Raw genomic sequence first — 57,000 nt, 5'->3', positions numbered from 1 at the left:
CCGCGGCCCCCGACTGGTACGTCCCCTGGGGAGTGGCCCGCGCGGCGCCGCACTGCACCGGGGCCGGACCCCGCGGCCCCGTCCCCAACGCCCGACGGGCCGGAAGCTGCCGCTCAGTGGCAGGTTCCGGCCCGTCCGGCGTGGTGGTACCGCGGCTCGGTGGTTACGGCAGCGCCAGCATCCGCTCCAGCGCCAGCTTCGCGAAGCTCTCCGTCTCCTTGTCGACCTGGATGCGGTTGACCAGGTTCCCCTCGGCCAGCGACTCCAGCGCCCACACCAGGTGCGGCAAGTCGATGCGGTTCATCGTGGAGCAGAAGCAGACCGTCTTGTCGAGGAAGACGATCTCCTTGCCCTCGTCCGCGAAACGGTTCGCCAGGCGGCGGACCAGGTTCAGCTCCGTACCGATGGCCCACTTCGAGCCGGCCGGCGCCGCCTCCAGGGTCTTGATGATGTACTCGGTCGAGCCGACGTAGTCCGCGGCCGCGACGACCTCGTGCTTGCACTCGGGGTGCACCAGCACGTTCACCCCGGGGATCCGCTCGCGCACGTCGTTGACCGAGTCCAGCGAGAAGCGGCCGTGCACCGAGCAGTGCCCGCGCCACAGGATCATCTTCGCGGCCCGCAGCTGCTCGACCGTGAGCCCGCCGTTCGGCTTGTGCGGGTTGTAGACCACGCAGTCGTCCAGGGACATCCCCATGTCGCGCACGGCGGTGTTGCGGCCCAGGTGCTGGTCCGGCAGGAAAAGGACCTTGTTGTGCCGGGGCTCCCCCTGCTCGAAGGCCCAGTCCAGCGCCCGCTTCGCGTTCGACGACGTACAGATCGTGCCGCCGTGCTTGCCGGTGAACGCCTTGATGTCGGCGGAGGAGTTCATGTACGACACGGGCACGACCTGCTCGGCGACGCCCGCCTCCGTCAGCACGTCCCAGCACTCGGCGACCTGCTCGGCCGTGGCCATGTCGGCCATGGAGCAGCCGGCGGCCAGGTCGGGCAGCACGACCTTCTGGTCGTCGGAGGTCAGGATGTCCGCCGACTCGGCCATGAAGTGCACGCCGCAGAAGACGATGTACTCGGCCTCCGGCCGCGCCGCGGCGTCCCTGGCCAGCTTGAAGGAGTCACCGGTGACGTCCGCGAACTGGATGACCTCGTCGCGCTGGTAGTGGTGTCCCAGGACGAAGACCTTGCTGCCGAGCTTCTCCTTGGCCGCACGGGCGCGCTCCACCAGGTCCGGGTCGGACGGCGAGGGCAGGTCGCCGGGGCACTCGACACCGCGCTCGCTGCGGGGGTCGGCCTCGCGGCCGAGCAGCAGAAGGGCGAGCGGCGTCGGCTGGACGTCGAGCTCGGGGCGGGTTGGGGCGGTGGTCACGACACGCACCCTTTCTTCGTCTGACAGAGGGACCTTCTCGTCTATTTGACGCTATCTATCATAACCGCTTCACGTCACTTTGACGATGGCCATAGCGTCGATGTGACGCACCCCCTCTCCTCAGGCCGGTACCTTGCGCCGACCACGTGTGCGAGCATGAAAGGGAAAGACTAGGGCTCACCCGGAATGAATCCGGGACCCGGCCGGTTGCACCCGTCGGCAAGCAGTCTCCGTACTACCCGGGAGAGAAGCAGATGTCCGTATCGGACGAGACCACCACCGTGAGCGACGGCATCCTCCTGTCCGACGCCGCCGCGGCCAAGGTCAAGGCCCTGCTGGACCAGGAAGGCCGTGACGACCTGGCCCTGCGCGTCGCTGTTCAGCCCGGCGGCTGCTCCGGTCTGCGCTACCAGCTGTTCTTCGACGAGCGCTCGCTCGACGGCGACGTCGTCAAGGACTTCGGCGGTGTCAAGGTCGTCACGGACCGCATGAGCGCCCCGTACCTGGGCGGTGCGTCGATCGACTTCGTCGACACCATCGAGAAGCAGGGCTTCACCATCGACAATCCGAACGCGACGGGCTCCTGCGCCTGCGGCGACTCGTTCAGCTGACACGTCCCGTCCTCGCACGGCGAAAGGCGGCGGCCCCATCCGGGACCGCCGCCTTCGGCGTACGAGGGACGGTGTTATCCCTCGCGGGGCAGCGTCTTGCCCGTGGTCGCGTCCACGACCTTCCGGCCGTCCAGGGGAGCGTCCAGCGTCACCGACTCCGTCAGCTCCTTGGCCATGGCGATGCACACACGGTCCGGGTCCGGATTCGGCTCGACGATCCGGACCCTCACCTCGTCGGGGGTCTCGGTCGCCCGCGCCTCGTAGTCACTGCACACCCCGCCCCAGAACGTCACCCTCAGCGTCCTGCCGTCGGCGCTGTACGAGATGGCCGGCGGTGACGGGACCTTCTCCTCCGGGTCGGTCGGCGTGACGTCCTTCTGCGGCGGCTCCGCGGTCTTGAGGTAGGCCGGCTCCACCGCGGGGTGCGTGACCGTGAACGGCTCGGCCTGACCCTTGGCCTTCACGTGGAACAGCCAGGACGGCACCAGTGCCTGCCGGCCGTCCACGTACTGCGCCGCCAGTCCGAAGACGGCCTTCTCGATCGTCAGCCGCTCCGGCTCAGAGCTGCCGTTCGCCGGCCCGCAGGGAGCGGCGGGCTGCGCGCCCTCGTGCATGTCGTCCTGGTGCGGCACGGGCGTCGCGCAGCCGCCGATGCCGGCCCGGCTGCTGCCCTTGCCGGCTTCGTTGAGTGCCTTCACCGCCTCCTCGGCGGAGATCACCGGGTAGCTGTGGGACTTCACGGGCTTCTTCAGCTGCCCGCTGCCGCCGACCACCTGGGCGTCCGCGCCGACCTGGATGCCGGTGGTCCAGCCGTACGTGGGCAGGCCGCCCACCACCGGGTCGGCATTGACCACCCGCACCGCGCCCATCAGCTGGCGGGCGTCGAGCTTCGCGTCGTCCTGGCCGACGGCGGCCAGCACCGGCGCCGCGGCCTTCTTCGCCGTCGCCTCGTCGACCGCGGGTCCGGGCTCGTCCGGCGCGACGGAGCCGCCCGCCGGGCAGTCCTTGCCCTTCAGGCAGTCGTCGCCGGGCGCGGACCCGTAACGGGCGAACGTCCAGGTGCCCGGAGCCTCCTTGTTCACCTGGAGCAGGGGGCCCGCGCCGTCCTTGTCCGTCCCGATCTTCCAGGCCGCACCGGCCGCCCGCGGCGAACCCGCCACCCCGAGCGCCTTCGCCAGCCGCGTGACCTCGGCCTCCGTCACCGAGCCGGCCGCCCGGTGCACGGCCGCCCGCTCGGGCCCCTCGGGCAGGTCGCCCGCGGCCCGGTAGACCACGTCGCCGCCGTTGGGGTCGGGCTCGCCGGGAGCGATGGAGCCCGCACTGCCGTCGGCGCTCCCCGGCACGTCCAGGGAGAGCAGCGGGGCGGACCCGCTCCGGCCGGCCTCGCTCTTCACGTCCGCCGCCGTGTCGCTGCCGCTGCCCACGCCGGTGGTCGCGACGTACGCCCCGCCTCCGCCGGCGACCAGCACCGCCGCCGCCACCGAGGCGACGACGAGCGGGGAACGCCGGTGGCGGGGGCTGTCGTGCGTCTTCTCCGTGCTGCTCACCGCATCGCTCCTTGTCTCGTGCCTCCCGCAGCGGAGGACACGGATGGGACGGAGCGGGGGAGCGTGTGGTTCCCTCGCGTCACCCGGCCGGGTGGCCGTATCAGTCGCCGTAGTCGGACATCGCGTCCACCAGCCGCGCCGATGCGGGCGGCACCACGACCCCGTGGATGAGCGAGTGGTGCACCGGCGCGGGCGCCGTGACCGCGGGGACGACCCAGTGCGGCGCCATGCGCGCGCAGTCACCGCGCAGCTGGTCGAGACTCATCTCCGACTCCCGCGACTCGCGCGCGGCGATGTGCTTCGTCATAGCGGCACCGTACGCACCGGAGACTGACGGAAAAAAGCCCTACTATCGGGTAGTTTCCGTACCTGGCGGGGGTCCCTGACCCGGTAGCGTGGAGTGACACTGCCAGCCCTCCCCAGGAGCGCCTCACCGTGCGTATCGCAGTCACCGGCTCCATCGCCACCGACCACCTCATGACCTTCCCCGGCCGCTTCGCCGACCAGTTGGTCGCGGACCAGCTGCACACGGTCTCCCTGTCCTTCCTCGTCGACAACCTCGATGTGCGCAGGGGCGGTGTCGGGGCGAACATCTGCTTCGGCATGGGCCAGCTGGGCACCGGGCCCATCCTGGTCGGCGCGGCCGGCTCGGACTTCGACGAGTACCGCGCCTGGCTCGACCGCCACGGCGTGGACACCGCCTCGGTGCGCATCTCCGAGGTCCTGCACACCGCCCGCTTCGTGTGCACCACGGACGCCGACCACAACCAGATCGGCTCCTTCTACACGGGCGCGATGAGCGAGGCCCGCCAGATCGAGCTCAAGTCCGTGGCCGACCGGGTCGGCGGCCTGGACCTGGTGCTGATCGGCGCGGACGACCCCGAGGCGATGCTGCGCCACACGGAGGAGTGCCGCTCGCGCGCCATCCCGTTCGCCGCGGACTTCTCGCAGCAGATCGCGCGCATGGACGGCGACGAGATCCGGATACTGCTGGACGGCGCCGCGTACCTGTTCTCCAACGAGTACGAGAAGGGCCTCATCGAGACCAAGACCGGCTGGACCGACGAGGAGATCCTGGCGAGGGTCGGCCACCGCGTCACCACGCTCGGCTCCCGGGGTGTCCGCATCGAGGCGGCGGGCCAGGAGACGATTGAGGTCGGCTGCCCCGAGGAGGAGGCCAAGGTCGACCCGACCGGCGTCGGCGACGCGTTCCGGGCCGGCTTCCTGTCGGGCCTGTCGTGGGGCGTGGGCCACGAGCGGGCGGCCCAGGTGGGCTGCATGCTGGCGACGCTGGTCATCGAGACGCTGGGCACGCAGGAGTACACGCTGCGGCGGGCGCACTTCATGGACCGCTTCACGAAGGCGTACGGCCACGACGCGGCCTTCGAGGTCCACGCCCACCTGTCCTGACCCGCGGGGGCGCTTTCCCCGGCCGCGCAGGCGGCCCCGGGGGAAGCGCCCCACTCCTACCGGGACCGGCTACACCAGGCGGCGCACCACGTACGCCACGCCTCGCTCCGCCTCCTGCTCGCCCACGTACTCCTGCCCCCGCATCCCGCACCACGCCGGGATGTCCAGCCGGGCCGCCTCGTCGTCCGAGAGCACCGTGACCGTCGCGCCGACCGGCACGTCGCCGATCACCTTCGCCAGTTCGATGACCGGGATCGGGCACCTCCTGCCCAGCGCGTCCACGACGAGCGACGAGCCCGCGCCGGACGGCTCCGCCGAGGCGGCCGGCGCGCCGAGCCGCTCGCGGACCGACGCCACCACCCGAGGCAGCGCCTCCAGGAAGCCGTCCACCTCCGCGGACGTCGTGCCGAGCGGCAGCGACACCCGGACGTTGCCCTCCGACAGCACCCCCATCGCCCGCAGCACATGGCTCGGCGTCAGCGTGCTGCTCGTGCACGACGAACCGGACGACACCGAGTAGCCCGCCCGGTCCAGCTCGTGCAGCACCGTCTCCCCGTCGACATAGAGACAGGAGAACGTCACCAGATGGGGGAGCCGCCGCACCGGGTCGCCCACCACCTCCACGTCGGGCACCAGCTCCGGCACCCGGGTGCGGATCCGGTCCACCAGGGCCCGCAGGCGTACGGCCTGCTCCGCCGCCTCGGCGCGGACCGCGCGCAGCGACGCCGCCGCCGCCACGATCGCCGGGATGTTCTCGAAGCCCGGCGCGCGCCCCGACTCGCGCTCGTCGACGGGACCCTGCGGGGCGAACCGGACACCCTTGCGCACCGCGAGCAGACCGACCCCCGCCGGCCCGCCCCACTTGTGCGCGCTCGCGGTCAGCAGCGCCCAGTCGCCCGCCACCGGCCCCCACGGCAGGGACTGCGCCGCGTCCACCAGCAGCGGCACGCCCGCGTCCCGGCAGGCGTCGGCGACCGCGCCGACCGGCTGCTCGGTGCCCACCTCGTGGTTGGCGGACTGGAGGCAGGCCAGCGCCGTCCCGGAGCCGAGGGCGGCGGCGAACTCGTCGGCGGACACCGAGCCCAGCCGGTCCACCCCCACCTCCGTCACCGACCCGCCCGCCGACTCCCACGAGGCCGCCGAGTGGAGAACGGCGGAGTGCTCGACGGAGGACACCACGAGGTGGCCGCCGACACGCCGACGCGCGGCGAGCACGCCGGAGATCCCGGAGTGCAGCGCGTGCGTCCCCGAAGGAGTGAAGACGATCTCGTCCGGGCGGCAGCCGAGGGCCTCCGCCGCCGCCTCCCGTGCGGCGTCCAGGAGCAGCCTCGCCCGCCGCCCCTCGCGGTAGAGCCGGGCCGGGTCGGCCCAGCCCTCGTCGAGCGACGCCTGCAGGGCCTGACGTGCGACGGGGTGCAGGGGGGCGGAGGATGCGGTATCGAAGTAGGGCACGTCCTCAACGTAACTCCGGACAGGAGAGGGGGCGTCAAATGGGGTCCCGAGTGGGGCATTCCGGGCCTCCGGGCTGGGCTTTCCATCCCTTCGGGGTGTCGGACGGCGCGTTGGGCACCCTCCCCGCGCGACCCCAAATGGCGTCCAGTAGGGTTTGGTCCGCATAAACATCCAAACCCCTGCCCGCGTCAGGGCCCAGCGACCGACCAGCGAGACGGCCGCAGCCGGTCGCGCGGGCCGAGACTCTCGGGAAGGCGCTACGTGAGTCCCAACGGCTCCGACCTCCCCCGCAGCCAAGGCGCGGGTGGTACCCCCACGTCGCGGCGCCCGATGCGGCGGAAGCTGCCGCAGGTGCTGACTGCGGGCCTGATCCTGGCCACCGCCTCCGGTTGCTCATACAACTGGGAGGACTTCCCCCGGCTGGGCATGCCCACTCCGGTGACGGAGGAGGCCCCGCGGATCCTCTCCCTCTGGCAGGGCTCGTGGGCGGCAGCGCTCGCCACGGGCGTGCTGGTGTGGGGCCTGATCCTGTGGAGCATGTTCTTCCACCGGCGCAGCCGCACCAAGGTGGAGGTCCCTCCGCAGACCCGGTACAACATGCCGATCGAGGCTCTGTACACCGTGGTCCCGATCATCATCGTTTCGGTGCTCTTCTACTTCACCGCACGTGACGAGTCGAAGCTGCTCGCCCTCTCGGAAAAGCCCGCCCACACCATCAACGTGGTCGGCTACCAGTGGAGCTGGGGCTTCAACTACGTCGAGAACGTCGACGGGAACGCCCAGACCGGAGCCGAGGTCCCCAAGGAGCTCGACGCCGTTCCGGACAAGTACCAGGAGAGCTTCCCGGCGGGTGCCGAGGGCGTCTACGACGCGGGCATCCCCGGCACCCGGAACCCGCAGACGGGCAACCCCGGTCCGACGCTGTGGCTGCCCAAGGGGGAGAAGGTCCGGTTCATCCTGACCTCTCGCGACGTCATCCACTCCTTCTGGGTGGTCCCCTTCCTGTTCAAGCAGGACGTCATCCCCGGCCACACCAACGTCTTCGAGGTCACCCCGAACAGGGACGGCACCTTCCTGGGCAAGTGCGCCGAGCTGTGCGGCGTCGACCACTCCCGGATGCTCTTCAACGTCAAGGTCGTCTCCCCGGAGCGCTACCAGCAGCACCTGAAGGAACTCGCCGAGAAGGGGCAGACCGGCTTCATCCCGTCGGGCATTGAGCAGACGGACCCGGCCAGGAATGCGGAGAAGAACCAACTGTGAGCATCCTCAACGAACCCCAGGGTGCCGCGGCGGCAGATGAAGACTCGTACGAGAACGAGCTGCCGGTCCGGCGCAAGCAGCCCGGCAACGTCGTCGTGAAGTGGCTGACGACCACCGACCACAAGACGATCGGCACGCTGTACCTCGTCACCTCGTTCTTCTTCTTCTGCATCGGCGGCCTGATGGCGCTCTTCATGCGCGCCGAGCTGGCCCGTCCCGGCACGCAGATCATGTCGAACGAGCAGTTCAACCAGGCGTTCACGATGCACGGCACGATCATGCTGCTGATGTTCGCGACGCCGCTGTTCGCCGGATTCGCGAACTGGATCATGCCGCTGCAGATCGGCGCGCCCGACGTGGCGTTCCCGCGGCTGAACATGTTCGCGTACTGGCTGTACCTCTTCGGCTCGCTGATCGCGGTGGCCGGCTTCCTCACCCCGCAGGGTGCGGCGGACTTCGGCTGGTTCGCCTACGCCCCGCTGTCGGACGCCGTCCGCTCGCCGGGTGTGGGCGCCGACATGTGGATCATGGGTCTGGCCTTCTCCGGCTTCGGCACGATCCTCGGCTCGGTCAACTTCATCACCACGATCATCTGCATGCGCGCGCCCGGCATGACGATGTTCCGGATGCCGATCTTCACCTGGAACGTGCTGCTGACCGGTGTGCTGGTCCTGCTCGCCTTCCCCGTCCTGGCGGCGGCGCTGTTCGCCCTGGAGGCGGACCGCAAGTTCGGCTCGCACATCTTCGACGCCTCCAACGGCGGCGCCCTGCTGTGGCAGCACCTCTTCTGGTTCTTCGGTCACCCCGAGGTGTACATCATCGCCCTGCCGTTCTTCGGCATCGTCTCGGAGATCATTCCGGTCTTCTCCCGCAAGCCGATGTTCGGTTACATCGGTCTGGTCGGCGCGACCATCGCGATCGCCGGTCTGTCCGTGACGGTGTGGGCGCACCACATGTACGTCACCGGCGGCGTGCTGTTGCCGTTCTTCTCCTTCATGACGTTCCTCATCGCGGTCCCGACCGGTGTGAAGTTCTTCAACTGGATCGGCACGATGTGGAAGGGCTCGCTGTCCTTCGAGACACCGATGCTCTGGACGATCGGCTTCCTGGTCACCTTCACCTTCGGTGGTCTGACCGGCGTCATCCTGGCCTCGCCGCCGATGGACTTCCACGTCTCCGACTCGTACTTCGTCGTCGCGCACTTCCACTACGTCGTCTTCGGCACCGTGGTCTTCGCGATGTTCGCCGGATTCCACTTCTGGTGGCCGAAGTTCACGGGCAAGATGCTGGACGAGCGGCTCGGCAAGATCACGTTCTGGACGCTGTTCATCGGCTTCCACGGCACGTTCCTGGTGCAGCACTGGCTGGGCGCCGAGGGCATGCCGCGCCGTTACGCGGACTACCTCGCGGCCGACGGCTTCACCGCGCTGAACACGATCTCCACGATCAGCTCGTTCCTGCTCGGTCTGTCGATCCTGCCCTTCATGTACAACGTCTGGAAGACGGCGAAGTACGGGAAGCAGATCGAGGTCGACGACCCCTGGGGCTACGGCCGTTCGCTGGAGTGGGCCACGTCCTGCCCGCCGCCGCGGCACAACTTCCTCACGCTGCCGCGCATCCGCAGCGAATCTCCCGCGTTCGACCTGCACCACCCGGAGATCGCGGCTCTCGACCAGCTGGAGCACGGCGGCATCCCGGCCGGCGTGACGGCCGGTGGCAAGGAGGAGAGCAAGTGAAGATCCAGGGCAAGATGTTCCTCTGGCTGGGCGTCTTCATCCTGGCCATGGCCGTCCTGTACGGCGTGTGGTCGAAGGAGCCGGCCGGTACCACCGCGCTCTTCCTGGCCTTCGGCCTGAGCGTCATGATCGGCTACTACCTGGCCTTCACGGCCAGGCGCGTGGACGCCATGGCCCAGGACAACAAGGAAGCCGACGTGGCCGACGAGGCCGGCGAGGTGGGCTTCTTCTCCCCGCACAGCTGGCAGCCGCTCTCGCTGGCGATCGGCGGCGCGCTCGCCTTCCTCGGCGTCGCCATCGGCTGGTGGCTGCTGTACTTCTCCCTGCCGCTGATCCTGATCGGCATCTTCGGCTGGGTCTTCGAGTACTACCGCGGCGAGAACCAGAACCAGTAACACCGCGTCAAGCGCGACACGTCGGGCCCGGATCCCCTTCACTCCGATGGAGGCGGATCCGGGCCCCTCGTTTGGAGTCATCCAGCGCGCCGCTCGTGACAAGCGTTCGTAGCGTGTGCTCATGAACCACACGCCTCACTTCCGCACCGTTCTCAGCTGCGTTCTGGCGGTCCTGGCCCTCGGAGCGGTCGTGACCGCGTGCGGCGAGCCCGACGGCCATCCCCTCGCCGCCCAGCCCTACGACGCCGCGCGGCAGGTCAGCTTCAACGCCGGCGCCGGGGACCGCAAGGTCGACCCCGACAAGCCGCTCGAGGTCACCACCGAAGGCGGGTCCGGCCGCATCACCGACGTCACCGTCATCGACGACGCCGGGCACTACCTCGCCGGCGAACTCTCCGCGGACGGCCTGCGCTGGCGCTCCACCGCTCCCCTCGCCGCCGGCGCCCGCTACACGATGCGGGTCGCCACGGAGGACGAGGACGGCGCGCCCGGCCTGCGGACGCTCACCTTCGAGACGAAGCCCGCCGATCGCTTCCTGACCGCCGAGTTCGGCCCGAAGTCGGGCACGTACGGCGTGGGCCAGCCGGTCACGGCCAAGCTCAGCATGGCGGTCAAGGGCCAGGAGGGCAGGCGGGTCGTCGAACGCGCCCTGAAGGTCAGCTCCAAGCCCGCCGTGGAGGGCTCCTGGTACTGGGTGGACGACAAGACGCTCCACTACCGCCCGAGGGAGTACTGGCCCACAGGAACCGTCGTCAACGCGACCAGCAACCTCGCGGGGGTGAAGGTCGAGAACAAGCTCTACGGCGGCCGCTCCAAGCCGCTGAAGCTCACCATCGGCGACCGCATCGAGGCCATAACCGACGCCGCCTCGCACTCCATGGTGGTCAAGCGCAACGGAGAAGTGATCAACACCATTCCGGTGACCACCGGCAAGCCCGGCTTCGCCACGCGCAACGGCATCAAGGTCGTGCTCGGCAAGGAGTCGTTCGTCCGGATGCGCAGCACCAGCATCGGCATCGCCGAGGGCAGCTCGGAGTCGTACGACCTGCCCGTCTACTGGGCGACCCGCGTCACCTGGAGTGGTGAATACCTCCACGCGGCGCCCTGGTCCGTCGGATCACAGGGCCTGGCCAACGTCAGCCACGGCTGCACCGGGATGTCCACCGCCAACGCGGCCTGGTTCTTCAACACGGTCCGGGAGGGCGACATCGTCGAGGTCGTCAACAGCTACGGCGACATAATGGACACGTTCGGCAACGGCTTCGGCGACTGGAACCTGTCCTGGGACAAGTGGCGCGAGGGCAGCGCCCTGACCGGCGGCACACCCCAGGAGACGGGCAGCGCCGCGGTCGCCGCCCGCCTCAGGCCGCTCTTCTAGGGCTCGGTTTGCCTCCGGGGCGCCCAAGACGGCATCGACGGTCGATCGTGCTCAGTCCCTCGTTCCTCGGGACCTCCGCGCGGTCTCCCTTTCGACACCGCCGCGCTCCTTCGGCTCTCCCCCTGGCTCCGCCGGGGGGACCCCCACGCCTCCGGACCGGCGCCCAAGACGGCGTCGACGGCCCGCTCAGGCGGCGTGGTGGGAGAGCCGGTGGCGCAGCAGTGAGGCCAGTGCCTCGGCGAACTCCACCGGCTCCACCGGAAGCGTCACCGCCGCCTCCGCGCGGCTCCAGGTCGCCAGCCAGGCGTCCTGCGGGCGGCCGATGAGCAGCAGCACGGGCGGGCAGTCGAAGATCTCGTCCTTGATCTGCCGGCACACGCCCATGCCGCCCGCCGGGACGGTCTCGCCGTCCAGCACGCACACGTCGATGCCGCCCTCGTCGAGCGCCTTGAGCACGGCGGGCAGGGTCGCGCACTCCACGAACCGCACCGGCGGCACGTCGGCGGCCGGCCTGCGACCCGTTGCCAACCTGACCTGTTCGCGGGTATTGGCATCGTCGCTGTAGACCAGGACCGTGGCGCTCGACTGCATGGTTCCTCCGCCTCGTACGAACAGAGCTTGTGGCGCGGATGCTACTCCTCCCGACTGGCTGTCAACACTGGTTCGGACATGCCTTCGATGGGCCGTTCGGGCTGGACAAGGGCCACTGACACACCGAACAGCACCCCCGGAGTGAGGGCGGGATAAGCGACCGACATAATGTCGGCGTGGCGACAGCAACGACAGTAGAAACCGGGCACGCGCACCCGTCGGTCAATCGGCCGAACCTCACCAGCGTCGGAACCATCATCTGGCTGAGTTCCGAGCTGATGTTCTTCGCGGCCCTCTTCGCGATGTACTTCACCCTGCGATCGGTGACGGGTGCCGAGTTCTGGGCGGAGAAAGCCGATGCCCTGAACTTCCCGTTCTCGGCGACGAACACCACGATCCTGGTGCTCTCCTCCCTCACCTGCCAGCTCGGCGTGTTCGCCGCCGAGCGCGGCGACGTGAAGAAGCTCCGCACCTGGTTCGTGATCACCTTCGTGATGGGTGCGATCTTCATCGGCGGTCAGGTCTTCGAGTACACCGAGCTGGTCAAGCACGAGGGGCTCTCCCTCTCGTCGGACCCGTACGGCTCCGTGTTCTACCTGACCACCGGCTTCCACGGCCTGCACGTGACGGGCGGCCTCATCGCCTTCCTGCTGGTTCTCGGCAGGACGTACACGGCCCGGAGATTCACCCACGAGCAGGCAACCGCCGCCATCGTCGTGTCCTACTACTGGCACTTCGTCGATGTCGTCTGGATCGGCCTCTTCGCCACGATCTACATGATCAAGTAATCGGCGCGGGCGTGCCCCGAGCGGGCGCCGCCTGAAGCAGACATAGTCCAGAAGCATCGACGCAGAAGATCCTGACACCGGGGTAATCCGTGAAAAAGCTCTCCGCACGACGACGCCATCCGCTGGCGGCGGTCGTCGTCCTACTCCTCGCGCTGGCGGCCACTGGGGGGCTGTACGCCGCGTTCGCACCCGCGGACAAGGCGCAGGCTGATGTAACCGCCCAGTCCCTCGCCATCAAGGAGGGCCAGAAGCTCTACACCGTCGGCTGCGCCAGCTGCCACGGAACCGGCGGTCAGGGCACCTCCGACGGCCCGTCCCTGGTCGGCGTCGGCTCCGCCGCCGTCGACTTCCAGGTCGGCACCGGACGCATGCCCGCCCAGCAGCCCGGCGCGCAGGTGCCGAAGAAGAAGGTCATCTACACCCAGAAGGAGATCGACCAGCTCGCTGCGTACGTCGCCTCCCTGGGTGCCGGCCCGATCACGCCGACCGAGAAGGACTACAGCCCCGAGGGCGCGAACATCGCCGAGGGCGGCGAGCTGTTCCGCACCAACTGCGCGCAGTGCCACAACTTCACCGGTGAGGGCGGTGCCCTGACCAACGGCAAGTACGCCCCGAGCCTCGAAGGCGTCAGCGCGAAGCATCTCTACGAGGCCATGCAGACCGGCCCGCAGAACATGCCGTCCTTCCCCGACTCCGTGATGCCCCAGCAGCAGAAGCGGGACATCATCGCGTACGTCAACGCCGTGAACGGTGACGAGACCCCGACCCCCGGCGGCTTCGCCCTCGGTGGCCTCGGCCCCGTGAGCGAGGGTCTGTTCGGCTGGATCTTCGGTCTCGGTTCGCTGATCGCTGTTGCCGTCTGGGTTGCGGCCCACACCGCTAAGGCCAAGAAGTCATGAGTAGCCAAGAGAATTCAGAAGAGAACCTGCCTGCAGAGCAGGGCACCGCGCACGACGCGGCGCACGGTGGCGGCACGGCCGTCGCGCAGCGTGCCGAGGACCCGTTCGCCGATCCCGGACTGCCGGCCCACAAGCCTCGCATCCAGGACATCGACGAGCGTGCGGCCAAGCGCTCCGAGCGCACCGTCGCCCTCCTGTTCACGCTGTCGATGCTCGCCACGATCGGCTTCATCGCCTCGTTCGTGATCTTCGACGTCGAGAAGATCGTCTACATCTGGCCGCTCGGTCACATCAGCGCACTGAACTTCTCGCTGGGCGTGACCCTGGGTCTCGCGCTCTTCTGCATCGGCGCCGGCGCCGTCCACTGGGCGCGCACCCTGATGTCCGACGTCGAGGTCGCCGACGACCGGCACGCGATCGAGGCCACGCCCGAGGTCAAGGCCAAGGTCATGGCGGACTTCGCCGACGGCGCGCGTGAGTCCGCGATCGGCCGCCGCAAGCTGATCCGCAACACCATGTTCGGCGCGCTGGCCATGGTGCCGCTCTCCGGTGTGGTGCTGCTGCGCGAGCTCGGCCCGCTGCCCGAGGACAAGCTCCGCCACACGCTGTGGGCCAAGGGCAAGACGCTCATCAACATGAACACGAACGAGCCGCTGCGTCCCGAGGACGTCGCGGTCGGGTCGCTGACCTTCGCCATGCCCGAGGGCCTGGAGGAGAGCGACCACGAGTTCAACACCGAGATCGCCAAGGCCGCCCTGATGCTCGTCCGCATCCAGCCGGAGGACATCAAGGACAAGCGCGAGCTCGAGTGGTCGCACGACGGCATCGTCGCCTACTCGAAGATCTGCACCCACGTCGGCTGCCCGGTCAGCCTGTACGAGCAGCAGACGCACCACGTCCTCTGCCCGTGCCACCAGTCCACCTTCGACCTCTCCGACGGCGCCCGCGTCATCTTCGGCCCGGCCGGTCACCCGCTTCCGCAGCTGCGGATCGGTGTGAACGCCGAGGGCAACCTCGAGGCGCTCGGCGACTTCGAGGAGCCTGTCGGTCCTGCTTTCTGGGAGCGCGGATGAGTACACAGACGGAAACGCGGAAGAAGGCGCCCGCCGGCGAGCGGGTGGCCGACTGGGCGGACGGCCGGCTCGGGATCTACTCCCTGGCCAAGGCCAACATGCGGAAGATCTTCCCGGACCACTGGTCCTTCATGCTGGGTGAGATCGCGCTCTACAGCTTCATCATCATCATCCTCACGGGTGTGTACCTGACGCTGTTCTTCCACCCGAGCATGAACGAGATCGAGTACCACGGCTCGTACGTGCCGATGCAGGGCATCCGCATGACCGAGGCGTACGCCTCGACCCTGGACATCAGCTTCGACGTCCGCGGTGGTCTGCTCATCCGGCAGATCCACCACTGGGCCGCGCTGATCTTCCTCGCCGCGATGTTCGTGCACATGATGCGTGTGTTCTTCACCGGCGCGTTCCGCAAGCCGCGTGAGATCAACTGGCTGTTCGGCTTCCTGCTGTTCGTCCTCGGCATGTTCACCGGCTTCACCGGTTACTCGCTCCCGGACGACCTGCTCTCCGGCACCGGTGTCCGCTTCACGCAGGGCGCGATCCTGTCCACGCCGATCGTCGGCACGTACATCTCGATGTTCCTGTTCGGCGGTGAGTTCCCCGGCCACGACATGGTGGCCCGGTTCTACTCGATCCACATCCTGCTGCTGCCGGGCATCATGCTCGGCCTCGTGGTGGCGCACCTGATCCTGGTCTTCTACCACAAGCACACGCAGTTCGCGGGCCCCGGCCGCACGAACAAGAACGTCGTCGGCATGCCCCTGCTGCCGGTGTACATGGCCAAGGCCGGAGGCTTCTTCTTCCTGGTCTTCGGTGTCATCGCGATCATCGCCGGCCTGTTCACCATCAACCCGGTGTGGGCCCTCGGCCCGTACCGCCCGGACCAGGTGTCCACCGGCGCCCAGCCCGACTGGTACATGGGCTTCGCCGAGGGTCTGATCCGTGTGATGCCGGGCTGGGAGATCAACCTGTGGGGTCACACGCTCGTCCTGGGCGTGTTCATCCCGCTGGTGCTCTTCGGTGTGGTCCTCGCGGCGCTGGCCGTCTACCCGTTCATCGAGTCCTGGATCACCGGCGACAAGCGCGAGCACCACATCCTGGACCGCCCGCGCAACGCGCCGACCCGTACCGCCCTGGGCGTCGCCTGGGTCACCGGCTACGTGATCATGCTGCTCGGCGGTGGAAACGACATCTTCGCCACGCACTTCAACCTGTCGATCAACTCGATCACCTGGTTCGTCCGGATCACCTACTTCGTCGGACCGGTGCTCGCCTTCGTCATCACCAAGCGGATCTGCCTGGGTCTGCAGCGGCGTGACAAGGAGAAGGTGCTGCACGGACGCGAGTCCGGCATCATCAAGCGCCTGCCGCACGGCGAGTTCGTCGAGATCCACGAGCCGCTGTCGCAGGCCGACCGGTACAAGCTGACCGCGCACGAGCAGTACACGCCCGCCGAGATCGGCCCGACGGTCGACGAGAACGGTGTGCGCCGCAAGGTCGGCCGTATGGAGAAGTTGCGCGTCAAGCTCAACAAGGGTTACTACGGCAGCGACAACCAGGTCGCCAAGCCCACGGTCGACGAGTACAAGGAGATCACCAGCGGCCACGGCCACCACTGATCACCTGACCTCGACCTAAGGGTCGCCACAGCGCGGGCCCCGTCCATCGAATGGACGGGGCCCTTCGCTGTGCCCCCCGGCTGGATAGGGTGGGACCATCCTTATCGGCTGTGGACCCAGGAGTGGACCATGAACGTTGTGACCCCGGTTGGCGGCGACAGCGTGGCGGCCCTCTCCTGGCCGAGCGTGCTGAACGCCCTCCTCGACAACCGCGACCAGAGCGCCGACGCCACCGCCTGGGCCATGGACCGCATCCTCAGCGGCGAGGCCACCGACGCGCAGATCGCCGGCTTCGCGGTGGCTCTGCGGGCCAAGGGCGAGACCGTCGAGGAGATCTCGGGCCTGGTGCGGACCATGTACGAGCACGCCAACCTGATCGAGGTGCCCGGTCCCAGCGTCGACATCGTCGGCACCGGCGGCGACGGCGCGAAGACGGTCAACATCTCCACCATGTCCGCGATCGTCGTCGCCGGTACGGGCGCGAAGGTGGTCAAGCACGGCAACCGGGCCGCGTCGTCGGCGAGCGGAGCCTCGGACGTCCTGGAGAAGCTGGGCGTCAACCTGGAGCTGACGCCGCAGCGCGTGGCCGAGGTCGCCGAGGAGGCCGGGATCACCTTCTGCTTCGCGGTGAAGTTCCACCCGGCGCTGCGCCATGTCGCCATGGCCCGCAAGGAACTCGGCATCCGCACCGTCTTCAACTTCCTGGGCCCGCTCACCAACCCGGCCAGGATCAGGGCGCAGGCCACCGGTGTCGCCGACGCCCGCATGGCGCCCATCCTCGCCGGCGTCCTCGCCGAGCGCGGCGCCTCCGCGCTGGTGTTCCGGGGCGACGACGGGCTGGACGAGCTGACGACCACCGCCACGTCACGGGTATGGGTGGTGCGCGACGGCAAGGTCCGCGAGGAGGCGTTCGACCCCCGGGACGTCGGCATCGACCTGGTGCCCGTGGAGGCCCTGCGCGGCGCGGACGCCTCGTACAACGCCGATGTGGCACGCCGCCTGCTCGGCGGCGAGACGGGCCCGGTGCGGGACGCCGTCCTGCTCAACTCGGCGGCCGCGCTGGTGGCGCTGGAGCCGACCGGCGGCACGCTGAACGAGCAGCTGGCGGCAGGCATCGCGCGGGCGGCGCAGTCGATCGACTCGGGCGCGGCACGGGCGACGCTGGAGCGCTGGGTGACGGCGAGCAACGCCTGACGTGCGCCTGGCTGGGGGGGCGCGGTCCACTATGCGGACCGCGCCCTTGCGCCATCCGAGACGTATGGCAGGATGCTCTGCAAGGTCATGAGTGACAGCGATTACGGCCCCGGCCCGCTGTCCGGCAACCCTCCGTCCGTGGCGGGGTGCCCCGGGTGAAGACCAGGCCGCAGGCAGCGAGGTCTGTGGCAAGCGCGGACCCCTTCCGCCTCTGGGGTCCTGGTCCTCGAGGAGCTGTCTCGTGAGCAAGCGAATGCGATAGGGCGTTTCCGCCCCTTCTTCACCACACCTCCGTACGGCCCGTCCGTGCGTCGAGGTCTTTCCCCGTACGCCGTCGCACAGCCGAACTGTCGCGCCGTCACGGGGCCTGTCGAAGCCGACTCGCCTTTTCCTGCCGGGAGATACCGTCATGTCCGCACGCCCTGTCGCCGCCACTGCCACCACCGCCGCTGTCGCCTCCGACCCCTGTTGCGCCGCGCCGCTGCCCGTCCTCGGCCGGGACGTCACCGTCCCGCTCGTGACCGGCGGCGAAGTCACCTACGCCGCACTCGACTACGCGGCGAGCGCCCCGGCGCTGCAGCGCGTGTGGGACGACGTCGCCGCGTACGCCCCCTACTACGGCAGCGTGCACCGGGGCGCCGGGTACCTCTCGCAGCTGTCCACCGACCTGTTCGAGAACAGCCGGGCCACCGTCCACTCCTTCCTCGACTGCCGGGACGGCGACCAGGTCGTCTTCACCCGTTCCACCACGGACTCGCTGAACCTGCTCGCCGCCGCGCTGCCCGCCGACTGCCAGGTCTTCGTCTTCGAGACCGAGCACCACGCCTCGCTGCTGCCGTGGGGCGACAGCCGCGTGACGTACCTGAACGCGCCGCGCACGCCCGGCGAGGCGGTACGGACGCTGGAGCACGCGCTCGCCGAGCGCGACCCGTACGGCCCGGCGCTGGTCTGCGTGACCGGTGCGTCGAACGTGACCGGTGAGCTGTGGCCCGTGCGGGAGCTCGCCGCCGCGGCCCATGCGCACGGCGCGCGCATCGTGCTGGACGCCGCCCAGCTCGCGCCCCACCACCCCGTGTCCGTACGGGAGTTGGACGTCGACTGGGTCGCCTTCTCGGGGCACAAGCTGTACGCGCCGTTCGGTTCCGGCGTGCTCGCCGGCCGCGCGGACTGGCTCCAGGACGCGGAGCCCTACCTGGCGGGCGGCGGCGCGTCGCGAAGGGTGGCGCGGCGCGCGGACGGCGGCGTGGACGTCGAGTGGCACACCACGGCCGCGCGCCACGAGGCCGGTTCGCCGAACGTGATCGGCGTCTACGCGATCGCGTCCGCGTGCAAGGCGCTCACCGAGGCCGGGTTCGACACGCTGGTCGAGCGCGAGCAGCACCTGATCGCGAAGGTGCGCGAGGGGCTCGCTGAGGTGCCGGAGGTCCGCGTCCTGTCGCTCTTCGGCGACGACGCGCCGCGCGTCGGCGTCATCTCCTTCGTCGTGGACGGCTGGAACAGCTCGCACTTCGCGGCGGCGCTGTCGGCGGAGTACGGCATCGGCGTCCGCGACGGCCTGTTCTGCGCCCACCCGCTGGTGCGGACGCTACTCGGCAGCGGCCCGCAGGAGGTCGGCGAGTGCGGTGCGCCGGAGGCGGCGCCGGGGGAGAGGTCGCTGAACGCGATCCGCGTGAGCTTCGGCGCGGGCACGCCGGACGAGCACGTGGAGCGCTTCGTGGGGGCGGTGCGGGAGCTGGTGCGCGAGGGCGCGCAGTGGACGTACCACACGGAGGACGGCCGCTGCGTCCCGGCGGTCTGACCCGGGGGCGGTCCCGGCGGTCTGACCCGGGGGCGCTGCGCCGCCCGGGTCACGCACGGCCCGCCGTCCGGGCTACGCGTCGAGGCCGATCGCGAACGCCGCCTCCAGGTCGTGCTGCGAGTAGGTGCGGAACGCCACGTGCGTGTCCGTCGCCTCGACGCCCGGGATCTTGCTGATGCGGCCCGGAATCACGTCCGCCAGGTTGTCGTGCTTCGCCACGCGCACCATGGCGATCAGGTCGTACGTGCCGGTCACGGAGAAGACCTCGCTGACGCTGTCCAGCGCCGCGATCGACTCGGCGATCTCGGGGATGCGGTCCACACTGGTCTTGATGAGCACGATCGCGGTGATCACGGCTGGCTTTCTCCCTCGGTGGCCGCTGCAGATGTCCTCACTCTAGTCCCACCCCCGAATCGGCCCCACGCGTAGAGGAAGCCCGCCGAGAAGCCCACCAGGTGTGCCAGGTAGGCGACCCCCGGGCCGCTGCCCGCGTTCCGGGCCGCCAGCCACTGCAGGACGAACCAGAAGATCAGCACCACCCACGCCGGGAAGCGCAGCGGCAGGAAGAAGAGGAACGGGAACAGGCTCGTCACCCGCGCCTTCGGGAGCAGGAAGAGGAACGCGCCCAGCACCGCCGAGATCGCCCCGGAGGCGCCCACCAGCGTCTGTGCGGATTCCGCGTTGGCCACCGCGTACGCGAGCAGCGCCACGTAGCCGGCGATCAGGTAGAAGAGGGCGAACTCGGCACGCCCCATGCGTTCCTCGGCCGGCGTGCCGAAGACATAGAGGAAGAGCATGTTGCCCAGCAGGTGCAGCCAACTGCCGTGGATGAACAGGGCGGTGAAGGGGGTCAGGAGCGCGCGGGGTGAGGCGGTCAGGAGGTCCGACGGGATCACGCCCCAGCGTTCGAAGTACGCCTCCTGGGCCGCGAGCAGGGCGTCGCCGAGCCCGTGGGAGGGGTCGAGCCCCGAGACCGGACTGACGACGAAGATCGCGCAGCACAGCGCGATCAGCCCGTAGGTGACGGCCGGCCCCTTCGCCGCCTCCCGCATCGTGCCCCGCGCCCTGCCCCACCTACTGATCATGGACAGAGCATGGCGTAGGGGGACCGAACGGTACAGAGTGCCTCGCCGGGGCCGCGGGTACCTGCCCCGAGCCGGGCTCCGTGTGAGCAGGGGGTGTCCCCTTGCCCGTAGGGTTACAGGCAGTACATCCGCAGTTCGACGGCGCACCGCGGCACAGGAACGACGGAAGAGGACGGCACGATGACGACGGTTCCCTGGCCTACCGCCGAGACCAGGTGGCGCTGCACACTCTGCGGCAACCTCACACGCTTCGACGTCACCCGCTCGTCCAAGGTCGTCGAGTACGTCCATCTGGATCTTGCGGGTGAGCCGACCGTGGAGGAGCGCGAGGTGGTCAGTGAGACCATCGAATCGGTCCGCTGCCGCTGGTGCAACGCGGTGGACCAGATCGAGCTGGTGGACAGGCCGGGCGCCGCTTCCTGAGGGAGAGCGGCCCGCAAGGGTGGCAGGGGTGACGGATCGTGGAGCAGCCCGCGAGTGGCGCGGAGCCGGCCGGCGCGGCCGGTGACGCCGCCGAGGCGCTCGACCGCCCGCTGCCCGAAGGGGTGCGGCGCCGCGTCATCGCGCTCGTCTCGGACGCGTTCGGCGGCCTGACCGTCACCGAGCTGCCGCACCAGCTGAGGCAGTACGCCCGCTTCACCCCCACCCGCCGGGCCCGGTTCGCCGGCAACGCGATGGCCGCCGCGCTGGAGAGCGACACGCTCTTCCGGCAGCGGATCGGCGAGCGGCTGGGCAAGGCGCAGCCCGAGCTGGCCCGGGCCCTGGAGTCCGGTGCCGCGCCCGCCGCGGCCGACCCGCTGGACGTGGCGGCCGCCGCGTACGTGCTGCGCCCCGCCGGATGGGTGAAGCTCGTCGCCGCGGCGGGCGAGGAGGTCCAGCGCGCGGACGCCGAGCGCGCCGACGAGGCGGGCCGGCGCGAGCTGGAGCGGCTGCGCGAGGAACTGGCGGAGGCGCGCGGCCAGATCAGGGCCGAGACCGAGCGGCTGCGCGCGGAGCTGGACGGCGCCCGCAAGGAGAACGACTCCCTGGGGCGCAAGCTGCGCAGCGCGCAGGCCGACGTGAAGCGCGGCGAGGCCGCCCTGCGCCGTACGGTCGCCGAGATCGACGCGATCCGGGCGCAGGCCGCGGCCCAGGTGTCGGCGGCGGAGAGCGAGAGCCGCCGGCTCAAGGCCCGCCTGGCCGAGGCCGAGGCGGCGGTGGAGGCCGGGCGGCGGGCCGCCCGGGAGGGGCGTTCCGTCGAGGACATGCGGCTGCGGCTGCTGCTGGACACCGTGCTGGACGCGGCCCAGGGGCTGCGCCGTGAGCTGGCGCTGCCGCCCGCCGGGGTGCATCCCGCCGACACGGTCGACGCCGTCGAGCCGGGGCGGATGTCGCCCAAGGACGTCGCGGCCCGCGCCCTGTCGGAGACCGACCCCGCGCTGCTGGACCAGTTGCTGGCGCTGCCCCAGGCGCATGTCGTCGTCGACGGCTACAACGTCACCAAGACCGGCTACCCGACGATGCCGCTGGAGAAGCAGCGGCTGCGGCTGCTCGGCGGGCTCTCGGTGCTCGCCGCGCAGACCGGCGCCGAGGTCACCTGTGTGTTCGACGGCGCCGAACTGGCCGCGCCGGTGCTGCTGGCGCCGCCGCGCGGGGTGCGGGTGCTGTTCTCCAAGCCGGGGGTCACCGCGGACGAGCTGATCCGTCAGCTGGTGCGCGCGGAGCCGCCGGGCCGGCCGGTGGTGGTCGTGTCGACCGACCGCGAGGTGGCCGACGGCGTGGCGAAAGCGGGTGCCCGCCCCGTTCCGTCCGCCTTGTTGCTGAAGCGGCTTTCGCGGCTGTCGTAACTGCCGCCGTAAATGCCCGAATTCGTATCGGCGTCGGCGGGACGGTGCGTCAAGTGGCCATTACTGCACGTGTGATGTGAGTAAAGAATGCGCGCGGCGGCAGAGTTTTTTCCGATCAGGATTTGAACTGATCACAAGAAGGTCACTAGGGTCGGGCCTCGAACCTTCGCGCGGTTGATCGTCCACCCGGGGCGACAGCGAAGGAACCGCCGAGTTCGTACAGTTCGCCCCTTTTCCCCCGGGGATGCGATGTGCGGACGCCGGGGACTAAACCCCCCACAGCCCGGTAGGCGGCTGAGGAAGAAGGAGCTCGCCTCAGTGGCGTCCCACCGTCGTCCCAAGCAGCCGAGCCGCACCCGTGTGACCGTGCTCACCGCGACCGCCGCCGCTGCTGTCGCGCTGACCGCCCAGACCGCCCAGGCCGAGCCGAAGCCCAGTAAGAGCGAGGTCAAGGCCAAGGTCGACAAGCTCTACGAAGAGGCGGAGCACGCCACCGAGAAGTACAACGGGGCCAAGGAGAAGCAGGACAAGCTCGACGACCAGATCGACGCGCTGCAGGACAAGGTGGCACGCGGTCAGGAAGAGCTCAACGCCCTGCGGGACAGCCTCGGTTCGGTCGCGAGCGCCCAGTACCGCTCCGGGGGCATCGACCCCTCGGTCCAGCTCTTCCTCTCCGGCGACCCGGACACCTACCTCGACAAGGCGTCCGCGCTGGACCAGCTCGGCGCCAAGCAGACCGAGGCGATCCAGGAGATCCAGGCCAAGCAGCGCACGCTCGCGCAGCAGCGCCAGGAGGCCCAGGGCAAGCTCAAGGACCTGGCCGACACCCGCAAGGAACTCGGCGCCAAGAAGAAGGAAGTCCAGAGCAAGCTCGCCGCCGCGCAGAAGCTGCTCAACACCCTCACCGCCGCCGAGCGCGCCGCGCTCGCCGCCGACGAGAGCCGCGCCAACCGCGCCAGCGCGCGCGCCGACCTCGGCAACGCCGTCCCCGCGTCGCAGCGTGCCGCCGCCGCGTTCTCGGCCGCCCAGTCCAAGATCGGCTCGCCGTACGTCTACGGCGCCTCCGGCCCGAGCTCCTTCGACTGCTCCGGCCTCACCTCCTGGGCGTACGCGCAGGCCGGTGTCTCCATACCGCGCACCTCGCAGGCCCAGGCCAGCGCCGGTACACGAATCTCCTCGCAGAGTCAGCTCCAGCAGGGCGACCTGGTCTTCTTCTACGGCGACCTGCACCACGTCGGTTTCTACGCCGGCAACGGGCAGGTGCTGCACGCCCCCAAGCCGGGCGCCAGCGTGCGGTACGAGTCCATCAACAACATGCCGTACATGTTCGGTGTGCGTATCTGAACCCGCGCGCAACCATGACGAATCGTTCGACGGGCCCTCACGCCCGTCCGAACGGGGGAATTCCGTCATAACTTGCTGACGCTCCGCCCTGCCGGTGACCTGTGCTCTCCGGCGGGGCGTCATTTTGTATGCCCGCAACGGTTGTTGGTCGCCTCGTAGCCGCACGGCTACTGTCTGGCGCGCAGGATTCCCCGTCGTTCAGCTCAGCGAAGTGTGCGGAAGGGAGCGCGGCACGTGGTGTCCCACCGCCGACCCTCACAGACCGGTCTCAGCGCGAGTGCCCGGATCACCGTCCTGACCGCCGCGGCGGCGACGGCGGCCGCGGGCCTCGGGGCGGCGCCCGCGGGCGCCGAGCCCCAGGAGTCGCCCCAGGCCACCCGGGCCGAGGTCGACCGGCTCTTCGAGCAGGCCGAGAAGGCCACCGAGCGCTTCAACGAGGCGGGCGAGACCGCAGACCGGCTGCGGAAACGCGTGGCGCACGCCCGGGACAGCGTCGCCCGCGGCCAGGAGCGCATCAACCGCATGCGCGAGGCGCTCGGTTCCGTGGCGGGCGCCCAGTACCGCTCGGGCGGGCTGGACCCGGCACTGGAACTGCTCCTGTCCGCCGACCCCGACACCTACCTCGAAGGCGCCGCCGTGCTGGACCGCGTCGGCGAACGCCAGTCGGCCGCCCTGGACGACCTGCGCCGTGAGCAGCGCGACCTGGCCCAGGAACGGGCCGCGGCCGCCAAGGACCTCGCCGAACTGGAGCGCAGCCGGTCCGCCGTGGCCCGCCACAAGCGCGTCGTCGAGCGCAAGCTCTCCGAGGCGCGCAGGCTGCTGAGCACCCTGCCGGACGAGGAGCGCGCCGACTTCGACCGCGCGTCGCGCGCCGGCCGCGACGGCAGCCTGCCGGAACCGGCCGGCCTCGCACCCGGCTCGGCGCACGCGGCCGTCGCCGCTCTCGCCGCCCGCGGCGCGGTCGGCCGGCCCTATGTGTGGGGCGCCAACGGGCCGTCGGGATTCGACTGTTCGGGCCTCGTCCAGTGGTCGTACGCGCAGGCCGGGGTGGGCCTCCCGCGCACCTCGCAGGCGCAGGCGAACGCGGGCCGCCGCATCCCGCTGTCCGAGGCGCGGCCCGGCGACATCGTCACCTACCGCGGCGACGCCAGCCACGTCGGGATGTACATGGGCAACGGCCAGGTCGTCCACGCGCCCTACCCGGGGGCGGCGGTGCGTTACGACCCGGTCGGCATGATGCCCGTGCACGCCGTCACGCGGGTCTGAGGACGCGCTCCCCGTACCGTTCCGCCGTGCTTTCCGTACGATCGGCAGGGTGGCAGGTCAGGGGCGCGCACAGCGCACACCGGCAGGACGCACGGCGGGCCTCGGGCTCGCCGTGCTCGTGCTCGTGTCCGCCTGCACGGCCGCCGACCGGCCGGTGGACCCCACCCTGGACGCGATCCAGGAGACGCTGAACGACCGGGGCGAGGCCGTCGTCGAGGGGGACCGCGCCGGCTATCTGGCGACGATCGACCCCGTCGCGAGGGCCCTGCGCGAGCGGCAGGGCAGGGAGTTCGCCCACATGGCCGACATCCCCTTCCACTCGTGGGAGTACCGCATCAGGGGCGTACGCCATCAGGGCCACCGGGCCGTCGCGGACACCGAGCTGCGCTACCGCGTCGACGGCTACGACGGCGCCCCCGTCGCCGCCGACCGGACCTTGCAGCTCACGAAGCGTGACGGCCGCTGGTACGTGAGCGCGGACGAGCCGGGCACGGGCGCCGCCCAGCAGCTGTGGCAGCAGGGCGACGTGCGCGTCGTACGGGGCCGGCACAGCCTGGTCCTCGGCGTCGGCCAGGACGTCGAGCGGCTGCGGGAGCTCGCGGCGGCCACCGACCGGGCGGTGCCCGCCGTCGTGGACGCCTGGCCGTCTAAGTGGAACGGCCGGGTGGTCGTCCTCGTCCCGTCGTCCGTGGAGGCCATGGGCCGGCTGCTGGGCGCCCCGGCCGCCGGGTACCGGGGCATCGCCGCGGTCACCACGGGCGAGACGGGCCGCGAGGACGGCTCGGCCGCCGACCGGGTGATCGTGAACCCGGAGGCGTACGGCCTGCTCGGCGACTTCGGGCGGCGCGTCGTGCTGACCCACGAGAGCACCCATGTGGCGACCCGTGCCCACACCTCGGCCGCCACCCCGATGTGGCTCTCCGAGGGCTTCGCCGACTGGGTCGCCTACCGGGGCACGGGCCGTACGGCCGGCGAGACCGCGCCGGAGCTGCGGGACGCGGTGCGCGGCGGCGACGTTCCCGGGGCCCTGCCCGACGACGAGGGCTTCGCCTTCGGCGGGGACACCGCCGCCCTGGCGCGGGCCTACGAGGGCGGCTGGCTGGCCTGCGACCTGATCGCGGACCGCTGGGGCGAGGACGAGCTCAGGGAGTTCTACCGGACCGTCGGCGAGGCGGAGCACCGGGAGGGCGCGGTCGAACGGGCCCTGGGCGAGGTGCTCGGCGTCACGGCGGACGAGTTCACCGCACAGTGGCAGGACCATCTGCGCGAACGCCTGGGCTGACGGCGGCGCCCCCCGCCCGCCGGGCCGGGACCGTGGCCCGCCACAGGCGCCGGCAGGCGACGAGCGTCGCGGCCACCAGCAGTCCGTTGCGCAGCAGGAGCAGCGCGATGCCCGGACCGTCGCTCGCCACGACGTGCGCGAACCACACGGGGAACTCCAGCACCGTGACCGCGGCCGCCGCCAGGGTGAGCAGCGCGGGCCGCACCATCTTGGTCTCGCGTCGCACCAGGCACACCGCGGCGAGCCCCACCAGCCAGACCAGATACTGCGGGCTGATCACCCGGCTCGTGGTCGTGAACAGCAGCACGGCCGCGAACGCGGCGTCGCAGAGCGTCGCCGGACCCCACTCCCGGGCCCGCACGCGCCACACCACCAGCCAGCCGAGGGCGAGGGCGCTCAGCGCCAGCGAGAGCCCGCTGACCAGCGGGACGTGGGGGCCGACGAACTCGACCGAGCCGTAGTTCAGCAGCACCTGTCCCCGCCAGCCGAAATGCCGGGCGACGTGGAAGACGAGCGCTCCCAGCGACTCGACCTCGGTGCCCCGGTCACGCTGGGACGTCAGGAACGCCATGGCACCCGGCACGGCGGCGGTGACCGCCAGGGCGAACCCCGCGACCGTCGCCGCCGCCGTGCCCCACGCGAGCCGCGCCGCACGCCCGCGCGGCACGCCCACGAGCAACAGCACCGGCCACACCTTCAGCAGCGCACCGAACCCCGCGAGCGCCCCGAAGGCGCGCCGGCTGCCGCTGGCCGGCAGAGCCTTCGGCCCGGCACGCACCAGCAGCAGAGCGGCGACGGCGACGGCGGTGACCATCAGGTCGTAGCGGGCGTAGGCGGTCGGCCCGAGCAGGGGCACGCCCACCACCCACACCCAGGTGCCGCGCCGCTCCGTCCTTCCCCTCTCCGCGTACCGCAGCAGTGCGAGGACCAGCAGGTCGCACAGGAGGACGAGGAGGAAGAAGGCGGTGGAGTAGCCGAGGCCCGGCACGAGACCGGGCGCGAGGATCGCCAGCGCGGCGGCGGGCGGATACTGCCAGGTCACGTCGTCCGACGGGAACGTCCCGGTGCGCAGCACCTCGTACCAGCCCCGGTAGATCACCGAGACGTCGCCGGTGACGTCGGGCCCCGGGAACGTGACCACCTTGAAGACGCACAGCAGCAGCGCCGCACGGGTCAGGACCCACACCGAGAGCGGGGCCACCGGACCCCGCGCCGCCGCCTTCGGCATTCCGCCCCTTTCGTCGCGAGTGGCTGCCCATCATGCCGCCCGGGGCCGTGCGGGACGCGGAGGAGACCGTTCGGTACTGTCGGCGGCGATGCACAAGACGCTGATCGTGACGAACGACTTCCCGCCCCGGCCCGGCGGCATCCAGGCATTCCTGCACAACATGGCGCTGCGGCTCGACCCCGGGCAGCTCGTCGTCTACGCCTCCACCTGGAAGCGCGGGCACGAGGGCGCGGAGGCGACCGCCGCGTTCGACGCGGAGCAGCCGTTCACCGTCGTACGCGACCGGACGACGATGCTCCTGCCCACCCCGCGGGTCACCCGGCGGGCCATCGGACTGCTGCGGGAGCACGGCTGCGAGTCGGTGTGGTTCGGCGCGGCGGCCCCGCTCGGCCTGATGGCCCCGGCCCTGCGCCGGGCCGGGGCGCGACGGATCGTGGCCACCACGCACGGGCACGAGGCGGGCTGGGCGCAGCTGCCCGCTTCGCGGCAGCTGCTGCGCCGGATCGGCGAGGGCACGGACACGATCACCTATCTGGGCGAGTACACCCGCTCGCGGATCGCCCGGGCGCTGACGCCGGAGGCGGCCGGGCGCATGGTCCAACTGCCGCCCGGCGTCGACGAGAAGACCTTCCACCCCGGCTCGGGCGGCGACGAGATCCGCGCCCGGCTCGGGCTCAGCGACCGGCCCGTGATCGTCTGCGTCTCGCGCCTGGTGCCCCGCAAGGGCCAGGACACGCTGATCCTCGCGATGCCCGCGATCCTGGCGAAGGTCCCGGACGCGGTGCTGCTGATCGTGGGCGGCGGCCCGTACGAGCAGGACCTGCGCAAGCTGGCCGCCGAGACGGGCGTCGCGGACTCGGTGCGCTTCACCGGCGCCGTGCCGTGGTCGGAGCTCCCGGCGCACTACGGGGCGGGCGACGTGTTCGCCATGCCGTGCCGTACGCGCAGGGGCGGCCTCGACGTGGAGGGCCTCGGGATCGTCTACCTGGAGGCGTCGGCGACGGGACTGCCGGTGGTGGCCGGGGACTCCGGCGGCGCACCGGACGCGGTCCTCGAAGGCGAGACGGGCTGGGTGGTGCGCGGCGGCTCCCCCGAGGACGCGGCGGAACGGATCACGACCCTGCTCGACGACGCGGAACTGCGACGGCGGATGGGCGAGCGGGGCCGCGCCTGGGTGGAGGACCGCTGGCGCTGGGACCTCCTGGCGGAGCGCCTGCGCGCGCTGCTTTGAGGGGGGTTCCCCACCCCGCCCCTTCCCGTAACCGGGGGGCTCCGCCCCCGGACCCCCGCGCCTCAATCTCCCCTTACGGCCTGGCGGCCGTGGGTGGAGGTCCCCCGGCGAAGCCAGGGGGAGTGCCCCCAACGGGGCTGGATTCCGCGGAGCGAAATCCAGCCCGTCCGGCGCTTGAGGACACCGCGCGCAGCGCGGTACGGGTCCGGGCGGAGCCCGGTTACGGGAAGGGGCGGGGTGGGGAACAAGCCCGCCGCAGGCGCGAAGGTGCCGCACCCCGGGCGTGGGCCCGGGGGCACGCGCCCCCGGTCAGGAGGCGTAGATCGCCTCGATCTCGTCCGCGAAGTCCTTCGCCACCACATTCCGCTTCAGCTTCAGCGACGGCGTAATGTGCCCCGCCTCCTCCGTGAACTGCGCCGCCAGCACGCGGAACTTCCGCACCGACTCCGCCTTCGACACCGCCGCGTTGCCGTCGTCCACCGCCCGCTGGAGCTCCGCCAGCAGGTCCGTGTCGTCCCGCAGCGACGCCGCCGTCGAACCGGCCGGCTTGCCGTGGTCGGCGGCCCAGCGGGCCAGGAACTCCTCGTCGATCGTGACCAGCGCGCCCACGAACGGGCGGCCGTCGCCGACGACCATGCACTCCGCGACCAGCGCGTGCGCACGGATGCGGTCCTCGATCACCGCCGGCGCGACGTTCTTGCCGCCCGCGGTGACCAGGATCTCCTTCTTGCGGCCCGTGATCGCGAGGTAGCCGTCCTCGTCGAGAGTGCCGATGTCGCCCGTGTGGAACCAGCCGTCCGCCAGCGCCTCCGCCGTGGCCGCCTCGTTGTTCCAGTAGCCCGAGAAGATGTGCTCGCCGTGCAGCAGCACCTCGCCGTCGTCCGCGATCCGGACCACGGAACCGGGCAGCGGCTGACCTACCGTCCCGATCTTCTGCCGGTCCCACGGGTTGAACGCGGTCGCCGCGCACGACTCGGTCAGGCCGTAGCCCTCGAGCACCGTGAACCCGATGCCGCGGTAGAAGTGGCCGAGCCGCTCGCCCAGCGGCGCGCCGCCGGAGATCGCGTACTCCCCGCGCCCGCCCAGCACCGCGCGCAGCTTGCTGAAGACGAGCCTGTCGAAGACCTTGTGCTTGATCCGCAGGCCGACCGAGGGGCCCGACGGCGTCGCCAGCGCGCGGCTGTACGCGATCGCCGTCTGCGCCGCCTTGTCGAAGATCGTGCCCTTGCCGTCGGCCTGCGCCTTGGCGCGCGCAGAGTTGTAGACCTTCTCGAACACACGCGGCACGCCGAGGATCAGCGTCGGTCGGAAGGAGGCCAGCTCGTCGGTGAGGTTCTTGATGTCCGGCACGCAGCCGAGCTTGATCGGGGCCATCACGGAGGCCACCTCGACCAGCCGGCCGAAGACGTGCGCGGCGGGCAGGAACAGCAGCACCGAGCACTCACCCGTGCGGAACAACGGCTTCAGGCGCTCCACCACGTTGCCGCACTCGGCGAAGAACGCGCGGTGCGTGAGCACACAGCCCTTGGGGCGGCCGGTGGTGCCGGAGGTGTAGACGATGGTGGCCGGGTCGTCCGCCTTCGCGGTCGCGCTGCGCTCCTCGACCACCTCGTCGGAGAGGTCCGCGCCGGCCGCGGTCAGCTCGTCGACCGCACCCTTCTCGATCTGCCAGACGTGCCGCAGCTCCGGAAGCGATCCGCGCACCGACTCGACGGCGGCGGCGTGCGCGTCGCTCTCGACGACGACGGCGACCGCGCCGGAGTCGCCGAGGATCCACTGGACCTGCTCGGGCGAACTGGTCTCGTACACAGGGACGGTGACCGCGCCCGCGCTCCAGATCGCGAAGTCCAGCTGCACCCACTCGTACCGCGTGCGGGACATCAGCGCCACACGGTCGCCGGGACGGATGCCGGCGGCGATCAGGCCCTTGGCGGTGGCGACCACCTCGGCCAGGAACCGGGTGGCGGTGACGTCCGTCCACACGCCCGCGACCTTGCGGCCCATGACCGCGACATCGGGGTGCTGCGCGGCATTGCGGCGGATGAGATCCGTCAGATTGCCGTCCGTGGGGACCTCGTACAGGGCCGGAAGGCTGAACTCGCGCAAGACTGCTGCTCCTCATCGGGCGCCGGCGCCACGGCTCTGTGTGATGCGCCGGCTGCGGTCCAAGGCCGGGCAGGTGCTCGTGGGGGCGAGCACGACCGGACTGCCCGGACGTTACCCACCAGTACTCGGTTCCGGATAGGGGTTCCCGGCCAATGTTCCCTGCGTCACACGTCGCCGGCCGGACTCGGCCGAAAGTATTCCACTCCTGGATGTCTTCCCGGTAACCGCAGGTGGAGCTGTCTACCACCCGTCCACCGGACCCCCCTAAGGTGACCGCCATGCGAGGCATGCGAGTCAACGTGGTCAGCGACGTGCACGGCAATGCCCAGGATCTCGCCACCGCGGGCGACGGAGCCGACGCCCTCGTCTGCCTCGGCGACCTGGTGCTCTTCCTCGACTACGCCGACCACTCGCGCGGCATCTTCCCCGACCTCTTCGGCGTCGAGAACGCCGACCTCATCGTCGAACTGCGCACCGCCCAGCGCTTCGACGAGGCCCGTGACCTCGGTCGCAGGCTCTGGGCGCAGCTCGGCATCGACCGCGAGAGCGCCATCGAGTCCGCCGTGCGCCGCCAGTACGCCGAGATCTTCGCGGCCTTCCCCACACCCACGTACGCCACCTACGGCAATGTCGACATCCCCGCCCTGTGGCCGGAGTTCGCCCGGCCCGGCACCACCGTCCTCGACGGCGAGCGGGTCGAGATCGGCGGCCGCGTCTTCGGCTTCGTCGGCGGGGGCCTGCACTCCCCGATGCGCACGCCGTACGAGATCTCCGACGAGGACTACGCCGCCAAGGTCGAGGCCCTCGGCGAGGTCGACGTGCTCTGCTCGCACATCCCGCCCGACGTCCCCGAACTCACCTACGACACCGTCGCCCGCCGCTTCGAACGCGGCAGCCGGGCCCTGCTCGCGGCGATCAGGCGCACCCGGCCCCGCTACGCCCTCTTCGGCCACGTCCACCAGCCGCTCGCCCGCCGGATGCGGATCGGCGCGACGGAGTGCGTGAACGTCGGGCACTTCGCCTCCACCGGCCGGCCCTGGTCGCTGACCTGGTGACCGGCCGCGGAGCCGGTGCGCCGCCGCGCGCGCGGCATGCCACCGCCGTCGGCCGGGCCCACCGCCACCGGGCGTTCCGCTCGCGATAGCCTGCACACACCACACCACCCCGGTCATCACCGCACTGTTGAGGAGCCGCAGCGATGGCGGAACACACCAGCTCGAGCATCACGATCGATGCGGCGCCGGCCGATGTCATGGGCGTGATCTCCGACTTCGCGCGCTACCCCGAGTGGACCGGCGAGGTGAAGGAGGCCGAGGTGCTCGCCACCGACGCCGACGGCCGCGCCGAGCAGGTCCGCCTCGTCCTCGACGCGGGCGCGATCAAGGACGACCACACCCTCGCGTACACCTGGCACGGCGAGAACGAGGTCAGCTGGACCCTGGTGAAGTCCCAGATGCTGCGCGCCATCGACGGCTCGTACAGCCTCGCCGCCGTCGGCGGCGGCGACCGCACCGAGGTCACCTACCAGCTCACCGTCGACGTCAAGATCCCGATGCTGGGCATGATCAAGCGCAAGGCCGAGAAGGTCATCATCGACCGCGCCCTGGCCGGCCTGAAGAAGCGCGTCGAGAGCGGCGCGGGAGCCTGATGCGCCGGGTCCTCGTCACCGGGCTCGGCGGCGCGGGCCGCACCACCGTCGCGGCGGCCACGGCCCTCGCCGCGGCCTCGACGGGCCGCCGCACCCTCCTGCTGTCCGCGGAGGCGGACGCCGTCCTCGGCGTCCCCGTCACCGGGACGCCCGACCGCCCCGAGCCGGTCGCCGGCGGGCTGAGGGCCGCCCGCGTCGACGCGGGCGCCGACTTCCGCGCCGAGTTCCTCGACCTGCAGGAGCGCGCCTCGGCCGGGCTCGACCTGCTGGGAGCGGCGCGGCTCGAGGACGAGGAACTCACCGAGCTGCCCGGCAGCGACCAGTTCGCCCTGCTGCGGGCCCTGACCGTCGCCTCCCGCGGCGACTGGGACGTCCTCGTCGTCGACATGCCGCCGCTGCGCGAGACCGTCGCCCTGCTCGCCCTGCCCGAACAGCTGCGCCGCTACCTGCGCCGCCTGCTGCCCGCAGAGCGGCAGGCCGCGCGCGCACTGCGCCCCATGCTCGCCCAGCTCGCCGGCGTACCGATGCCCGCGCAGTGGCTCTACGAGACCACCGAGCGCTGGGACCGGGAACTGGCCGGGGTCCAGTCCGTGATCGAGTCCCGGAACACCGCCCTCACCCTCGTCGCCGAACCGGGCCCCGCGGCCGCGGACGCCCTGCGCACCGCCCGCACCGGACTGAGCCTGTTCGGCCACCCCGTCGAGATGGTCGTCGCCAACCGCTGCGTGCCCGAAGGCTCCGCGGACCCGTTCGTGGCGTCGCTCGCCGCCCAGCAGGAGCGGTGCCGGCAGGAATGGGTGAGCACCTGGATACCGGCCGGCTCGGTCTGCCTGCTGCCGCACCTGGGCCGGGACCCGCGCGGCCTCGACGACCTCGCACGGCTGCAGAAGGAGGCGAACTGCTGCTCCGTCGAGCACCAGCTCGCCGACGACTCGGAGCACTACGGCCTCGACGGACTCGTGACGGCCCTGCACGGGGACCGGGAGGAGCCCCGGCCGTGCCCCGGGCGGGTGGAGAACGTGTACGAGGCAGCCGTGCGCCGGCACGAGTGGATCGCCTCGGTCGCGGACACCGACAACCTCTGGCACGGCCGGGACGGCTTGATCCCGAAGGAGCCGGAGCCCGTCGACGACGGCACGCTGGTCTGGCACCTCGACCTGCCCGGCGCCGTCAAGGAGGAGCTCACCCTCGTACGTCGCGGGGATGAACTGCTGATCACCGTCGGACCGTTCCGCCGGATCCTCCCGCTGCCGTCCGCGCTGCGCCGCTGCACGGTCGCCGGCGCGGGCCTCAAGGACGGCACCCTCAGTGTGCGGTTCGCACCGGACCCCGCCCTGTGGCCGCGGGGACGCTGAACCCTACCGCCGTTCGGGTAACGTCGAGTACACGAACCCCTCAGCCCTGCCGCAGGAGTACGCCATGAGCGATGCCACCGAGCGTCCGCGCACCGACGCCGACGCAGACGCCTGGGCCACGGCGTGCGAGGAGGACCTCAAGGCCGAGCAGGCCCGCCGCCGCGCGCAGTACGGGTCGACGCCGCCCGGCTCCGCCGCCGAGGAGCTCCGCAAGCTCTTCGACGTCGTCGCCGACAAGGTCACCGCCTTCCAGTCGTCGCTGCCCGGCATGGCCGCACAGAACGCCGTACAGCAGTTCGTGAACCAGGCGAAGGCCGCCGTCGAGCCCGTCATCGAGCGAAACCCGCAGGTCTTCGACCACCTCGCGGCCGCCGGGGGCGAGCTGCTCGCCGCCTACCGCTCGGCCGTGGAGAACCAGGAGCGCCGCTGGACCCAGCGCTCCCACACCGCCAAGGACAGCGACGACCCCCGCGACGACGGCCCCGGACCGAGCGAGCACATCGACCTGGACTGACCAGGGCGTGCCCGCCCTCGGGTACCGTTGGCCGTAGCGGGGCTCGACCGAATACTGAGGGACACATGGGACTCACCATCGGCGTCGACATCGGCGGCACGAAGATCGCGGCGGGCGTGGTCGACGAAGCGGGCACCATTCTCGAAACGCACACCGTGCCCACCCCGTCGACTCCCGAGGGCATCGTCGACGCGATCTGCACGGCCGTCGCGGGAGCCGGCCAGGGGCACGACATCGAGGCCGTCGGCATCGGTGCGGCGGGATACGTCGACGACAAGCGCGCCACCGTCCTGTTCGCGCCCAACATCGACTGGCGCCACGAACCGTTGAAGGACAAGGTCGAACAGCGCGTCGGCCTCCCGGTCGTCGTCGAGAACGACGCCAACGCGGCGGCCTGGGGCGAGTACCGCTTCGGCGCCGGCCAGGGCCACGAGGACGTCATCTGCATCACCCTCGGCACCGGCCTCGGCGGCGGCATCATCATCGGCAACAAGCTGCGCCGCGGGCGCTTCGGCGTCGCCGCGGAGTTCGGCCACATCCGCGTCGTCCCCGACGGTCTGCTGTGCGGCTGCGGCAGCCAGGGCTGCTGGGAGCAGTACGCATCGGGCCGCGCCCTCGTGCGCTACGCGAAGCAGCGGGCCAACGCCACCCCGGAGAACGCGACCGTCCTGCTCGGCCTCGGCGACGGCACGATCGAGGGCATCGAGGGCAAGCACATCAGCCAGGCCGCCCGGCAGGGCTGCCCGGTCGCCATCGACTCCTTCCGCGAGCTGGCGCGCTGGGCGGGTGCGGGCCTGGCCGACCTGGCCTCGCTGTTCGACCCGTCCGCGTTCATCGTGGGCGGCGGTGTCTCGGACGAGGGCGACCTGGTGCTCGACCCGATCCGCAAGTCCTTCCGCCGCTGGCTCATCGGCGGCCAGTGGCGTCCGCACGCCCAGGTCCTCGCCGCCCAACTGGGCGGAAAGGCGGGCCTCGTGGGCGCGGCCGACCTGGCTCGCCAGGGCTGAGCCCGTACGGCCAGGTGCCCGTCGCGTCCTCGCAGGACTGCGGCGGGCACCGTCGTATCGTGATCCACATGGCCATCAGCATGCTGCCCGACCTTCCCAAGTCCCGTACCGAACCGGACGGTTCGGCCGTGATCCGGGTGCTGAGCTACAACATCCGGTCGATGCGCGACGACGAGGAGGCACTGGCCCGGGTCATCCGCGCCTGCGAGCCGGACCTCGTCTTCGTCCAGGAAGCTCCGCGCTTCTTCCGCTGGCGCAAGCACGCGGCGCGGCTCGCCGCCACGACGGATCTCGTGATGCTGTCCGGCGGCGCGACGGCCGCCGGGCCGCTGCTGCTCTGCTCGCTGCGGGCCACCGTGGAACGCACCGAGGACGTCCTGCTGCCGCTGACCCGGGGCCTGCACCGGCGCGGCTTCGCCACGGCGGTCGTCCGGTTCGCGGGGGCGCGGCTGGGGGTGGTCAGCTGCCACCTGAGCCTGCAGCAGGACGAGCGCTACGACCAGGCGGGGATGCTGCTGGACCGGCTGGCCGGGATGGGCACGCCGCACGCGGTCGCCGCGGGCGACATCAACGAACGCCCCGGCGGCCGGAGCTTCGCGCGCCTCGCCGGCGCGCTGCAGGACTGCTGGGCGGTGCGCCCGTGGGGCGACGAACACACGTCGACGCCGGCGGATCCGCACCAGCGGATCGACGCGGTCTTCGCGACGCGGGGGGTGGAGGTGCTGGGGTGCGGTGTCCCGCGGGGTCTGCGGGGTGTGACGGACGCGGACCTGTGTCTCGCCTCGGACCACCTGCCGGTCCTGGCGGCGCTGCGGGTGCCGGCGGGCGGGTAGGGGGGCGTCGCCTGGGGCCGCTGCGCGGGCTTGTCCCCTCCGCGCCCCTTCCCGAACCGGGGGCTCCGCCCCCGGGCCCGCGCCTCAATCGCCGGCGGGGCTCCAAAGGAGCCTGTCTGGGGGCACTCCCCCTGGCTTCGCCGGGGGGACCCCCACCCACGGCCGCCAGGCCGTAGGGGGAGATTGAGGACACCGCGCGAAGCGCGGTACCGGGTCCGGGCGGAGCCCGGTTTTCGGGAAGGGGCGGGTAGGGGAAACCACCGCCGGAGGCGCCCCCCGGGCCCGGGCCGAGCCCGGTTACACCACCGCGCCCCGCCCCGGGTCGTCCGAATCGTCGTCGTCGCCAGACGACATCCGTGCCACCAACGTCGCGAACCCGCCCAGAAAGCCCCCGATGCACAGCGTCGTCAGCCACCACGTCATGTCCCACCGCAGCAGGACCGCGACCAGCATCAGGACCGGGCCGCCCACCACCGCCAGCCACGCGAACTTCGCCGTGACATCCGCCTCCGGCAGCGGCGGCGGCTCCGGCGGGACGAAGTGGCCCTCGTCGGTCTCGTCGAAGTCGTCGTCGCTCGGCTCGGTGACCTGGTAGTCACGGGGCCCGCCCCCGACCCCCGGCGCGAACGTGATCGAGCTGCCGAGCGCGGGCCTGTCGTCGGCAGGATCCTCGGGGGGCTCGGACGAGCGCGGCTCGTTCACCTTGCCCTCCAGGTCGGCCAGGTCCTCGACGGACTTGAAGGGCTTGGCGCCCGGAGGGTCCGCCGGCTCCTCGCCGTACCCCGCGACGATGGCCGCCCACGCGGCTTCCTCGTCGATCGGCTGCGGCTCGCGGTCCGCATCGTGCTGCTCAGCCACCGGTCGTGCTCCCTCCCAGGGACTCCGTCGCGGGGGACCCCGTCGTCCCGGCCTCCGGAGCGAGCCGGCCGATGAACGCGTGACTCTCCTCGAAGATCCGCTCCGCATCATGGTCCAACGTCGCCACGTGGTAGCTCTGTTCCAGCAGGATCTCCGTGACGTCCGTCGACGAGACGCGGCTCAGGATCCGTGCCGAGTCCGCGGCCGGCACCACATGGTCCTCGGGGCTGTGCATCAGCAGCAGCGGCTGGGTGACCTGCGGCAGCTCGCCGTCCACGAGCCGGAAGAACTGCCGCACCGAGTGCGCGGCGTGCAGCGGCACCCGGTCGTACCCCACCTCCTGCACGCCCGGCTTCGCGATGTCGTTGGTCAGACCCTTCGTGGACGGCACCAGGTGGCGCACCAAGGGCAGCACCGACGCCATCGCGCCGTGCACCTTGTTGGCCGGGTTGACCAGCGCGACGCCCCGCACCGCGTCCCCGTGCTTGGCGGCGAGGCGCAGGGTGAGCGCGCCGCCCATGGAGAGGCCGAAGACGAAGACGCTGCCGCACCGCTCCACCAGGGAGCGCAGCTCGCGGTCCACCTCCGCGTACCAGTCCTGCCAGCCGGTCACCTGCATGTCCTGCCAGCGCGTGCCGTGCCCCGGCAGCAGCGGCAGCGACACCGTGAGCCCGCGCTCCGCCAGGTACTCGGCCCAGGGACGCAGCGACTGCGGGCAACCGGTGAATCCGTGACAGAGGAGGACGCCGACCTCGCCGCCTTCGTGGCGGAAAGGCTCGGCTCCAGGAAGGACCGGCACCAGGGTCTCCTGTTCGTGAGGTGTGCACGTGAGATGGACGAGGGGCGCGTGTGAGGCCCGAAGGATGTACTTCACGGTACGCGACCGGACCGACACCGACCAGGGCCGTCACCATGCGACCGGCACCGGAACGGCGGGGCGCCGGGCCACCACGGGATAAGGTCTGTTCGAGAGCACACGGGAGGATTTCGAGTTGATCTACGGCGCCATGAAGTTCTCCATCGGGGGATCGCTGAAGCTCGCCTTCAGGCCCTGGGTGGAGGGCCTGGAGAACATTCCGGCCGAGGGCCCCGCGATCCTCGCGAGCAACCACCTGTCCTTCTCGGACTCGTTCTTCCTCCCCGCCGTGCTCGACCGCAAGGTCACCTTCATCGCCAAGGCGGAGTACTTCACCTCGCCCGGCGTCAAGGGCAGGCTGACGGCCGCCTTCTTCAAGGGCGTGGGCCAGCTCCCCGTGGACCGCTCCGGCGCCCGCGGCGCGGGCGAGGCGGCGATCAAGGCCGGGATCGAGGTCATCGAGTCCGGCGGTCTGTTCGGCATCTACCCGGAGGGCACCCGCTCCCCGGACGGTCGGCTCTACCGCGGCAAGCCCGGCGGACTCGCGCGCGTGGCGCTGGCGACCGGTGCTCCCGTGATCCCCGTCGCGATGATCGACACGGAGAAGATCCAGCCGCCCGGCAAGATCGTGCCCAAGCTGATGCGTCCGGGCATCCGGATCGGGAGGCCGCTGGACTTCGGCCGGTACCGCGGCATGGAGGGCGACCGCTTCATCCTGCGCTCGGTGACCGACGAGGTCATGTACGAGATCATGAAGCTGTCCGGCCAGGAGTACGTCGACATCTACGCGACGGCCGCCAAGCGGCAGATCGCCGACGCGGAGAAGGCCGAGAAGGCCGCCCGGGCGGAGGCGGAGAAGGCGAAGAAGGCGCGGCGTCCGGCTGCCTAGCCGGCCGGGCACGGCTTCAGGGGTGCAGTGGGGGTGGGGGAGTTGGCCGGGCGCGAGCGCGTCGTACGGATGTCAGTGGAGCTGCCGCTGTGGCGTGCGCTGGCCGGGTACCGCGTCCTGACGATGGTCTATGCCGTGCTGCTGTTCGTCTTCCAGCAGGACAAGTTCGAACGCCCCGCCGTCGCGGTCGGCTTCCTCGCCGTGATGGTCGTCTGGACCCTCGCCACGCTGCCCAAGGTGTCCAACGCGGCCCGCTGCACGCGTGGTTTCCTGATCGCGGATCTCACCGTCGCGCTGACCGGCATCCTGCTCACGCCGCTGGCCGACGCCCAGGCCCAGACGCAGGACGGGCCCACGCTGCCGTCGATATGGACGGCGGGCTCCGTCCTCGCCTTCGCCATCAAGGGCGGCTGGCGCTGGGCCGGTTTCGCCTCCTCGCTGGTCGCCGTCGCCAACATCATCGAGCGCGGGGAACCCAGCCGGGACACCTTCCACAACGTGCTGCTCGTCTGGGTCGCCTCCATCGCCATCGGCTACGTCGTCGAGGTGGCCCGCGCCTCCGAGCGCACCCTCGCCCGCGCCCTGGAGATCGAGGCCGCGACCCGGGAGCGGGAGCGGCTGGCACGCGACATCCACGACAGCGTGCTGCAGGTGCTGGCGATGGTGCAGCGGCGCGGCACCGCGCTCGGCGGCGAGGCCGCGGAGCTGGGCCGGATGGCGGGCGAGCAGGAGGTCGCGCTGCGCAGCCTGGTGGCGGGCGGGCTGCTGCCGACGCCTCGTTCCGTGGCGGACGGGGCTCCGCCGCAGGCCGGTGCCGGACCGGCGGACGATACGGTGCCGGGTGCCCGCACCGCCCTGGCCGGCCGTCTCGCTGAGGACCAGGACCCGGACGCGCCGTACGACGTGCGGACGCTGCTCGCCGCCTTCGTGACCTCCCGCGTGACGCTGTCGGAGCCGGGCGCCCCGGTGCTGCTTCCCGCCCGCGCGGCGGCGGAGGTCGCGGCCGCCGCCGGCGCCGCTCTGGACAATGTGCGCCGGCACGCCGGCCCGGACGCCCAGGCGTGGATCCTGGTCGAGGACTGGCCGGACGAGGTGATCGTCACGGTCCGGGACGACGGCCTCGGCATCCCCGAGGGCCGGCTCGCGCAGGCCGAGGGGGAGGGGCGGATGGGAGTGGCCCTGTCCATCCGCGGCCGGCTGCGGGATCTGGGCGGGACGGCCGAGCTGGTGTCGGTCCCGGGACAGGGCACCGAAGTCGAGTTGAGAATCCCACGGGGGAAGGCGGAGAAATGACCGGAGCGCAGCCGATCAAGGTGATGGTCGTCGACGACCATCCGATGTGGCGGGACGCGGTCGCGCGCGACCTGGCGGCGGCCGGGTTCGACGTGGTCGCCACGGCCGGGGACGGAGCACAGGCCGTACGCCGCGCGAAGGCCGCCGCCCCCGACGTCCTCGTCCTCGACCTCAACCTGCCCGAACTGCCCGGCGTGCAGGTGTGCAAGGAGCTCGTCGCGGCCCTGCCCGGGCTGCGCGTGCTGGTGCTGTCCGCGAGCGGTGAGCACGCCGACGTCCTCGAGGCGGTCAAGTCCGGCGCCACCGGCTACCTGCTGAAGTCGGCGAGCACCGAGGAGCTGACCGACGCCGTGGGCCGCACCGCAGCGGGCGACCCCGTCTTCACACCGGGACTCGCCGGTCTCGTGCTCGGCGAGTACCGCCGCCTCGCCTCCGAGCCCGCCCCCTCACCGGGCGCCGACGCCCCCAAGGCCCCGCAGCTGACCGACCGGGAGACCGAAGTGCTGCGGCTGGTCGCCAAGGGGCTGTCGTACAAGCAGATCGCCGAACGCCTCGTCATCTCGCACCGCACCGTGCAGAACCACGTGCAGAACACCCTCGGCAAGCTCCAGTTGCACAACCGCGTGGAGCTGGTGCGGTACGCGATCGAGGCGGGTCTCGACGACGCCTGAGTCAGCGTCACCCCCGCCGCGTTACCCGTACGAGTGAAGACACGTACGCAACTTCCCCGAGACACAGAGGAATTGACCGTTCGCCCCATCCCTGAGTGACCTGGATCACCATTAGCGTGACGGTCCTAGGGCCCATCCCAGGCGAAGGGAAGTTCCATGCGCGTCGGAGTACTGACCGGAGGCGGCGACTGCCCCGGCCTCAACGCGGTCATCCGCGGCCTCGTCCGCAAGGGCGTCCAGGAGTACGCGTACGAGTTCGTCGGCTACCGCGACGGCTGGCGCGGACCGCTCGACGGCGACCTCGTCCCGCTCGACATCCCGGCCGTCCGGGGCATCCTGCCCCGGGGCGGCACCATCCTCGGCTCTTCACGCACCAACCCGCTCAAGGAAGAGTCGGGCATCCGCCGCATCAAGGAGAACCTCGCCAAGCACGAGGTCGACGCGCTCGTCGCGATCGGCGGCGAGGACACGCTGGGCGTCGCGGCACGTCTGTACGAGGAGTACGGCGTCAAGTGCGTCGGCGTGCCCAAGACCATCGACAACGACCTGTCCGCCACCGACTACACCTTCGGGTTCGACACGGCCGTCGGCATCGCCACCGAGGCCATCGACCGGCTGCACACCACCGCCGAGTCCCACATGCGCGTCCTCGTCGTCGAGGTGATGGGCCGGCACGCGGGCTGGATCGCCCTGCACTCCGGTCTCGCGGGCGGGGCGAACGTCATCCTCATCCCCGAGCAGCGCTTCGACGTCGACCAGGTCTGCGCCTGGGTGACGTCCCGCTTCCGGGCCAGCTACGCCCCCATCGTGGTCGTCGCCGAGGGAGCCATGCCCAAGGACGGCGACGCGGTCCTCAAGGACGGCTCGCTCGACTCCTTCGGCCATGTCCGGCTCTCCGGCGTGGGGGAGTGGCTGGCGAAGGAGATCGAGGCCCGTACGGGCAAGGAGGCCCGGACCACGGTCCTCGGCCACGTCCAGCGCGGCGGCACCCCGAGCGCCTTCGACCGCTGGCTCGCCACCCGGTTCGGGCTGCACGCCGTCGACGCGGTGCGGGACGGGGACTTCGGGAAGATGGTCGCGCTGCGCGGCACCGACATCGTGCGAGTGCCGATCGCCGACGCGACCGCCAGGCTCAAGACGGTCGACCCGGCGCTCTACCAGGAGGTCGGCGTCTTCTTCGGCTGAGCCCCGTGGGGTCCCGCGTGGCGCGGGTCCACACCGGGGACGTGCCCGGCCCCGGCCGTCGGCCGGACCAGCGGGCGTGCTCGGCTCCGCCGTCAGGAACCGCTCGCGCGGTTCCGCTCCGGCGGCGCCCGCCGACCGGCCGCGGCCGGGGCGGACCGTCCTCGTTCCCGCGGACAGCCCACGGACGGTCCGTCCGCCCCGGCATCCGGCCGTCAGCCCGGGACGAGCACGTCCGCCAGCAGCGACGCCGTCAGCGCCGCTCCGTTCACCGTGAGCACCGACTCCGGATGGAACTGCAGGCCCGCGAAGCCGGGGCCGCGCAGCGCGTGGATGTCCCCGCTCGTTGCGTCCCGGCTCAGCTCGATCCCGTTCGTGGCCAGCCGCGCCGCCGTCGCCTCGTCGCAGCGCGCGGTGAAGCTGTTGTAGAAGCCGACCGTCTCAGCCCGTCCGAAGAAGTCGATCCGCTCCTGAGCACCCTGGTACGGCTCGTCCCTGCGGACGATGTCCAGGCCCAGCTCCGCGGCCATCAGCTCGTGCCCGAGGCACACCCCCAGCACCCCGTGCCGGTGGTGCCCGCGCAGCAGGTCGGCGGCGAGCCCCCGCAGCAGCCGCATCTTCGGGTCGTCCGGGTCGGCGGGATCACCGGGGCCCGGCCCCAGCACCACCGGCCCCCGGTGACCCGCCACCCGCTCCCGCAGCCCCGGCTCGTCGTACCGGCGCACCGACACCTCGAGGCCCGACGAACGCAGCAGATGCGCCAGCATCGACGTGAACGTGTCCTCGCCGTCGACGACCAGGGCATGCCCGGACAGCCGCGCGCTCTGCTTCTGCATCCGCAGCCAGAACGGCGCCAGGTCCGCCCGCCGCGCGTCCAGCGCCGCCCGTACGCGCGGATCGTCGGCGAGCCGGGGCCGCGCGGCCGGCGCCTCGGCGCGCCCCGGCACCGCCCCCAGGGCCGCCAGCACGGCCGCCGCCTTGGCGTGCGTCTCGGCCACCTCGCCCAACGGGTCCGAATGCCGCACCAGCGTGGCCCCGACCGGGACCCGCAGGGCCCCCTCCGCGTCGATGTCGGCGGTGCGGATCAGGATCGGCGAGTCGAGGGTCTGCGCGCCCGTCGCGTCCCGGCCGATCAGCGCCAGCGCGCCGGCGTAGTACCCGCGGCCGCCCACCTCGTGGCGCTCGATGACCCGGCACGCGTTCTGCACCGGCGAACCGGTGACCGTCGCCGCGAACATCGTCTCCTTCAGCACCTCGCGCACATCGAGGGACGAACGCCCCCGCAACTCGTACTCGGTATGGGCGAGATGCGCCATCTCCTTGAGCCGCGGACCCACGACCACACCGCCCATGTCGCCGACGGTGCACATCATCTTCAACTCCTCGTCGACGACCATCGACAGCTCCTCGCGCTCCTTGCGGTCGTCGAGGAAGCCGAGCAGCGCCTCGGCGCTCGGGCCCTCGGGCGGATACCGGAACGTGCCGCTGATCGGGTTCATCACGACCGTGCCGCCACTCATCCGCACATGCACCTCGGGGCTCGCGCCCACCAGGGTCCGGGAGCCGGTGTGGACGACGAACGTCCAGTACGCGCCCCGCTCGCCGGCCAGCAGACGCCGGAACAGGGCCAGGGCGTCGGCGCGCGAGAAGTCGGGGATCCGGCCGGTGAAGGTGCGGCGGATCACGAAGTTCGCGCCCTCGCCCTGCCCGATCTCGTCCTCGATCACGCGGCGCACGATGGCGGCGTACTCGTCGTCGCCGACGTCGAAGGCTCCGCCCTCGACCCGTACGGAGTGCACGGGGAGCGCCGCGAGGACCTCGTCCAGCGCGAGCTCGTGGCTCTCGTCGGCGACCAGCACCGCGAGTGGCGTCCCGTCGTCGCGTACGCCGAAGCCGCGCTCCGCGATCTGCCGGAAGGGGACCAGCGCGAGTGCGGGGCGCTCGCCGGCGGGGAGAGCGGCGAGGCGCTCGACGTCGTGGACGTCCCCGATCAGCACCTCGACGGCGCCGTGGTCACGTCCGGGCGTACGGCGGTGCAGCAGGGCGAACGGCGGGCAGTCGTCGTCCAGGAGCCGGCTGATGAGGCGGTCGGTCATGCGGGGTGTTCCTTCCGGGTGGGAGAGGAACGGCCGCTGGTCCGCAAATGCCGAAGGCCGCCCCTCGGGCGGCCTTCTCGATCCGGTGCTGCGCGCGATCAGGAGGTGGGCCGCCGATGTGCGGTCCACCACCAGTTCTGGATCTGCTGCGCGAACATGACGCCGACCCTAACGCATCCGCCCGCGGCGCCGCGGCACGTCCCACGATGAGGACGGCCGCAACGCCGCGGGCGGGGTGCCTGCGGATGCCGGACGGGTCAGACCAGCAGGTTGTAGATCTGCCAGCCGTTGCCGACCGCCGAACGGGCGGCGAACGGAGCGGCCGGGTCGCCGGTGCCCCGGTAGAACCACAGGGCGCCGGAGGGCTCACGGCCCACCATGTCGGCGATGCCGTCCTTGTTCAAGTCCCCGGTGGCGTTGAGCGTGTTGAACATGTTCCAGCCGCCGCCGACCTTGACGCGTGCCGCGAACGGAGCGGCCGCGTTGCCCGTGCCCTTGTAGAACCACAGGTAACCGGACTTGTCCCGGCCGACCGCGTCGGCCTTGCCGTCCATGTTCAGGTCGCCGGTGGCGATGAGCAGGCTGTAGGTCTGCCAGCCGTCGCCCACCTTGGTGCGAGGGGCGAAGGGAGCGGACGGCGTGCCGGTGCCCTTGTAGAACCACAGGGCGCCGGAGGGCTCACGGGCCACCATGTCGCTGATGGTGTCACCGTCGAGGTCCTGCGACCCGACGAGCATGTTGAACATGTTCCAGCCGGGTCCCACCTTGATACGGGCCTGGAAGGGCTGGTTCTTGTTGCCGCTGCCCTTGTAGTACCAGAGGTAACCGGAGCTGTCCCTGGCGACCATGTCACCGGTGCCGTCGGCGCGGAGCGGCCCGAGGTCGGTGATCGCGTTGTAGCCCTGCCAGCCGCCGCCGATCCGGTAGCGGGCGTAGAAGGGCGGCGAGGTGCTGCCGGTGCCCTGGTACTGGTACAGCGAGCCGCCGGAGTCACGGCCCAGCACGTTGAAGCGGGTGGTGCCGGCGTCGGGAGCGGTGGGCGTGGCCTCGCTGACCTCGGTCGACTTCACCCAGGCCAGGCGGTGGTTGTAGCGGATCGGGATGTAGACGTCCGTCTTGCCTTCGACCCGGACCTGGGCGGAACCGAAGTAGTCGTCCCCGAGGACGGCGTCACCGGCCTTCGCGTAGGCCTGACCGGTCGCAACCGTGTACTTCGACAGGTAGTTGGGGTTGTCCGTCGGGGCGGACTGCCCGGTGCCCTCGTAGGCCGACGCCTCCGGGAAGGACCGCCCGTACAGCTTCGCTCCGGTCACGGGCTTCACGAGCGTGCCACCGGTGACGGGCGCGGTGTACTGGCCGCCCGGGTTCCGGAACCACGCCTTCTTCCCCGCGTACCAGATCGCCGTCCAGTCGTTGCGGGCCTCGGCGACGACGTAGGTGCCGCCGGCGACGACCTTGTTGCCCCAGTTCGGTCCCTCGGACCAGAGGTACGTGGGGAAGTAGGGGTCGGTGATCGTGGCCGACGAGGTGGACGGCTGCGTGTAGAGGTAGAGGAAGTTCGACGGGCGGGGGTCGACGGGCTTGGACGCGCCGCCGTAGGTCAGCGTGGGCTGGTTCGCCGTGGTGAAGGGCGGCACCACGCGGACCAGCTGCCCGGCCTTGAGCGGGCCGCCCGCGCCGCCGGCACCGGTGGGGGCGCCGATCAGCGACATGTAGTGGTTCCAGTCCCAGTACGGACCGGCGTCCCAGTGCATGCCCGCGACCTTGGCGTCCAGCTGTCCCGGAACCTCGTCGTGGCCGATGATGTGCTCACGGTCGAGCGGGATGCCGTACTTGGCCGCCAGGAACTTCACCAGGGTCGCGGAGGACTCGTACTGGGGCTCGGTGTACCAGCTGCCCGCCTTGATGGCGTAGCCCTCGTGCTCGATGCCGATGTCGTGCATGTTCGCGGTCCAGTTGCCCGCGTGCCAGGCGATGTTCTTGTTCTCGACCATCTGGGTGACCAGACCGTCCGAGGCGCGGATCAGGTAGTGCGCGCTGCCCCGTGCCGTGGAGCTCTGGAAGGCGGCGATGGTGCCCTGGTAGCTGCCCTCGGTGTCGTGGACGACGATCCGGCGGACGTCGAAGCCGTTGGCCGGGCGGTTCGCCAGCGTGTAGTTGCGCTGGCCGGTGCTCGGAACCTCGGCCGGGATGTAGTTGCAGTCCAGGTTGGTCGGGCACTCCGGCGTCGGAGTCGCCGTCGTGCTGACGGTCGTCGCCAACGGCAGCTTCGACGGCTTGACCGGGTTCACGGTCGGGTCGGCCGGCAGCGTGACCTGCTCGCCGTCCGCCGTGAGCCTGTGCTCACCCTTCCGGATCGACTCGAAGACGCGCTTCGCGAAAAGGTTGGCGCCCTTCTTGTCGGGCGACTGGCTGTAGCGCGCCACGGCCGCGTACCACTGGTCGGCCTCCTCGGGCAGGTCGCCCGTGGCTTCCTTCTGGTACTCGGCGAGCAGCGCGGCACCCGCGCGGATGCTCGTGCCCGGGTCCGTCTTCACGGACTCCTCGGAGCTGTCGATCAGCTCGGCGGCCTCGTCCAGCGTGTGCAGACGGGGGTCGTCGGTGTCGACCGTCTCCTTCGGCAGGGCCGCCAGCGCCTTGGCGGCGTCGAAGGTCTTCTCGATCTCCGGGTTGCCGCTCGCGTTCAGGTGCGCCAAGCGCTCCTTGTCCTCGTGCTGCTCGACGTCCTCCGGCTGCACGCTGGTCAGACCCATCACGTTGTACGCGCCGGTGACGCTCGGCTCGCCGCGGTGCGACTCCCAGCGCGTCTGCCGGTACGAGACCGCCATCAGCACGCTCTGGGGAACGTCGAACTCGCGGGCCGCTTCCGCGAACTGGTCCTGGAGCGACGCGCTCCGGGTGCCCTTGCCGTCACTCAGCCCGACGAGATCGGGCGACGCCACCGCGACCGTGCCGATCGTGGCGGTCGCGACGACAGCGGCCGCCGCACCGTAAAAGAGCCGTCTCTTCTTGCGATCCCTGCGGTGCCCTTGGCTCACGCCCCACCCCTGATGTGTTTTGTTGTGCGTTCCGTTTCGAACGCGGGCCGCAGGGTAACACCACTCGATCACATCCACGTCCCCGACGGACATTTCGGACGGGCGTCTCAGCCACTGGGCATCGGGCCGGACAGGTACGTGAACCCCGTAATGTGGTGCATGTGACCGTGAACGCTAAGACCACCGCAACCGGTGGCAACACCTGGCGAAACCTGCCCGCGGCGCAGCAGCCCGAGTACCCCGATGCCGAGGCTCTGCGCGATGTGATCGCGGACCTCGAGTCGTATCCGCCGCTCGTCTTCGCGGGCGAGTGCGACCAGCTGCGCGCCCGGATGGGAGCCGTCGCCAAGGGCGAGGCGTTCCTGCTTCAGGGTGGCGACTGCGCCGAGGCCTTCGACGCCGTGTCCGCCGACCACATCCGTAACAAGCTCAAGACGCTGCTCCAGATGGGCGCCGTGCTGACGTACGCCGCCTCCGTGCCGGTCGTCAAGGTCGGCCGGATCGCCGGGCAGTACTCCAAGCCGCGCTCCAAGCCGACCGAGACCCGCGACGGCGTGACGCTGCCGACCTACCGGGGCGACTCGGTCAACGGCTTCGACTTCACCGAGGCGGCCCGGGTCCCGGACCCGGAGCGGCTCAAGCGCATGTACCAGGCGTCCGCGTCGACGCTGAACCTGGTGCGCGCCTTCACCACCGGCGGCTACGCCGACCTGCGCCAGGTGCACGCCTGGAACCAGGACTTCGTGAAGTCGTCGCCGTCGGGCCAGCGCTACGAGCAGCTCGCCCGCGAGATCGACAACGCGCTGAACTTCATGAAGGCCTGTGGCACCGACCCGGCGGAGTTCCGCACGGTCGAGTTCTACGCCTCCCACGAGGCGCTGCTGCTGGACTACGAGTCGGCGCTGACCAGGGTCGACTCCCGGACGGGCCGGCTGTACGACACGTCCGGCCACATGGTCTGGATCGGCGAGCGCACCCGCCAGCTGGACGGGGCGCACATCGAGTTCGCGTCGAGGATCCGCAACCCGATCGGCATCAAGCTCGGCCCGACGACGACGGTCGACGAGGCGCTGACGTACATCGACCGCCTGGACCCGGAGCGCGAGCCCGGCCGGCTGACGTTCATCGTCCGCATGGGCGCCGACAAGGTCCGCGACAAACTCCCCGAGCTGGTCGAGAAGGTGACCGCGTCGGGCGCGACCGTGGCCTGGGTGACCGACCCGATGCACGGCAACACCTTCGAGGCCGCCTCCGGTCACAAGACCCGCCGCTTCGACGACGTGCTCGACGAGGTCAAGGGCTTCTTCGAGGTCCACAAGGCGCTCGGCACCCACCCGGGCGGCATCCACGTCGAGCTCACCGGTGACGACGTCACCGAGTGCGTGGGCGGCGGCGACGAGATCTTCGTCGACGACCTGCACCAGCGCTACGAGACGGCGTGTGACCCGCGGCTCAACCGCAGCCAGTCCCTGGATCTGGCGTTCTTGGTGGCGGAGATGTACCGCGACCAGTAGTGACGGCCCGACGACGGTGGGGCGCGGATCGATGTGATCCGCGCCCCACCGTCGTATCCCGGGCTTTTGCGACCCGGAGGCGCCGGGTAAGGTTAGGTTAGCCTCACCGATCAATCGGGACGGCGCCTTATCGACCCCGCTCGATCTCCCGGGAGGTGAACCGCGTGTACGTCTGCTCGTGCTTCGGCATCACGGAGAAGCAGGTCAAGGAACACGCGGAGGCCGGTGCCTGCACCCCCCGCCAGATCGCGTCCGTGTCCAAGGCAGGGACGGACTGCGGTTCGTGCGTGCGCCGTATCCAGGGGCTGCTCGGCCGCGGGGCGTGCCCCCGCCGCGAACTGCTGGAGAACGGCGACAGCGTCGCCGCGCTGGCCGCCGATCCGGAGTCCGGGGCCCCGCTCGCCCTCGACGAGGCGGCCTGAGCCCGCCGGACCCTCGCGCGGGGTGTGCGCGGAGCGCGGCTCAGCTGTCCGGCTGCTCGATCACCTGCGCGATGTAGAGCGCCTCACCGAGCTTCTCGACGAGCTCCAGCTGGGTGTCGAGGTAGTCGATGTGGTGCTCCTCGTCCGCGAGGATCGACTCGAAGATGTTCGCCGAGGTGATGTCGCCCTTGGCGCGCATGACCTCGATGCCCCGCCTGAGGCGGTCGATCGCCTCGACCTCGATCTGCCGGTCGGCCTGGAACATCTCGGTGACCGACTGCCCGATCCGTACGTGGAACAGCCGCTGGTAGTTCGGCAGGCCCTCCAGGAAGAGGATCCGGTCGGTGAGGACCTCGGCGTGCTTCATCTCGTCGAAGGACTCGGCGCGGGTGTACTTGGCGAGCTTCGTCCAGCCGAAGTTCTCCTGCATCTTGGCATGCAGGAAGTACTGGTTGATCGCGGTCAATTCGGCAGTCAGCTGCTCATTGAGGAACTCGATGACCTCGGGGTCGCCCTGCATCGCAGAGGCTCCTTCCGCGCGTGTGACTGGGCAGGTGCGCGCATCCTTGCACCGTGGCAGGGGGTCGTCCAGTAAGTGCCTCCTTAGTATGAGTTGCCCGAATCGGTCCAGACCTGGTCATGACCACCCCTCCCGGTCTGTCACCATTGGAGCATGGGTCAGCCGGAGAGCCGGGAATACCGCGCACCAGAGGAGTCCGAGCTTCCGCCGGGACAGCGACTGCAGCGCGGCTGGCCGGTCACCCACTACGGCCCCGTCCCCAAGTTCAAGCCGGACCGCTGGGAGTTCAGGGTCTTCGGCGCCACCGCGGACGGCGACAAGCGCTGCTGGAACCACGAGGAGTTCTCGGCGCTGCCGTTCTCCACCGTCGTCGGCGATCTGCACTGCGTGACGAAGTTCAGCATGCTGGCGGCCGAATGGGGTGGTGTGTCCGCCCGGACGATCGTGGAGCTCGCCCCGCCGGCGCCCGCCGTCACCCATGTCATGGTCTGGGCCGAGTACGGCTTCAGCGCGAATCTGCGCCTGTCGGACTTCGTCGCGGAACGCACGATCTTCGCCACGCACAAGGACGGTGAGCTGCTCACCGCCGAGCACGGCTTCCCGCTGCGGCTCGTCGTGCCGCACCTGTACGCCTGGAAGGGACCCAAGTGGGTCCGTGGCGTCGAGTACATGACCGCCGACCGCCGCGGCTTTTGGGAGGAGCGCGGCTATCACAACGTCGGCGACCCCTGGAAGGAGCAGCGCTACTCCTACCAGGAGGAACCGGGAGACGGCCCGGAGTTCTGAACCCCGGGCCGCCCGACGCCGCCGCCACCCGCGCTAGTGGTGGTACTGGTGGACCACCGCGTGTCCCTTGCCGCGGCCGATCATCCACTTGTTCGCGGGCGTCGTGACCAGGAAGGCGGCCAGGAACGCGAAGGCGAGCGCGCCCCAGAACAGTCCGTCCGCCAGATGGGCGTCCATCGCGCCGGGCACCAGCAGCAGGACGCCGTTGTCGACGATCTCCATGACGGTGATGGACAGCGTGTCGGCGGCCAGCGCCACGCCGATCGCGGTCTTCAGGCTCACGCCGGCGCGCACGACCGCCCACAGGGTGAGCGAGTAGCCGAAGAAGAACGCCAGGACGATGGCCAGCGCCATGGTGGGGGCGTTGCCCCAGCCCAGGGCCGTACCGATGATCATGCCGAGGACCTCGCCGATGGCGCATCCGGTGAGGCAGTGCAGCGTGGCCTTGGCCGCCATGGACCAGCTGACCCGGCCGCCGCCGTGGTGGGCATGAGCGTGGTCGTGCCCGTGGTGGCCCGCGTGGTCGTGCCCTGTGTGCTGCGCGTGCGTCTCGTGCTGCATGGCGATGCCCCTGGGGTATTCCTCAATGGCCCAACCGGGGGACCGTTCGGGAATCGCCGCTCGCCGGAGAACCGTCAGCGAAGCTTCTTCAGCAGCGCCACGTCCGCCGCGTGCCCCTCCTTGCCGCCCGGGGTCTCGATGATCAGCGGCACGCCCTCGGTGGCCGGATGGGCCATGAGTTCGCGGAACGGCTCCTCGCCTATGTGTCCCGCGCCAATGTTCGCGTGACGGTCCTTGTGTGCCCCCACCACATCCTTCGAATCGTTGGCGTGGATCAGCTTCAGCCGGCCCTCCCCGACCGTCGCCACGAGTTCGTCCAGTGTCCGCGCCACACCCTGCGGCGCGGCCAGATCGTGCCCCGCCGCGAAGATGTGGCAGGTGTCCAGGCAGATACCGAGCCTCGGGTGTGCGTCGAGCGCCTCGAAGTACGGACCGAAGTCCGAGGCCAGGTAGCAGAGCGACGAGCCCTGGCCCGCCGTGGACTCCAGCAGCAGGTACGGGTCGTCCTCGTGCGTCAGCTCGTCCAGCAGCGGCAGCATCCGTTCCCGCACCTGCGCCAGGGCCACCTCACGGCTGCGGCCCCCCGTCGCCGAACCCGTGTGTACGACCACACCCGGAGCGCCGATCTGCCGCGCCCGGCGCAGCGAGTGACGCAGCGAGATCACCGACTGCTCGACGGTGGCCTCGGTGTGCGAGCCGAAATTGATCAGATAGGGGGCGTGCACCCACGCCGAGAGCCCGTCCGCGGCGCACTCCGCGCGGAACTTCTCGTCCTGCGCGGGGTTCCCGACGGGTGTGGCCCAGCCCCGCGGATTGGCGACGAAGACCTGCACGGCCTCCGCCTCCAGTTCCCGCGCGTAGGCCAGGCCGGTCGTGGCCAGGCCGCCGGCCACGGGGACGTGGCCGCCGACGGGGTTGCGCATGAGCACTAGAGTCCCTTGATCTTGATGGTGATCGTGCTGCCCTCCGGGGCCTCATCGCCGCCCGCCACCGACTGGCTCTCGACCGTCTCGCCGAGGAACGGGAAGTTCTTCTGCACCTCCACCACGAAGCCCGCCGCCTCCAGATCCGCGGTGGCGTCGTCGACGCTGTCGCCCACCACGTCCGGAACCTCGATCATCCGCGGTCCCTTGGACACCGTGAGCATGATCGTGTCACCGGCGGCGAGCCGTGTGCCCTCCGGCGCGGACTGCCGCGCGACCGCACCCGCCTCGTGCGGCGAGTTGATCCGCTTGGCGGCCACCTTCACCTTGAGGCCGGCCTCCTCGAGCTCGGCGGTGGCGTCCGCCACGGAGTCCCCGGTGACGTCCGGGACGTCGATCGGCGCGCCCTTGCTGACCACGAGCGACACCGCGGTGTCCGGGCTGCGGCTGCTGCCCGGCTCCGGATCGGTGCTGATCACCGAGCCCTGGGGCACGCTGTCGTCGAACTCCCTGGTCACCACACCCGGCGCCAGGCCCACCTCGCGCAGCTCGCGCTCCGCCTCGGCGAGCGGCCTGCCGACGACCGCCGGCACCTTCACGATCTTCGGGCCGCGCGAGACGATCAGCGTCACCGAGCCGTTGCCGCGGATCCGCTCGCCGGCGGCGGGATCGCTGTTGATCACCGAGCCGCGGGGAACCGTCTCGCTGAAGTCGTGGCGGACCGCACCGGCCTCGAGACCGGCGCGGTCGAGCTGCCGACGGGCGTCCTGCTCCGTCTTGCCGATCAGCGCCGGGACCCGGGTGAACTGGCCGGAGTTGATGTACCAGACGCCCGCCCCGGTGCCGAGGACCGCGACGACGGCCAGGATCAGGGAGAGCACGCCGCGGCGGGCGAGCGAGCCCCGGGCGGGACCGGGCCTCTCCGGCCCGCGTGCGGAGGGCGGCGGCACGGTCAGCCGCGCGGTGTGGTGGACCGCGGGCTCCTCGCGGGGCAGCGCGCGGACGATCACGTCCGTGGGGGCGTCGTCCGAGGCGGTGGCCGCGGGGGCGTCCGCGCTGCTGGCCTGCGGCGGCACCGCGTCCAGCTGCTCGTCACGGAGGGCGGCACGCGCCTGGCGGGCCTGTGCCAGGAGCGTGACCGCGTCGTGCGGGCGGATGTCGGGGTTGCGGGCGGTCGCGCTCGCGACGAGTTCGTCGAGCTCGGCGGCGAGGCCGGGCACGCGGGCGGAGGGAGCGGGGACGTCCTCGTTCAGGTGCTGGTAGAGCACCTGGGCGGGGGTGTCGCCGGAGTGCGGCTTGCCGCCCGTGAGCATCTCGTACAGCACGACACCGCACGCGTACACGTCGGCGCGGGTGTCGGCCGTGCCGTACTCGATCTGCTCGGGCGCGAGATACGACACGGTGCCCAGCACGGTGCCGGAGGTGTTGGTGACCGAGCCGACCGCGCGAACCAGCCCGAAGTCGGCGACCTTGACCCGGCCGTCGTCCCCGATCAGCACGTTCTCCGGCTTCATGTCCCGGTGCACGAACCCGGCCCGGTGCGCGGCGCCGAGCGCGGCGAGCACGGGCTCCAGGATGTCGAGCGCGGCCCGCGGCTGGAGCGCGCCGCGCTCGCGCAGGACGTCGCGCAGGGTGCACCCGGCGACGTACTCCATCGCCAGATAGACGTACGCGCCCTCCGCGCCCTGGTCGAAGACCCCGACGACGTTGGGGTGCGCCAGCCGGGCCACGGACTTGGCCTCGCGGATGAACCGCTCCACGAACGTCGCGTCGGTGGCGAGATCGGGGTGCATCACCTTGAGGGCGAGGACCCGGTCGAGCCGGGTGTCGACGGCCCGGTAGACCGTGGCCATGCCACCGACGGCGATACGCGCGTCGACGCGATAGCGGCCGTCGAGCACGTGCCCGACGAGGGGGTCTGAGAGGGTCGTGTCCACCCGGCGATTCTACGAGGCGGGCGGGCGCGCTCTGCCCGGCGCGGATGCGCTTGCAGCGGGGCTGTGACGGTTGTCGTGCGCCTGCGGTGACTTTGCCCTCCCCGCCCCTTCCCGAACTGGGGGCGGTCCCCCAGGCCCCCGCCCGGCCTGACGGTGCCCGCACTGCCTGTACGGCCTGACGGCCGTGCCCGCACCGGCTCTGCGGCCTGGCGGCCGTGCGCGCGGGGTACGTGGCCCGGAGTGGGCCAGGCCTTCAGGGCGGCCGGTGTGGCCTGGCGGCTGTGCGCGCACTGGTTGTACGGCCTGGCGGCCGTGCGCGCGGGGTACGCGGCCCGCAGTCGGCCAGGGCCTCCACGGCCCGCATGGCCTGGTGGCCGTGCGGGTGCGCGGCCCGCATAGGAGCCAGCCTTCCAGGCCCGTGTGGCCTGGCGCCCGTGCCCGCACTGCCTGTACGGCCTGACCGCCGTCCCCGCGCTGGCTGTACGGCTGGCGGCCGTGCGCGCGGGGTAGGCGGCCCGGAGTGGGCCAGACCTGGCAGGCCCGTGTGCAGTGGCTCTGCGGCCGGCGGTCGGGCGTGCCTTGGCCCGGCGGCCTGCGTGGGTGCCCGGCGGCTGGTTTCGCGGAGCGAAAACAAGCCCCGCCGGCGTTTGAGGCGCGGGGTCCGGGGCGGAGCCCCGTAACGCCCGAAGGGCGTCAGGGGTCTGGGGGCTTGCCCCCAGTTCGGGAAGGGGCGGGGTGGGGGACATACCCGCGCAGCGGCTCCCGCACCGCACCCGCACCCCACGCCCTCAGAACGCCGGCCGCTCCGGGTCCAGCGACGCGCGGCCCTCCGTCGGCGACGATGCCTCCGCGAAGTGGCGGCGGGGTATGCGCCCCGCCCGGTACGCCAGGCGGCCCGCCTCCACCGCGTGCCGCATCGCCTCCGCCATCAGCACCGGCTCCTGCGCCCGCGTCACCGCCGACGCCAGCATCACCGCCGCGCACCCCAGTTCCATCGCCAGCGCCGCGTCCGACGCCGTGCCCGCGCCCGCGTCCAGGATCACCGGTACGCCCGCCTGCTCGACGATCAGCTGGAAGTTGTGCGGGTTGCGGATGCCGAGGCCGGACCCGATCGGTGAGCCCAGCGGCATGATCGCCGCGCACCCCACGTCCTCCAGCTTCCGCGCCAGCACCGGGTCGTCGTTGGTGTACGGCAGGACCGTGAAACCGTCGTCGACCAGCGTCTCGGCCGCCTCCAGCAGCGCCACGCCGTCCGGCAGCAGTGTGCGCTCGTCCGCGACGACCTCCAGCTTGATCCAGTCCGTGCCCAGCGCCTCCCGCGCGAGCCGTGCCGTCAGGACGGCCTCGCCGGCGGTGAAACAGCCGGCTGTGTTCGGCAGGACCTGGATGCCCAGCGTGGTCAGGACGGACAGAACCGACCCCTGCACGGTCGGGTCGAGACGCCGCATCGCGACCGTGGTGAGTTCCGTGCCGCTCGCGAGCAGCGAGCGCTCCAGGACGTCGAGGCTGGGCGCCCCGCCCGTACCCATGATCAGCCGCGAGGTGAACGCGGTGCCGCCGATGGTGAGACGGTCGTCGGCCATGGCGGTCAGCCTCCCTGCACGGCGGTGAGGATCTCGACCCGGTCGCCGTCGCCGAGCCGGGTGCCCGCCCACTGGCTGCGCGGGACGACGGCCTCGTTGACGGCGGCGGCCACCCCGGAGGGGGCCGTAGTGAGGGCCGCCACCACGGTGTCCAGCGTGGTGCGGTCGGCGAGCTCGCGGGTCTCGCCGTTGACGGAGACGTTCATGCGGGCTGCTCCTGTCGTACGCGTACGGCGGCCGGAAAAAACCGGTGGGGGCTGAACGGACATGCCAGCTCCGGCAGTTGACCGCTGGTGAGCGCGTCGGCGAGCACATCGCCGGTCACGGGCGTGAGCAGCACCCCGTTGCGGTAGTGGCCGGTCGCGAGCAACAGCCCCGGCAGTTCGGTGAATCCCAGCACCGGCGCGTTGTCCGGGGAGCCGGGCCGCAGCCCGGCGCGCGTCTCGGTCAGCGGCAGTTCGGTGATGCCGGGCACCAGCTCGTGCGCGTCCCGCAGCAGTTCGTACACGCCGCCGGCGGTGACGGTCGTGTCCCAGCCCAGTTCCTCGGTGGTCGCGCCGACCACCAGCTCGCCGTTCTGACGCGGCACGAGATACACGTGGCTGCCGCGTACCACCGCGCGCACGGTGCGGGACAGGAACGGCGCGTACGCACCCGGCACCGTCAGCCGCAGGACCTGGCCCTTCACCGGCCGTACGGGAGGCAGCACGTCGTCCGGCACCCCGCCGAGGCGGCCGCTCAGGCTGCCGCCCGCCAGCACCACCTGGCCGGCGGCGACCTCCGTCCCGTCGTCGAGGACCGCGCCCGCGGCGCGGTCGCGCACGATCAGCAGCCGCTCCGCCCAGGCGCGGCGGAAGTCGACCCCGGCACGCTCGCAGGCGACGACCAGCGCCGAGGCGAGCCGTCGCGGATCGACCTGGTGGTCCCCGTCGACCCGCAGACCGCCGCGGACCCCCGGCGCCAGCATGGGCTCCAGGCGGCGGCACTCGCGACCGGTGAGCCACTCCGACTCCAGGCCCGAACGGCGTTGCAGGGCGTGCAGTTCCCGCAGGTGCGCGCGGTCGTCGGCGTCGAGGGCGACGGCGAGGGTGCCGCACGCGCGGTAGCCGACCGACCGCCCGCTCGCCTCCTCCAGTTCGGCGGCGAACGCCGGGTAGCGGCGGGCCGATTCGAGGTTCAGGCCGAGCAGCGTCTGCTCGCCGTAGTGGAGTTCGGTGACGGCGGCCAGCATGCCGGCCGCGACCCGTGCGGCCCCGCCGCCGGGCTCCGGATCGGCGACGGCCACGCGCAGCCCGCGCTGCGCCGCGCGCCAGGCCGTGACCAGGCCGATGATCCCGCCCCCGACGACGAGGACGTCGGGTGCGTCTGGTGTACGAGACATGGGCGTCCAGCCCCTCCCTTCGCCGGCATGACCCGGATCAGGTTCGTACGGTCGGAGGCCGGCCAGCCTCCCTCTCAGCCCGGTGCGTCCGGGCTCCCGCGAGTGCCTTACGGTGGCCACCCTAACCCCACGCCCAGGCGCGCAGTAAGGGAGCCGCCGTCCCCCGGCGCGGGTGCGCAGGAGGGTGGAGGCAGTGGCGACATCGCTCGACGGACTGGTGCTCGCGCCGGTGGCCGACCAGGCCCCGGGCCAGGTCGGCACCCCGTACCCGGTTCCTGTACCACGAGGAGCAAGGGCGGATCTGGGCCGAGTACGCGGGCGGCGACGTGGTGCGCGGCCACCTCGTCGGCACCCGCGAGGGCGACCGGCTGGACTTCCGTTATGTCCAGTTGAAGACCGACGGCGGGACGTCCACCGGCCACTGCCTGTCCACCGTCGTCGAACTGCCAGACGGGCGCGTGCGCCTGGAGGAGACCTGGGAGTGGGAGTCGCAGGAGGGCAGCGGGACCAGCGTCGTCGAGCGGCTGCTGCCTGATGGTTCGTCAGAAGCTTAAGGTGGCCGGGTGAGCGAGCACACGCGGGAACAGGCGGGGGACGTGCGACGGGTCGTCGTGGTCGGCGCGGGCATGGCCGGGGTGCAGACCGCGG

At 71.3% G+C, this 57,000-nt stretch carries 53 protein-coding genes, 1 pseudogene and 2 riboswitches (1 of these 56 only partly in view); of the genes and pseudogenes, 33 read left to right on the top strand and 21 right to left on the bottom strand.

The genetic code is table 11. The features are described from left to right. Positions 1–163: 163 nt before the first annotated feature. A complete protein-coding gene (nadA, locus tag ACLB9X_RS01770; protein ID WP_410358377.1) occupies positions 164–1,372 on the bottom strand; it encodes a quinolinate synthase NadA in 1,209 nt (402 codons plus the stop codon). Positions 1,373–1,617: 245 nt separating this feature from the next. Between nadA and ACLB9X_RS01765 the strand changes: the two genes are divergently transcribed. After that, positions 1,618–1,974 (top strand): iron-sulfur cluster assembly accessory protein, encoded by a 357-nt coding sequence (locus tag ACLB9X_RS01765; protein ID WP_030745999.1) that lies wholly within the window; start codon positions 1,618–1,620, stop codon positions 1,972–1,974. 74 nt (positions 1,975–2,048) lie between these two features. Here the strand turns inward: ACLB9X_RS01765 and ACLB9X_RS01760 are convergent, their stop codons facing one another. Both ACLB9X_RS01760 and ACLB9X_RS01755 read right to left on the bottom strand, forming a co-directional pair. Next, complete coding sequence (locus ACLB9X_RS01760) at positions 2,049–3,521, bottom strand: hypothetical protein (protein ID WP_410358376.1); 1,473 nt, start codon at positions 3,519–3,521, stop codon at positions 2,049–2,051. Between the two features lie 100 nt (positions 3,522–3,621). Continuing rightward, the gene (locus ACLB9X_RS01755) at positions 3,622–3,828 is read right to left on the bottom strand and encodes a hypothetical protein (protein WP_410358375.1); all 207 of its coding nucleotides are present in this window, start codon (positions 3,826–3,828) and stop codon (positions 3,622–3,624) included. A gap of 128 nt (positions 3,829–3,956) precedes the next feature. On the opposite strand from ACLB9X_RS01755, the gene ACLB9X_RS01750 reads away from it, so the two are divergent. Beyond that, positions 3,957–4,931: a carbohydrate kinase family protein gene (locus ACLB9X_RS01750; RefSeq protein WP_410358374.1), complete on the top strand. Its 975-nt coding sequence runs from the start codon at positions 3,957–3,959 to the stop codon at positions 4,929–4,931. Between the two features lie 69 nt (positions 4,932–5,000). Here ACLB9X_RS01750 and ACLB9X_RS01745 read toward each other — a convergent pair whose 3' ends face one another. Beyond that, positions 5,001–6,383: a cysteine desulfurase/sulfurtransferase TusA family protein gene (locus ACLB9X_RS01745; RefSeq protein ID WP_410358373.1), complete on the bottom strand. Its 1,383-nt coding sequence runs from the start codon at positions 6,381–6,383 to the stop codon at positions 5,001–5,003. 261 nt (positions 6,384–6,644) lie between these two features. On the opposite strand from ACLB9X_RS01745, the gene coxB reads away from it, so the two are divergent. From coxB to ACLB9X_RS01725, 4 genes are all read left to right on the top strand, one after another. Beyond that, complete coding sequence (gene coxB, locus ACLB9X_RS01740; protein ID WP_410358372.1) at positions 6,645–7,643, top strand: cytochrome c oxidase subunit II; 999 nt, start codon at positions 6,645–6,647, stop codon at positions 7,641–7,643. After that, positions 7,640–9,379 (top strand): cytochrome c oxidase subunit I, encoded by a 1,740-nt coding sequence (gene ctaD / locus ACLB9X_RS01735; protein ID WP_410358371.1) that lies wholly within the window; start codon positions 7,640–7,642, stop codon positions 9,377–9,379. Before coxB ends, ctaD begins: the two co-directional genes overlap by 4 nt. Continuing rightward, on the top strand, positions 9,376–9,774 hold the full coding sequence (locus tag ACLB9X_RS01730; protein ID WP_410358370.1) for a cytochrome c oxidase subunit 4: 399 nt from the start codon (positions 9,376–9,378) through the stop codon (positions 9,772–9,774). Before ctaD ends, ACLB9X_RS01730 begins: the two co-directional genes overlap by 4 nt. Positions 9,775–9,895: 121 nt before the next feature. Then, the gene (locus ACLB9X_RS01725) at positions 9,896–11,152 is read left to right on the top strand and encodes an Ig-like domain-containing protein (RefSeq protein ID WP_410358369.1); all 1,257 of its coding nucleotides are present in this window, start codon (positions 9,896–9,898) and stop codon (positions 11,150–11,152) included. A gap of 186 nt (positions 11,153–11,338) precedes the next feature. Here the strand turns inward: ACLB9X_RS01725 and ACLB9X_RS01720 are convergent, their stop codons facing one another. Next, positions 11,339–11,743 carry a hypothetical protein gene (locus ACLB9X_RS01720; RefSeq protein ID WP_410358368.1) on the bottom strand — a complete coding sequence of 135 codons (405 nt, stop codon included), beginning with the start codon at positions 11,741–11,743 and terminating at the stop codon, positions 11,339–11,341. 176 nt (positions 11,744–11,919) lie between these two features. On the opposite strand from ACLB9X_RS01720, the gene ACLB9X_RS01715 reads away from it, so the two are divergent. The 6 genes from ACLB9X_RS01715 (at position 11,920) to ACLB9X_RS01690 (ending at position 19,117) form a co-directional block, all read left to right on the top strand. Beyond that, complete coding sequence (locus ACLB9X_RS01715; RefSeq protein WP_410358367.1) at positions 11,920–12,531, top strand: heme-copper oxidase subunit III; 612 nt, start codon at positions 11,920–11,922, stop codon at positions 12,529–12,531. An 89-nt stretch (positions 12,532–12,620) separates the two neighbouring features. Beyond that, positions 12,621–13,430, top strand: coding sequence for a c-type cytochrome (locus ACLB9X_RS01710; protein WP_410358366.1), 810 nt, complete (start codon positions 12,621–12,623; stop codon positions 13,428–13,430). Beyond that, complete coding sequence (locus ACLB9X_RS01705) at positions 13,427–14,503, top strand: Rieske 2Fe-2S domain-containing protein (protein WP_410358365.1); 1,077 nt, start codon at positions 13,427–13,429, stop codon at positions 14,501–14,503. The genes ACLB9X_RS01710 and ACLB9X_RS01705 overlap by 4 nt, the downstream gene beginning before the upstream one ends. Next, positions 14,500–16,125 (top strand): cytochrome b, encoded by a 1,626-nt coding sequence (locus ACLB9X_RS01700; RefSeq protein WP_410358364.1) that lies wholly within the window; start codon positions 14,500–14,502, stop codon positions 16,123–16,125. Before ACLB9X_RS01705 ends, ACLB9X_RS01700 begins: the two co-directional genes overlap by 4 nt. 129 nt (positions 16,126–16,254) lie before the next feature. After that, positions 16,255–17,319, top strand: a complete 1,065-nt coding sequence (trpD, locus tag ACLB9X_RS01695; protein WP_410358363.1) for an anthranilate phosphoribosyltransferase — start codon at positions 16,255–16,257, stop codon at positions 17,317–17,319. An 83-nt stretch (positions 17,320–17,402) separates the two neighbouring features. Continuing rightward, a riboswitch (SAM riboswitch) is annotated at positions 17,403–17,520 on the top strand. A gap of 208 nt (positions 17,521–17,728) precedes the next feature. Beyond that, a complete protein-coding gene (locus ACLB9X_RS01690) occupies positions 17,729–19,117 on the top strand; it encodes an aminotransferase class V-fold PLP-dependent enzyme (protein ID WP_410358362.1) in 1,389 nt (462 codons plus the stop codon). Between the two features lie 72 nt (positions 19,118–19,189). Here ACLB9X_RS01690 and ACLB9X_RS01685 read toward each other — a convergent pair whose 3' ends face one another. Both ACLB9X_RS01685 and ACLB9X_RS01680 read right to left on the bottom strand, forming a co-directional pair. Next, positions 19,190–19,471 (bottom strand): Lrp/AsnC family transcriptional regulator, encoded by a 282-nt coding sequence (locus ACLB9X_RS01685; RefSeq protein ID WP_410358361.1) that lies wholly within the window; start codon positions 19,469–19,471, stop codon positions 19,190–19,192. After that, positions 19,468–20,202: a rhomboid family intramembrane serine protease gene (locus tag ACLB9X_RS01680; RefSeq protein WP_410358360.1), complete on the bottom strand. Its 735-nt coding sequence runs from the start codon at positions 20,200–20,202 to the stop codon at positions 19,468–19,470. Before ACLB9X_RS01680 ends, ACLB9X_RS01685 begins: the two co-directional genes overlap by 4 nt. 180 nt (positions 20,203–20,382) lie before the next feature. Between ACLB9X_RS01680 and ACLB9X_RS01675 the strand changes: the two genes are divergently transcribed. The 5 genes from ACLB9X_RS01675 (at position 20,383) to ACLB9X_RS01655 (ending at position 25,920) form a co-directional block, all read left to right on the top strand. Next, positions 20,383–20,625 carry a hypothetical protein gene (locus ACLB9X_RS01675; RefSeq protein ID WP_177152820.1) on the top strand — a complete coding sequence of 81 codons (243 nt, stop codon included), beginning with the start codon at positions 20,383–20,385 and terminating at the stop codon, positions 20,623–20,625. A gap of 38 nt (positions 20,626–20,663) precedes the next feature. Further along, complete coding sequence (locus ACLB9X_RS01670; protein ID WP_410358359.1) at positions 20,664–22,028, top strand: NYN domain-containing protein; 1,365 nt, start codon at positions 20,664–20,666, stop codon at positions 22,026–22,028. Between the two features lie 318 nt (positions 22,029–22,346). After that, positions 22,347–23,372, top strand: a complete 1,026-nt coding sequence (locus ACLB9X_RS01665; RefSeq protein WP_410358358.1) for an NlpC/P60 family protein — start codon at positions 22,347–22,349, stop codon at positions 23,370–23,372. 234 nt (positions 23,373–23,606) lie between these two features. Further along, positions 23,607–24,638 (top strand): NlpC/P60 family protein, encoded by a 1,032-nt coding sequence (locus ACLB9X_RS01660; RefSeq protein WP_410358357.1) that lies wholly within the window; start codon positions 23,607–23,609, stop codon positions 24,636–24,638. 49 nt (positions 24,639–24,687) lie between these two features. Further along, positions 24,688–25,920, top strand: coding sequence for a hypothetical protein (locus ACLB9X_RS01655; RefSeq protein ID WP_410358356.1), 1,233 nt, complete (start codon positions 24,688–24,690; stop codon positions 25,918–25,920). On the opposite strand, the gene ACLB9X_RS01650 is transcribed toward ACLB9X_RS01655, so the two are convergent. Then, positions 25,877–27,148 (bottom strand): glycosyltransferase 87 family protein, encoded by a 1,272-nt coding sequence (locus tag ACLB9X_RS01650; protein ID WP_410358355.1) that lies wholly within the window; start codon positions 27,146–27,148, stop codon positions 25,877–25,879. The genes ACLB9X_RS01655 and ACLB9X_RS01650 overlap by 44 nt on opposite strands. Positions 27,149–27,236: 88 nt before the next feature. Here ACLB9X_RS01650 and ACLB9X_RS01645 point away from each other — a divergent pair, with 88 nt between their 5' ends. Continuing rightward, positions 27,237–28,379, top strand: coding sequence for a glycosyltransferase family 4 protein (locus tag ACLB9X_RS01645; RefSeq protein WP_410358354.1), 1,143 nt, complete (start codon positions 27,237–27,239; stop codon positions 28,377–28,379). Between the two features lie 309 nt (positions 28,380–28,688). Here ACLB9X_RS01645 and ACLB9X_RS01640 read toward each other — a convergent pair whose 3' ends face one another. Next, a complete protein-coding gene (locus tag ACLB9X_RS01640; RefSeq protein WP_410358353.1) occupies positions 28,689–30,485 on the bottom strand; it encodes an AMP-dependent synthetase/ligase in 1,797 nt (598 codons plus the stop codon). A 299-nt stretch (positions 30,486–30,784) separates the two neighbouring features. Between ACLB9X_RS01640 and ACLB9X_RS01635 the strand changes: the two genes are divergently transcribed. From ACLB9X_RS01635 to ACLB9X_RS01610, 6 genes are all read left to right on the top strand, one after another. Further along, positions 30,785–31,540: a metallophosphoesterase gene (locus ACLB9X_RS01635; protein WP_410358605.1), complete on the top strand. Its 756-nt coding sequence runs from the start codon at positions 30,785–30,787 to the stop codon at positions 31,538–31,540. A gap of 143 nt (positions 31,541–31,683) precedes the next feature. Further along, positions 31,684–32,133 (top strand): SRPBCC family protein, encoded by a 450-nt coding sequence (locus ACLB9X_RS01630; RefSeq protein ID WP_410358352.1) that lies wholly within the window; start codon positions 31,684–31,686, stop codon positions 32,131–32,133. Then, entirely contained in the window at positions 32,133–33,488 is a 1,356-nt protein-coding gene (locus ACLB9X_RS01625; RefSeq protein WP_410358351.1) for an ArsA family ATPase, read from the top strand. The genes ACLB9X_RS01630 and ACLB9X_RS01625 overlap by 1 nt, the downstream gene beginning before the upstream one ends. A gap of 64 nt (positions 33,489–33,552) precedes the next feature. Continuing rightward, positions 33,553–34,002 (top strand): DUF5304 domain-containing protein, encoded by a 450-nt coding sequence (locus ACLB9X_RS01620; RefSeq protein ID WP_410358350.1) that lies wholly within the window; start codon positions 33,553–33,555, stop codon positions 34,000–34,002. Positions 34,003–34,067: 65 nt separating this feature from the next. Beyond that, entirely contained in the window at positions 34,068–35,009 is a 942-nt protein-coding gene (locus ACLB9X_RS01615; RefSeq protein WP_410358349.1) for an ROK family glucokinase, read from the top strand. A 68-nt stretch (positions 35,010–35,077) separates the two neighbouring features. Then, entirely contained in the window at positions 35,078–35,842 is a 765-nt protein-coding gene (locus tag ACLB9X_RS01610) for an endonuclease/exonuclease/phosphatase family protein (RefSeq protein ID WP_410358348.1), read from the top strand. 297 nt (positions 35,843–36,139) lie between these two features. On the opposite strand, the gene ACLB9X_RS01605 is transcribed toward ACLB9X_RS01610, so the two are convergent. Together ACLB9X_RS01605 and ACLB9X_RS01600 are read right to left on the bottom strand one after the other, a co-directional pair. After that, positions 36,140–36,700: a hypothetical protein gene (locus tag ACLB9X_RS01605; RefSeq protein ID WP_410358347.1), complete on the bottom strand. Its 561-nt coding sequence runs from the start codon at positions 36,698–36,700 to the stop codon at positions 36,140–36,142. After that, positions 36,693–37,499: an alpha/beta hydrolase gene (locus ACLB9X_RS01600; protein WP_410358346.1), complete on the bottom strand. Its 807-nt coding sequence runs from the start codon at positions 37,497–37,499 to the stop codon at positions 36,693–36,695. Before ACLB9X_RS01600 ends, ACLB9X_RS01605 begins: the two co-directional genes overlap by 8 nt. Positions 37,500–37,692: 193 nt before the next feature. Here ACLB9X_RS01600 and ACLB9X_RS01595 point away from each other — a divergent pair, with 193 nt between their 5' ends. The 4 genes from ACLB9X_RS01595 (at position 37,693) to ACLB9X_RS01580 (ending at position 41,594) form a co-directional block, all read left to right on the top strand. Beyond that, positions 37,693–38,445, top strand: coding sequence for a lysophospholipid acyltransferase family protein (locus tag ACLB9X_RS01595; protein ID WP_410358345.1), 753 nt, complete (start codon positions 37,693–37,695; stop codon positions 38,443–38,445). Positions 38,446–38,487: 42 nt separating this feature from the next. Next, positions 38,488–39,738 (top strand): MacS family sensor histidine kinase, encoded by a 1,251-nt coding sequence (macS, locus tag ACLB9X_RS01590; protein WP_410358604.1) that lies wholly within the window; start codon positions 38,488–38,490, stop codon positions 39,736–39,738. Then, positions 39,735–40,409, top strand: a complete 675-nt coding sequence (locus tag ACLB9X_RS01585; RefSeq protein ID WP_410358344.1) for a response regulator — start codon at positions 39,735–39,737, stop codon at positions 40,407–40,409. The genes macS and ACLB9X_RS01585 overlap by 4 nt, the downstream gene beginning before the upstream one ends. A gap of 156 nt (positions 40,410–40,565) precedes the next feature. Then, a complete protein-coding gene (locus ACLB9X_RS01580) occupies positions 40,566–41,594 on the top strand; it encodes a 6-phosphofructokinase (protein ID WP_410358343.1) in 1,029 nt (342 codons plus the stop codon). A 212-nt stretch (positions 41,595–41,806) separates the two neighbouring features. Here ACLB9X_RS01580 and ACLB9X_RS01575 read toward each other — a convergent pair whose 3' ends face one another. From ACLB9X_RS01575 to ACLB9X_RS01565, 3 genes are all read right to left on the bottom strand, one after another. Next, positions 41,807–43,687: an anthranilate synthase family protein gene (locus tag ACLB9X_RS01575; protein ID WP_410358342.1), complete on the bottom strand. Its 1,881-nt coding sequence runs from the start codon at positions 43,685–43,687 to the stop codon at positions 41,807–41,809. A gap of 98 nt (positions 43,688–43,785) precedes the next feature. Continuing rightward, positions 43,786–43,845 (bottom strand): trp operon leader peptide, encoded by a 60-nt coding sequence (locus ACLB9X_RS01570; RefSeq protein ID WP_177152834.1) that lies wholly within the window; start codon positions 43,843–43,845, stop codon positions 43,786–43,788. 99 nt (positions 43,846–43,944) lie between these two features. Next, the gene (locus ACLB9X_RS01565) at positions 43,945–46,725 is read right to left on the bottom strand and encodes an N-acetylmuramoyl-L-alanine amidase (protein ID WP_410358341.1); all 2,781 of its coding nucleotides are present in this window, start codon (positions 46,723–46,725) and stop codon (positions 43,945–43,947) included. A gap of 161 nt (positions 46,726–46,886) precedes the next feature. Between ACLB9X_RS01565 and ACLB9X_RS01560 the strand changes: the two genes are divergently transcribed. Next, on the top strand, positions 46,887–48,239 hold the full coding sequence (locus ACLB9X_RS01560) for a class II 3-deoxy-7-phosphoheptulonate synthase (RefSeq protein ID WP_410358340.1): 1,353 nt from the start codon (positions 46,887–46,889) through the stop codon (positions 48,237–48,239). Between the two features lie 164 nt (positions 48,240–48,403). Beyond that, positions 48,404–48,661 (top strand): bacterioferritin-associated ferredoxin, encoded by a 258-nt coding sequence (locus tag ACLB9X_RS01555; protein ID WP_410358339.1) that lies wholly within the window; start codon positions 48,404–48,406, stop codon positions 48,659–48,661. Between the two features lie 40 nt (positions 48,662–48,701). Here ACLB9X_RS01555 and bfr read toward each other — a convergent pair whose 3' ends face one another. Then, a complete protein-coding gene (gene bfr, locus ACLB9X_RS01550) occupies positions 48,702–49,181 on the bottom strand; it encodes a bacterioferritin (protein ID WP_410358338.1) in 480 nt (159 codons plus the stop codon). Between the two features lie 153 nt (positions 49,182–49,334). Between bfr and ACLB9X_RS01545 the strand changes: the two genes are divergently transcribed. Further along, positions 49,335–49,967 carry a sulfite oxidase-like oxidoreductase gene (locus tag ACLB9X_RS01545; RefSeq protein ID WP_410358337.1) on the top strand — a complete coding sequence of 211 codons (633 nt, stop codon included), beginning with the start codon at positions 49,335–49,337 and terminating at the stop codon, positions 49,965–49,967. 33 nt (positions 49,968–50,000) lie between these two features. On the opposite strand, the gene ACLB9X_RS01540 is transcribed toward ACLB9X_RS01545, so the two are convergent. The 6 genes from ACLB9X_RS01540 to thiO all read right to left on the bottom strand — a co-directional run bounded on the left by ACLB9X_RS01540 (position 50,001) and on the right by thiO (position 56,352). Then, positions 50,001–50,528: a DUF4396 domain-containing protein gene (locus ACLB9X_RS01540; RefSeq protein ID WP_410358336.1), complete on the bottom strand. Its 528-nt coding sequence runs from the start codon at positions 50,526–50,528 to the stop codon at positions 50,001–50,003. Positions 50,529–50,602: 74 nt separating this feature from the next. Beyond that, a complete protein-coding gene (locus tag ACLB9X_RS01535) occupies positions 50,603–51,451 on the bottom strand; it encodes a deoxyribonuclease IV (RefSeq protein ID WP_410358335.1) in 849 nt (282 codons plus the stop codon). A 5-nt stretch (positions 51,452–51,456) separates the two neighbouring features. Further along, a complete protein-coding gene (pknB, locus tag ACLB9X_RS01530; protein ID WP_410358334.1) occupies positions 51,457–53,388 on the bottom strand; it encodes a Stk1 family PASTA domain-containing Ser/Thr kinase in 1,932 nt (643 codons plus the stop codon). A 788-nt stretch (positions 53,389–54,176) separates the two neighbouring features. Next, the gene (locus ACLB9X_RS01525; protein WP_410358333.1) at positions 54,177–54,971 is read right to left on the bottom strand and encodes a thiazole synthase; all 795 of its coding nucleotides are present in this window, start codon (positions 54,969–54,971) and stop codon (positions 54,177–54,179) included. A gap of 5 nt (positions 54,972–54,976) precedes the next feature. Continuing rightward, positions 54,977–55,177, bottom strand: a complete 201-nt coding sequence (thiS, locus tag ACLB9X_RS01520) for a sulfur carrier protein ThiS (RefSeq protein ID WP_410358332.1) — start codon at positions 55,175–55,177, stop codon at positions 54,977–54,979. Next, complete coding sequence (gene thiO, locus ACLB9X_RS01515; RefSeq protein WP_410358331.1) at positions 55,174–56,352, bottom strand: glycine oxidase ThiO; 1,179 nt, start codon at positions 56,350–56,352, stop codon at positions 55,174–55,176. Before thiO ends, thiS begins: the two co-directional genes overlap by 4 nt. Next, a riboswitch (TPP riboswitch) is annotated at positions 56,350–56,462 on the bottom strand. (Overlaps the previous gene by 3 nt.) 83 nt (positions 56,463–56,545) lie before the next feature. Between thiO and ACLB9X_RS01510 the strand changes: the two are divergent. Then, positions 56,546–56,906, top strand: a pseudogene (locus ACLB9X_RS01510) (hypothetical protein). A gap of 9 nt (positions 56,907–56,915) precedes the next feature. After that, on the top strand, positions 56,916–57,000 hold the 5' portion of the coding sequence (locus ACLB9X_RS01505; RefSeq protein ID WP_410358330.1) for an NAD(P)/FAD-dependent oxidoreductase. The gene runs 1,154 nt beyond the window's last position; the window shows 85 of its 1,239 coding nt (coding positions 1–85); the start codon lies at positions 56,916–56,918; the stop codon falls past the right edge of the window.

It is taken from the genome of Streptomyces sp. 5K101 (genome assembly GCF_046506645.1).
Lineage (GTDB): Bacteria > Actinomycetota > Actinomycetes > Streptomycetales > Streptomycetaceae > Streptomyces.
The sequence above is the reverse complement of the archived record's forward strand: the minus strand, read 5'-3'. Positions and strand labels throughout refer to the sequence as shown.

Excerpts from the sequence above, each read along its gene's own strand:
- ACLB9X_RS01705 (WP_410358365.1), top strand. The coding sequence starts at position 13,427 with ATGAGTAGCCAAGAGAATTCAGAAGAGAACCTGCCTGCAGAGCAGGGC.
- ACLB9X_RS01535 (WP_410358335.1), bottom strand. The coding sequence starts at position 51,451 with ATGCGCAACCCCGTCGGCGGCCACGTCCCCGTGGCCGGCGGCCTGGCC.
- ACLB9X_RS01630 (WP_410358352.1), top strand. The coding sequence starts at position 31,684 with ATGGCGGAACACACCAGCTCGAGCATCACGATCGATGCGGCGCCGGCC.
- ACLB9X_RS01575 (WP_410358342.1), bottom strand. The coding sequence starts at position 43,687 with ATGACCGACCGCCTCATCAGCCGGCTCCTGGACGACGACTGCCCGCCG.
- ACLB9X_RS01765 (WP_030745999.1), top strand. The coding sequence starts at position 1,618 with ATGTCCGTATCGGACGAGACCACCACCGTGAGCGACGGCATCCTCCTG.
- ACLB9X_RS01610 (WP_410358348.1), top strand. The coding sequence starts at position 35,078 with ATGGCCATCAGCATGCTGCCCGACCTTCCCAAGTCCCGTACCGAACCG.
- ACLB9X_RS01675 (WP_177152820.1), top strand. The coding sequence starts at position 20,383 with ATGACGACGGTTCCCTGGCCTACCGCCGAGACCAGGTGGCGCTGCACA.
- thiO (WP_410358331.1), bottom strand. The coding sequence starts at position 56,352 with ATGTCTCGTACACCAGACGCACCCGACGTCCTCGTCGTCGGGGGCGGG.
- ACLB9X_RS01545 (WP_410358337.1), top strand. The coding sequence starts at position 49,335 with ATGGGTCAGCCGGAGAGCCGGGAATACCGCGCACCAGAGGAGTCCGAG.
- bfr (WP_410358338.1), bottom strand. The coding sequence starts at position 49,181 with ATGCAGGGCGACCCCGAGGTCATCGAGTTCCTCAATGAGCAGCTGACT.
- ACLB9X_RS01725 (WP_410358369.1), top strand. The coding sequence starts at position 9,896 with ATGAACCACACGCCTCACTTCCGCACCGTTCTCAGCTGCGTTCTGGCG.
- ACLB9X_RS01585 (WP_410358344.1), top strand. The coding sequence starts at position 39,735 with ATGACCGGAGCGCAGCCGATCAAGGTGATGGTCGTCGACGACCATCCG.
- ACLB9X_RS01625 (WP_410358351.1), top strand. The coding sequence starts at position 32,133 with ATGCGCCGGGTCCTCGTCACCGGGCTCGGCGGCGCGGGCCGCACCACC.
- thiS (WP_410358332.1), bottom strand. The coding sequence starts at position 55,177 with ATGAACGTCTCCGTCAACGGCGAGACCCGCGAGCTCGCCGACCGCACC.
- ACLB9X_RS01680 (WP_410358360.1), bottom strand. The coding sequence starts at position 20,202 with ATGATCAGTAGGTGGGGCAGGGCGCGGGGCACGATGCGGGAGGCGGCG.
- ACLB9X_RS01700 (WP_410358364.1), top strand. The coding sequence starts at position 14,500 with ATGAGTACACAGACGGAAACGCGGAAGAAGGCGCCCGCCGGCGAGCGG.
- ACLB9X_RS01525 (WP_410358333.1), bottom strand. The coding sequence starts at position 54,971 with ATGGCCGACGACCGTCTCACCATCGGCGGCACCGCGTTCACCTCGCGG.
- ACLB9X_RS01580 (WP_410358343.1), top strand. The coding sequence starts at position 40,566 with ATGCGCGTCGGAGTACTGACCGGAGGCGGCGACTGCCCCGGCCTCAAC.
- ACLB9X_RS01540 (WP_410358336.1), bottom strand. The coding sequence starts at position 50,528 with ATGCAGCACGAGACGCACGCGCAGCACACAGGGCACGACCACGCGGGC.
- trpD (WP_410358363.1), top strand. The coding sequence starts at position 16,255 with ATGAACGTTGTGACCCCGGTTGGCGGCGACAGCGTGGCGGCCCTCTCC.
- ACLB9X_RS01650 (WP_410358355.1), bottom strand. The coding sequence starts at position 27,148 with ATGCCGAAGGCGGCGGCGCGGGGTCCGGTGGCCCCGCTCTCGGTGTGG.
- ACLB9X_RS01615 (WP_410358349.1), top strand. The coding sequence starts at position 34,068 with ATGGGACTCACCATCGGCGTCGACATCGGCGGCACGAAGATCGCGGCG.
- ACLB9X_RS01645 (WP_410358354.1), top strand. The coding sequence starts at position 27,237 with ATGCACAAGACGCTGATCGTGACGAACGACTTCCCGCCCCGGCCCGGC.
- ACLB9X_RS01620 (WP_410358350.1), top strand. The coding sequence starts at position 33,553 with ATGAGCGATGCCACCGAGCGTCCGCGCACCGACGCCGACGCAGACGCC.
- ACLB9X_RS01720 (WP_410358368.1), bottom strand. The coding sequence starts at position 11,743 with ATGCAGTCGAGCGCCACGGTCCTGGTCTACAGCGACGATGCCAATACC.
- ACLB9X_RS01755 (WP_410358375.1), bottom strand. The coding sequence starts at position 3,828 with ATGACGAAGCACATCGCCGCGCGCGAGTCGCGGGAGTCGGAGATGAGT.
- ACLB9X_RS01690 (WP_410358362.1), top strand. The coding sequence starts at position 17,729 with ATGTCCGCACGCCCTGTCGCCGCCACTGCCACCACCGCCGCTGTCGCC.